This is a genomic window from Pseudomonas sp. QTF5, assembly GCF_000512695.2.
Taxonomy (GTDB): Bacteria; Pseudomonadota; Gammaproteobacteria; order Pseudomonadales; family Pseudomonadaceae; genus Aquipseudomonas.
This window is the reverse complement of sequence record NZ_AZRW02000033.1, coordinates 1-57,671: the sequence shown is the minus strand read 5'-3', so window position 1 is coordinate 57,671 and position 57,671 is coordinate 1. Positions and strand designations below refer to the sequence as shown.

The 57,671-nt window shown below is 56.3% G+C and carries 57 protein-coding genes (1 of these 57 running past the window's edge); 46 read left to right on the top strand and 11 right to left on the bottom strand.

Annotated elements, in window-relative coordinates; genetic code table 11:
• On the top strand, window positions 1-249 hold the 3' end of the coding sequence (locus tag IC37_RS21915) for an aldehyde dehydrogenase (NADP(+)) (protein ID WP_030132203.1). The gene continues 1,332 nt to the left of window position 1, outside the view; 249 of the gene's 1,581 nt are visible here — the last part of the coding sequence; its start codon lies off the left edge, out of view; its stop codon occupies window positions 247-249.
• 123 nt (window positions 250-372) lie between these two features.
• Here IC37_RS21915 and IC37_RS21910 read toward each other — a convergent pair whose 3' ends face one another.
• Entirely contained in the window at window positions 373-1,380 is a 1,008-nt protein-coding gene (locus tag IC37_RS21910; RefSeq protein ID WP_030132204.1) for an Ldh family oxidoreductase, read from the bottom strand.
• A 252-nt stretch (window positions 1,381-1,632) separates the two neighbouring features.
• Between IC37_RS21910 and IC37_RS21905 the strand changes: the two genes are divergently transcribed.
• From IC37_RS21905 to IC37_RS21895, 3 genes are all read left to right on the top strand, one after another.
• Window positions 1,633-2,085 (top strand): Ohr family peroxiredoxin, encoded by a 453-nt coding sequence (locus tag IC37_RS21905; protein ID WP_030132205.1) that lies wholly within the window; start codon window positions 1,633-1,635, stop codon window positions 2,083-2,085.
• Window positions 2,086-2,196: 111 nt separating this feature from the next.
• On the top strand, window positions 2,197-2,637 hold the full coding sequence (locus IC37_RS21900; protein WP_030132206.1) for an Ohr family peroxiredoxin: 441 nt from the start codon (window positions 2,197-2,199) through the stop codon (window positions 2,635-2,637).
• 129 nt (window positions 2,638-2,766) lie between these two features.
• Window positions 2,767-3,222: a MarR family winged helix-turn-helix transcriptional regulator gene (locus IC37_RS21895; RefSeq protein ID WP_030132207.1), complete on the top strand. Its 456-nt coding sequence runs from the start codon at window positions 2,767-2,769 to the stop codon at window positions 3,220-3,222.
• Between the two features lie 204 nt (window positions 3,223-3,426).
• On the opposite strand, the gene IC37_RS21890 is transcribed toward IC37_RS21895, so the two are convergent.
• A complete protein-coding gene (locus IC37_RS21890) occupies window positions 3,427-4,074 on the bottom strand; it encodes a VOC family protein (RefSeq protein ID WP_081729421.1) in 648 nt (215 codons plus the stop codon).
• Window positions 4,075-4,132: 58 nt separating this feature from the next.
• A complete protein-coding gene (gene lysA / locus IC37_RS21885; RefSeq protein WP_030132208.1) occupies window positions 4,133-5,371 on the bottom strand; it encodes a diaminopimelate decarboxylase in 1,239 nt (412 codons plus the stop codon).
• Window positions 5,372-5,498: 127 nt separating this feature from the next.
• Here lysA and IC37_RS21880 point away from each other — a divergent pair, with 127 nt between their 5' ends.
• Complete coding sequence (locus IC37_RS21880) at window positions 5,499-6,428, top strand: LysR family transcriptional regulator (RefSeq protein WP_030132209.1); 930 nt, start codon at window positions 5,499-5,501, stop codon at window positions 6,426-6,428.
• 75 nt (window positions 6,429-6,503) lie between these two features.
• Window positions 6,504-6,686 (top strand): hypothetical protein, encoded by a 183-nt coding sequence (locus IC37_RS21875; RefSeq protein ID WP_030132210.1) that lies wholly within the window; start codon window positions 6,504-6,506, stop codon window positions 6,684-6,686.
• A 63-nt stretch (window positions 6,687-6,749) separates the two neighbouring features.
• On the opposite strand, the gene IC37_RS21870 is transcribed toward IC37_RS21875, so the two are convergent.
• On the bottom strand, window positions 6,750-7,325 hold the full coding sequence (locus IC37_RS21870) for a hypothetical protein (protein ID WP_030132211.1): 576 nt from the start codon (window positions 7,323-7,325) through the stop codon (window positions 6,750-6,752).
• A gap of 300 nt (window positions 7,326-7,625) precedes the next feature.
• On the opposite strand from IC37_RS21870, the gene IC37_RS21865 reads away from it, so the two are divergent.
• Window positions 7,626-8,168, top strand: coding sequence for a DinB family protein (locus IC37_RS21865; RefSeq protein WP_030132212.1), 543 nt, complete (start codon window positions 7,626-7,628; stop codon window positions 8,166-8,168).
• Window positions 8,169-8,203: 35 nt separating this feature from the next.
• Here IC37_RS21865 and IC37_RS30000 read toward each other — a convergent pair whose 3' ends face one another.
• From IC37_RS30000 to IC37_RS21840, 4 genes are all read right to left on the bottom strand, one after another.
• Complete coding sequence (locus tag IC37_RS30000) at window positions 8,204-8,347, bottom strand: hypothetical protein (RefSeq protein ID WP_158225668.1); 144 nt, start codon at window positions 8,345-8,347, stop codon at window positions 8,204-8,206.
• A 319-nt stretch (window positions 8,348-8,666) separates the two neighbouring features.
• Window positions 8,667-9,422: an IS21-like element ISPsy14 family helper ATPase IstB gene (istB, locus tag IC37_RS21855; RefSeq protein ID WP_030132213.1), complete on the bottom strand. Its 756-nt coding sequence runs from the start codon at window positions 9,420-9,422 to the stop codon at window positions 8,667-8,669.
• Window positions 9,423-9,442: 20 nt separating this feature from the next.
• The gene (gene istA, locus IC37_RS21850; protein WP_095920379.1) at window positions 9,443-10,957 is read right to left on the bottom strand and encodes an IS21 family transposase; all 1,515 of its coding nucleotides are present in this window, start codon (window positions 10,955-10,957) and stop codon (window positions 9,443-9,445) included.
• A gap of 787 nt (window positions 10,958-11,744) precedes the next feature.
• Window positions 11,745-12,551: a helix-turn-helix transcriptional regulator gene (locus IC37_RS21840; RefSeq protein WP_030132214.1), complete on the bottom strand. Its 807-nt coding sequence runs from the start codon at window positions 12,549-12,551 to the stop codon at window positions 11,745-11,747.
• Window positions 12,552-12,852: 301 nt separating this feature from the next.
• Between IC37_RS21840 and IC37_RS21835 the strand changes: the two genes are divergently transcribed.
• The 36 genes from IC37_RS21835 (at window position 12,853) to IC37_RS21650 (ending at window position 45,209) form a co-directional block, all read left to right on the top strand.
• Entirely contained in the window at window positions 12,853-13,107 is a 255-nt protein-coding gene (locus IC37_RS21835) for a hypothetical protein (RefSeq protein WP_030132215.1), read from the top strand.
• A gap of 93 nt (window positions 13,108-13,200) precedes the next feature.
• The gene (locus IC37_RS21830) at window positions 13,201-14,097 is read left to right on the top strand and encodes a LysR family transcriptional regulator (RefSeq protein ID WP_030132216.1); all 897 of its coding nucleotides are present in this window, start codon (window positions 13,201-13,203) and stop codon (window positions 14,095-14,097) included.
• Between the two features lie 258 nt (window positions 14,098-14,355).
• Window positions 14,356-15,054, top strand: coding sequence for a hypothetical protein (locus tag IC37_RS21825; protein WP_030132217.1), 699 nt, complete (start codon window positions 14,356-14,358; stop codon window positions 15,052-15,054).
• A 108-nt stretch (window positions 15,055-15,162) separates the two neighbouring features.
• Window positions 15,163-15,381 carry an AlpA family transcriptional regulator gene (locus IC37_RS21820; RefSeq protein ID WP_030132218.1) on the top strand — a complete coding sequence of 73 codons (219 nt, stop codon included), beginning with the start codon at window positions 15,163-15,165 and terminating at the stop codon, window positions 15,379-15,381.
• Between the two features lie 8 nt (window positions 15,382-15,389).
• Complete coding sequence (locus tag IC37_RS21815) at window positions 15,390-16,955, top strand: ParB family protein (RefSeq protein ID WP_030132219.1); 1,566 nt, start codon at window positions 15,390-15,392, stop codon at window positions 16,953-16,955.
• 11 nt (window positions 16,956-16,966) lie between these two features.
• Window positions 16,967-17,527: a DUF2857 domain-containing protein gene (locus IC37_RS21810; RefSeq protein ID WP_030132220.1), complete on the top strand. Its 561-nt coding sequence runs from the start codon at window positions 16,967-16,969 to the stop codon at window positions 17,525-17,527.
• Between the two features lie 55 nt (window positions 17,528-17,582).
• Window positions 17,583-18,674: an STY4528 family pathogenicity island replication protein gene (locus IC37_RS21805; protein ID WP_256580781.1), complete on the top strand. Its 1,092-nt coding sequence runs from the start codon at window positions 17,583-17,585 to the stop codon at window positions 18,672-18,674.
• Between the two features lie 156 nt (window positions 18,675-18,830).
• Window positions 18,831-19,622, top strand: a complete 792-nt coding sequence (locus IC37_RS21800) for a PFL_4669 family integrating conjugative element protein (protein ID WP_030132222.1) — start codon at window positions 18,831-18,833, stop codon at window positions 19,620-19,622.
• Window positions 19,622-20,137, top strand: a complete 516-nt coding sequence (locus IC37_RS21795; RefSeq protein WP_030132223.1) for a DUF3158 family protein — start codon at window positions 19,622-19,624, stop codon at window positions 20,135-20,137. Before IC37_RS21800 ends, IC37_RS21795 begins: the two co-directional genes overlap by 1 nt.
• Entirely contained in the window at window positions 20,134-20,532 is a 399-nt protein-coding gene (locus IC37_RS21790; protein WP_030132224.1) for a single-stranded DNA-binding protein, read from the top strand. Before IC37_RS21795 ends, IC37_RS21790 begins: the two co-directional genes overlap by 4 nt.
• Before the next feature lie 270 nt (window positions 20,533-20,802).
• Window positions 20,803-22,818, top strand: coding sequence for a DNA topoisomerase III (locus IC37_RS21780; RefSeq protein ID WP_030132226.1), 2,016 nt, complete (start codon window positions 20,803-20,805; stop codon window positions 22,816-22,818).
• Between the two features lie 475 nt (window positions 22,819-23,293).
• A complete protein-coding gene (locus tag IC37_RS21770; protein WP_051414902.1) occupies window positions 23,294-24,520 on the top strand; it encodes a DNA cytosine methyltransferase in 1,227 nt (408 codons plus the stop codon).
• 225 nt (window positions 24,521-24,745) lie between these two features.
• Window positions 24,746-25,153 carry a hypothetical protein gene (locus IC37_RS21765; protein WP_256580780.1) on the top strand — a complete coding sequence of 136 codons (408 nt, stop codon included), beginning with the start codon at window positions 24,746-24,748 and terminating at the stop codon, window positions 25,151-25,153.
• 131 nt (window positions 25,154-25,284) lie between these two features.
• Complete coding sequence (locus IC37_RS21760; protein ID WP_030132230.1) at window positions 25,285-25,752, top strand: STY4534 family ICE replication protein; 468 nt, start codon at window positions 25,285-25,287, stop codon at window positions 25,750-25,752.
• Window positions 25,753-25,888: 136 nt separating this feature from the next.
• Complete coding sequence (locus tag IC37_RS21755) at window positions 25,889-26,191, top strand: hypothetical protein (protein ID WP_030132231.1); 303 nt, start codon at window positions 25,889-25,891, stop codon at window positions 26,189-26,191.
• 170 nt (window positions 26,192-26,361) lie between these two features.
• Complete coding sequence (locus IC37_RS21750) at window positions 26,362-26,889, top strand: PilL N-terminal domain-containing protein (RefSeq protein ID WP_030132232.1); 528 nt, start codon at window positions 26,362-26,364, stop codon at window positions 26,887-26,889.
• On the top strand, window positions 26,886-27,533 hold the full coding sequence (locus IC37_RS21745; protein ID WP_051414903.1) for a hypothetical protein: 648 nt from the start codon (window positions 26,886-26,888) through the stop codon (window positions 27,531-27,533). Before IC37_RS21750 ends, IC37_RS21745 begins: the two co-directional genes overlap by 4 nt.
• A gap of 5 nt (window positions 27,534-27,538) precedes the next feature.
• The gene (locus tag IC37_RS21740; RefSeq protein WP_371916345.1) at window positions 27,539-28,261 is read left to right on the top strand and encodes a TIGR03759 family integrating conjugative element protein; all 723 of its coding nucleotides are present in this window, start codon (window positions 27,539-27,541) and stop codon (window positions 28,259-28,261) included.
• Window positions 28,246-28,821, top strand: coding sequence for a transglycosylase SLT domain-containing protein (locus IC37_RS21735; RefSeq protein WP_081729422.1), 576 nt, complete (start codon window positions 28,246-28,248; stop codon window positions 28,819-28,821). The genes IC37_RS21740 and IC37_RS21735 overlap by 16 nt, the downstream gene beginning before the upstream one ends.
• On the top strand, window positions 28,818-29,246 hold the full coding sequence (locus IC37_RS21730; protein WP_081729423.1) for an integrating conjugative element protein: 429 nt from the start codon (window positions 28,818-28,820) through the stop codon (window positions 29,244-29,246). The genes IC37_RS21735 and IC37_RS21730 overlap by 4 nt, the downstream gene beginning before the upstream one ends.
• A gap of 2 nt (window positions 29,247-29,248) precedes the next feature.
• Entirely contained in the window at window positions 29,249-31,378 is a 2,130-nt protein-coding gene (gene traD, locus IC37_RS21725) for a type IV conjugative transfer system coupling protein TraD (RefSeq protein ID WP_030132236.1), read from the top strand.
• Complete coding sequence (locus tag IC37_RS21720) at window positions 31,375-32,124, top strand: TIGR03747 family integrating conjugative element membrane protein (protein ID WP_030132237.1); 750 nt, start codon at window positions 31,375-31,377, stop codon at window positions 32,122-32,124. Before traD ends, IC37_RS21720 begins: the two co-directional genes overlap by 4 nt.
• Window positions 32,125-32,312: 188 nt before the next feature.
• On the top strand, window positions 32,313-32,651 hold the full coding sequence (locus IC37_RS21715; RefSeq protein ID WP_081729424.1) for an RAQPRD family integrative conjugative element protein: 339 nt from the start codon (window positions 32,313-32,315) through the stop codon (window positions 32,649-32,651).
• Window positions 32,648-32,881, top strand: a complete 234-nt coding sequence (locus IC37_RS21710; RefSeq protein ID WP_030132238.1) for a TIGR03758 family integrating conjugative element protein — start codon at window positions 32,648-32,650, stop codon at window positions 32,879-32,881. The genes IC37_RS21715 and IC37_RS21710 overlap by 4 nt, the downstream gene beginning before the upstream one ends.
• Before the next feature lie 19 nt (window positions 32,882-32,900).
• Window positions 32,901-33,260, top strand: a complete 360-nt coding sequence (locus IC37_RS21705; protein WP_095920378.1) for a TIGR03745 family integrating conjugative element membrane protein — start codon at window positions 32,901-32,903, stop codon at window positions 33,258-33,260.
• A gap of 10 nt (window positions 33,261-33,270) precedes the next feature.
• Window positions 33,271-33,669, top strand: a complete 399-nt coding sequence (locus IC37_RS21700) for a TIGR03750 family conjugal transfer protein (protein ID WP_081729425.1) — start codon at window positions 33,271-33,273, stop codon at window positions 33,667-33,669.
• Window positions 33,666-34,349: a PFL_4703 family integrating conjugative element protein gene (locus IC37_RS21695; RefSeq protein WP_030132240.1), complete on the top strand. Its 684-nt coding sequence runs from the start codon at window positions 33,666-33,668 to the stop codon at window positions 34,347-34,349. The genes IC37_RS21700 and IC37_RS21695 overlap by 4 nt, the downstream gene beginning before the upstream one ends.
• Entirely contained in the window at window positions 34,346-35,233 is an 888-nt protein-coding gene (locus IC37_RS21690) for a TIGR03749 family integrating conjugative element protein (RefSeq protein ID WP_095920377.1), read from the top strand. The genes IC37_RS21695 and IC37_RS21690 overlap by 4 nt, the downstream gene beginning before the upstream one ends.
• Complete coding sequence (locus tag IC37_RS21685) at window positions 35,223-36,659, top strand: TIGR03752 family integrating conjugative element protein (protein WP_030132242.1); 1,437 nt, start codon at window positions 35,223-35,225, stop codon at window positions 36,657-36,659. Before IC37_RS21690 ends, IC37_RS21685 begins: the two co-directional genes overlap by 11 nt.
• Window positions 36,637-37,062, top strand: coding sequence for a TIGR03751 family conjugal transfer lipoprotein (locus IC37_RS21680; protein ID WP_030132243.1), 426 nt, complete (start codon window positions 36,637-36,639; stop codon window positions 37,060-37,062). Before IC37_RS21685 ends, IC37_RS21680 begins: the two co-directional genes overlap by 23 nt.
• Window positions 37,062-39,911 carry a conjugative transfer ATPase gene (locus tag IC37_RS21675; protein ID WP_030132244.1) on the top strand — a complete coding sequence of 950 codons (2,850 nt, stop codon included), beginning with the start codon at window positions 37,062-37,064 and terminating at the stop codon, window positions 39,909-39,911. The genes IC37_RS21680 and IC37_RS21675 overlap by 1 nt, the downstream gene beginning before the upstream one ends.
• Before the next feature lie 412 nt (window positions 39,912-40,323).
• Entirely contained in the window at window positions 40,324-40,818 is a 495-nt protein-coding gene (locus IC37_RS21670; RefSeq protein WP_030132245.1) for a JAB domain-containing protein, read from the top strand.
• A gap of 224 nt (window positions 40,819-41,042) precedes the next feature.
• On the top strand, window positions 41,043-41,945 hold the full coding sequence (locus IC37_RS21665; RefSeq protein WP_256580783.1) for a TIGR03756 family integrating conjugative element protein: 903 nt from the start codon (window positions 41,043-41,045) through the stop codon (window positions 41,943-41,945).
• Entirely contained in the window at window positions 41,942-43,348 is a 1,407-nt protein-coding gene (locus IC37_RS21660; protein WP_051414905.1) for an integrating conjugative element protein, read from the top strand. Before IC37_RS21665 ends, IC37_RS21660 begins: the two co-directional genes overlap by 4 nt.
• Before the next feature lie 2 nt (window positions 43,349-43,350).
• A complete protein-coding gene (locus tag IC37_RS21655) occupies window positions 43,351-43,683 on the top strand; it encodes a hypothetical protein (protein ID WP_051414906.1) in 333 nt (110 codons plus the stop codon).
• A 17-nt stretch (window positions 43,684-43,700) separates the two neighbouring features.
• Window positions 43,701-45,209 carry a conjugal transfer protein TraG N-terminal domain-containing protein gene (locus IC37_RS21650; RefSeq protein ID WP_030132249.1) on the top strand — a complete coding sequence of 503 codons (1,509 nt, stop codon included), beginning with the start codon at window positions 43,701-43,703 and terminating at the stop codon, window positions 45,207-45,209.
• 6 nt (window positions 45,210-45,215) lie between these two features.
• On the opposite strand, the gene IC37_RS31030 is transcribed toward IC37_RS21650, so the two are convergent.
• Window positions 45,216-45,569 (bottom strand): DUF3742 family protein, encoded by a 354-nt coding sequence (locus tag IC37_RS31030; RefSeq protein WP_051414907.1) that lies wholly within the window; start codon window positions 45,567-45,569, stop codon window positions 45,216-45,218.
• A 213-nt stretch (window positions 45,570-45,782) separates the two neighbouring features.
• Between IC37_RS31030 and mobH the strand changes: the two genes are divergently transcribed.
• Window positions 45,783-47,582 (top strand): MobH family relaxase, encoded by a 1,800-nt coding sequence (gene mobH / locus IC37_RS21640; protein WP_030132251.1) that lies wholly within the window; start codon window positions 45,783-45,785, stop codon window positions 47,580-47,582.
• A 246-nt stretch (window positions 47,583-47,828) separates the two neighbouring features.
• Window positions 47,829-48,101, top strand: a complete 273-nt coding sequence (locus IC37_RS21635) for a hypothetical protein (protein WP_030132252.1) — start codon at window positions 47,829-47,831, stop codon at window positions 48,099-48,101.
• Between the two features lie 66 nt (window positions 48,102-48,167).
• On the opposite strand, the gene IC37_RS21630 is transcribed toward IC37_RS21635, so the two are convergent.
• The gene (locus tag IC37_RS21630) at window positions 48,168-49,034 is read right to left on the bottom strand and encodes a DNA/RNA non-specific endonuclease (protein ID WP_030132253.1); all 867 of its coding nucleotides are present in this window, start codon (window positions 49,032-49,034) and stop codon (window positions 48,168-48,170) included.
• Between the two features lie 496 nt (window positions 49,035-49,530).
• Between IC37_RS21630 and IC37_RS21625 the strand changes: the two genes are divergently transcribed.
• On the top strand, window positions 49,531-50,637 hold the full coding sequence (locus IC37_RS21625; protein WP_030132254.1) for a helix-turn-helix transcriptional regulator: 1,107 nt from the start codon (window positions 49,531-49,533) through the stop codon (window positions 50,635-50,637).
• Between the two features lie 307 nt (window positions 50,638-50,944).
• Here the strand turns inward: IC37_RS21625 and IC37_RS30795 are convergent, their stop codons facing one another.
• Window positions 50,945-57,076 (bottom strand): calcium-binding protein, encoded by a 6,132-nt coding sequence (locus IC37_RS30795; RefSeq protein WP_143519234.1) that lies wholly within the window; start codon window positions 57,074-57,076, stop codon window positions 50,945-50,947.
• Window positions 57,077-57,671: the final 595 nt, after the last annotated feature.

Here is a 57,671-nt window from a genome sequence, read left to right as displayed (position 1 = left end):
GGCCGGGTGCTGTTCAACGGCTATCCCACCGGTGTTGAAGTCTGCGATGCCATGGTGCATGGCGGGCCCTATCCGGCGACCTCCGACGCCCGTGGCACTTCGGTCGGCAGCTTGGCCATCGAGCGCTTCCTGCGCCCGGTGTGCTACCAGAACTGCCCGGACGACTTGCTGCCCGACGCCCTGAAAAACGCCAACCCGTTGGGCATTGCGCGACTCGTTGACGGCATCAACCAGCGCGACCCGATTTAAAAAACACTCGAAAAACTGTGGGAGCGGGCTTGCTCGCGAAAGCGGAGTGTCAGTCAGCATTTGCATTGCCTGGCACACCGCCTTCGCGAGCAAGCCCGCTCCCACAGGGTTGGGTATTTCGTTTCAGGCAAGTAGTGCTTTCAGGTCGTTGTATAGCGCCTCGGGAATCTGCACGCCCTCCACCAGACTGCGTGCCCGCGCCGCATAACGCCGTTGCGACGGCAAGCGTGCGCCCTGCCCTTCAATGCCCTGAAACAACACCTCGGCCCGGGCCAAATGTTCCTCAGTGGCAGCCCCCAGAAAACGCCGCGGGTCCAGCGCAATGATCAACTCGCCGTGGTACGGCGACGACTTGCTGCCCGCGTCATAGGCCAGCGATTCGGCACTGGTCAAATCACCGATCAAAGGCCCGGCGATCAACTCCACCATTGCCGCCAGCGCCGAGCCTTTGTGCCCACCAAACGTCAGCATCGCGCCGCCGTCGAGCACCACATTGGCATCGGTGCTCGGCCGGCCCTCAGCGTCCACGCCCCAACCCTCGGGAATCGCCTTGCCGGCACGCCGATGCAACTCGATATCGCCACGAGCAATCGCGCTGGTGGCGAAGTCGAACACAAACGGATCCTGCCCCGCACGCGGCCAGCCAAAGGCAATGGGATTGGTGCCGAACACCGGCACACGTCCCCCGGCCGGTGCCACCCAGGCATGACTCGGATTACACGCCAGCGCCACCAAACCCACTGCGGTCAACTGCTCGATCTCCACCCACAGCGCCGAGAAATGCACACAGCGATTGATCGCCAACGCCGCAATCCCGTTGGCCCGGGTTTTCTGCGCCAGCAACCCAAGCCCCGCCTGAAACGCCAACTGCGAAAAACCACCAGCGGCATCCACCCGCACGATCGACGGCGCCTGGTCGATCACCTGCGGCTCGGCATCGGCCGACACCTTGCCGGCCCGCAGGGAATTCACGCAGCCCAGAATCCGGTACAAACCGTGGGAGGCGCAGCCATCGCGCTCGCCAGCGATCACCGTCGCCGCCACCGCTTGCGCATGGGCCAGATTAAAACCGTTGTGCAACAGGATCGATTCGGCCAGTTCACGGGCTTGAAACAGGGTCAGTCGGATCATGCTCATCTCCTTGGACAGACCGGTCAGGGTGGGCCCTTCCAAGGCTCACGGCTTGATCGCTTTAGGTCGGGTTGATGACGAATTCGGCATATCGTTGAAACGGTCAACGTTGTGTGGCCACACCACTCGTCGGCAGGCGCAACGCGATCAATTGACATGGATGGAGGTCTGCGCAATTATTATTACATCGCATACGATACAAACGCATACGATACACAAATCACATCTTTTGAAACGTTGAGGATCCACCCCATGAGCAAGATCGAAAAAGTCCTGGCCACCGGCAAAACTCACACCACCGTTAGCGCCGCTGGCAATACGTCGCGGGGCCATAACGGCAGCCTCGACATCCAGTTGTCGACGCCCGAAAACGCGAAACCGGCGCACGTGTTCGCCGCTACTCAGCCACACCCGACCGCCGAGCAATTGTTCGCCGGCGCATGGTCGGCCTGCTACACCGCCGCCGTCGGGCTGGTGGCAAATGAAATGAACGTGGTGCTGCCGTCTGATCTGTCTGTCGACATCGAAGTCGATCTGGGTCAGACCGGTCCGGCGTACTTCCTCCAGGCTCGGTTGACTCTGCGCGTACCGGGTCTGGCGCACGACATCGCGACGACGCTGGCGCATACCGCAGATCAAATTTGCCCGTACTCGAAAGCGACGCGGGGTAACATTGACGTGGCCCTGAACGTCCTCACGGCATGACGCACCGCGCGGCGTTGATATCGATTGGCACTGTCGATATGGCATATATGTCGCATACGCTTTAAGCGTATGCGAATCACAAAACCCTTCAACACTTTGAGGACCTCAACCATGAGCAAAATCGAAAAAGTCCTGATGACAGGCAAAACCCACACGACGTTCAGCGACGCTGGCAACTCTTCCCGTGGCCTGGACATCCAGCTCTCGTCGCCTGGAAACGCGAAACTGGCGCACGAGTTCAAAGCCATTGCCCCGCACCCAACCGCAGAGCAGCTGTTCGCCGGCGCATGGTCGGCTTGCTACACCGCCGCTGTCGAGCTCGCGGCGAAAAATATGAAGGTGACGCTTGCGCCCGATATGTCCGTCGATATTGAGGTCGATCTGGGCCAGACCGGTCCGGCCTACTTCCTCCAGGCGCGGCTGAATTTGCGCGTGCCGGGCTTGGCGCAAGACGTCGCGACGGAGCTCGCGCACGCCGCCGACCAAATCTGCCCGTACTCGAAGGCGACGCGAGGCAATATCGACGTGGTCATAAACGCCCTCACCTCATGATTCACCGCATGGCCGGTTCGACGTGCTGTCGAATCGGCCACAGTCGAAAGTCAGAGCTGTTCCGATACAATCGCATACGCGGTATATTTTGCCTTTGCGAGCCTTCAACTTTGGCCAACGAGGAAGCACATGAAACCCACCGACAAGACGGCTCCCGCCAAGCTCTCCGACTTTCTGTGTTTTGCGGTCTATTCCACGAACCTGGCCTTCGGCAAGGCCTACAAGCCGATACTCGAGCAGCTGGGGCTCACTTATACGCAATACATCACCATCGTTGCGCTATGGGAGGAAGACAATCAAACCGTGGGCAGCCTGGGCGAGAAGCTGTTTCTCGAATCGAACACGCTCACACCGATCCTGAAAAAGCTGGAAGCGATGGGCTATCTACAGAGGCAGCGTGATCCCGAGGACGAGCGGCAGGTGCGCATCAGTCTGACAAAGAGTGGTCGACAGTTGCGCGAAGGCCGTCCCGAAATGGGCCTCTCCGACGCAACCGGCCTGACACCGGACGAGTTCACGCAGATGCAGAATGCGATCGTGAAGCTGCGCAACAATCTCATCAAATCGACGAAAGCCGGGGAATGAGTGACGACTGATCGTTTTTTGGGCATGAAAAAGCCCAACCTTTTCCTATTGGACGGTTTCAAGCCGCCCCTGAATCTGTTCAACCAGCCGAGGGTGTCCACGCCAGCGTCCAGTGGTTTGCTGAACTCGCCGAGGTCGGCACTGGCGTTGGCGGTGAAGTGGCGAATTTCGGCAGCGAACAAACGGTAGAGCGCCCCGCGCGACTCACGTTCTCGAAAACGGCAGTGTTTTTACGCCATTTGGCGTTTGAATATGCGCAAACAGATAGGGTGTTGAAGCATCTTTGAGCGGATGAAGATAAACCGGACCAGAAAAGTTTATGGCCGTCAGAATCGCTTTGACTCTTTCTGGATCCGTATGGAAGACGTCCAATGCCAACAGATAACAGCCTTTGTCTAGGAGTGCGCTCGCGGGATGAGGCGCTTGTCCCCATTGAATCAGGGTGGGGGCTGATCCTGCCAAGGGAAGGCTTCCGTCCGCAGGTATCGTTATTTGCCAGGACAATGTTCCTCGTGTCATAGGTTCGACATCCCCGACGATATCGTGGCAGGAATCACTGATAGTGTGGATATCATCGGTCCGTGCAACCCATGTCGCCAAGCGCGCCGGCGAGTGGAGAGCACGTTGATCAAGGCCAAACCAGCGAGGTCGGTCCGGGCGTTTGGCTGATGGGTCCACGGCAATCACTTCCAGGTAGCACTGGGGGCCAAGGCGAAGCAGCCTGTTGTGGGTGCCCATGCGTGGATGGGCACCGCCCGGTTGAAGGTCGACACCTAGCAAGTCAGTGACGAACGCGCAGCCGGTATTGAGATCCGGCGCCACGATAACAAGGTGATCGATAGTGGTTTTCACGCGCACAGCTCCTTCATGAGAATTTCATCAACCCGTTGTTTCGATCACCACCTGGCTTTTAAAGCCCCAACTCCAGGGCCAGCAAGTCCGACAATGGCTGCGGTCGTCGAATCAATTTAGCGTGCCCTTGCTCGATCAACACTTCCGGCAACAGTGTGCGGCTGTTGTAGTTGGATGACATAGAGGCGCCGTACGCGCCGGTATCGTGCATGATCAGCAAGTCGCCAACCTGTGCTTCAGGTAGCAAACGGGGTGTGACACCCTGTTCATCCTGCGTAAAAATATCGCCGGATTCGCACAGGGGGCCTCCCACTACACAAAAGTGCTCCGGACGACTGACCGGGACACCCTGGGAGTCCAGCAAGGTCATTTGGTGATAGGCGCCATAGAGGGCTGGCCGCATCAGGTCATTGAAGCCGGCGTTCACCAGGATGAAGTTTCGGCTACCGACTTTTTTTACCGCGCGGACTTCGGTAACCAAATAGCCTGACTCGGCTACCAGGAACCGACCGGGCTCGATCTCCATCCGTACGGGGTGCGCGAGTAAAGCCTCAATGTCCTGTTTGGCCTGGCGCCATGCGTTCGCATAGCGCTGGATATCCACCGGTTCATCCCCCACACGATAAGGCGTGGAAAGCCCCCCGCCTATGGAGAATGCTTCGATATCGTGGTCGAGTGCCCTCACGGCCGAGACCATTGCACAGCCCACTTGCTCAAGGTGCGCGTAATCCACACCTGAACCAATATGCATGTGCAATCCCACCAGTTTCAGCCCGAATTGCCGAATCACGCCGAGCGCTTCCTGAACCTGGTCATGCCAGATTCCATGCTTGCTGTTTTCACCACCAGTATTGGTCTTGCGGCTGTGACCATGGCCAAACCCTGGGTTGATCCGCAGCCAGACGCGATGGCCCGCAGACTCTTTGCCCAACTGACGGAGCATGTCAATCGAGCCGGTATTGACCTCAATGTTCAGCTCGACGACCCGTCGCAATGTCGCTTCATCGAACAGATCAGAGGTCAGAACAATGCCCGCCGGGTCGCCGGCAGGGCTGTATCCAGCGAGCAGCGCCCGCTCGATTTCACCCAATGATACGGCATCGACCCGCACGCCTTGTTCGCGGATCAAACGGAGAATATGCAGATTGGAGCAGGCTTTTTGCGCGTATCGAATGACATCGAAGCCTTGCAGTTGGTCGACGCGTGCCCTGATGGTCTGGGCGTCATAGCACCAGAGCGGGGTGCCGTGCTGTTTCGCCGTTTCGGCTAATTGCTGGAAAGCGGAATGGTTGGGCATGGAAGTATTCAATCTGAAGTAAAGAGAGAAACCATCATGCCGATCGCCCAGCATTCAATAAAATATCTATTCTTTGCGGATCGATTCAGTTTTGATATGGGGATTGATCAATTGACGGAGGCCCCGGGTGGGAATTTCCATACGGCATATCGAAGTCTTCCGCGCCATCATGCAGGCGGGTAGTGTTACCGGAGCGGCCCGCTTGCTATTGACTTCCCAACCGACGGTCAGCCGGGAACTGGCGCGGCTTGAAAGTATCTCTGGCCTTCGGCTGTTTGATCGAGAGGGAGGGAGGCTGGTACCGACGGCTCAGGCCATTATGCTGCTCGTAGAGGTTGAACACTCCTACATCGGGTTGGAACGAATCAACAGCGTTGCACAGTCGATCCGTCGCTTCGAACATGGCCAACTGAGCGTCGCCTGCCTTCCGTTGTTCTCCCAGACGCTGTTACCCAGGGTCTGTAAGCACTTTCAACAACAGCATAGCGGCATAGGCTTGAGCATTGCGGCACAGGAATCACCCTTACTGGAAGAGTCTCTCAGCGCCCAGCGTTACGACCTCGGATTGACCGAGGGCGAGCATGTACCACGAGGTACTCAAGGGGCATTGCTCTTTTGTTCCGACATGGTCTGCATTCTGCCAGAGGGTCATCCTTTGCTATCCAGGTCGCGCCTGGTAATGGAAGACTTTCGCGGCGTCGATTTCATCAACTTTTCGGGTCTGGACATCTATCGTCAGACGCTCGATGAACACTTTCGTCAGGCCGGAGTCAATCGGCATACCGTCATCGAAACAACCAACGCTGCATCGGTCTGCGCCATGGTCAGGCAACAGTTGGGGGTGGCGATTATCAACCCGTTGACCGCAGTGGAGGAGTCAGGCAGAGGATTGGTCATTCGGCCGATCAATGTGTCCATTCCCTATCGCGTTATGTTGATCCGGCCTGATTACCGCCCCTCCTCTAGCTTCATCGACGCCTTTTGCAAGTCATTGAGCGATGAGGCGATGTGTCTCGCCAATACGCTCGACAAGAGATTAGTACGAGTGAAAGAGTGACGTTACCAGCCGTTTACCTTGAAATCGTTGAAGGTTACGACTATCAGTGAGATTCAATCCTTCGAGGGCAATCACATGCCAACGACTGAAGAATCGATAATCGCAGCAGCGAGACTGCGCGCCGCCTACCGGGGAGATAATGAGGCGCTGGCTGCGGCTTCAGCGCTCGAAGCCCTGGCAGTGCTGAAAAAAACGTTAAAGGGAGATAAGTACCAAGAGGCTCTCGAAAGGCTGTATCTCGAATATTCAACCTCTTGATCCGCCTGTGCCGCCTTAGCGGGCGGCACATTGTTCACATATCAATGTCCGACACAACCAGCTTCACTTGCTGCCGGTACGTGACCATTCCTCTCCCATAGCGCCCGCTGCACTGGCGACTATCAGCGCCACTACACAAGCAAGCAACGAGAACACGACAAAAACTCCCATCACATGCAAGTAAGGCAGTGCATGATTCCACGCTCGAGCTACCCCAAGGAAAGCGGCAAATAACCAGCCGCTCATAGAAAGGGCCCCCAAGAGAGCAAGACGAGTGCGGCCGGAGGTACGTAACAAGACAAAGGGAGCCTTCTGCAGCAGCGGGAAACCGATTCGATGCAGCAAAGCGCCATTAAGGCTAAGCAGCGTGACAACACTCACCTTGGCCCAGAGCTTTTGATTGAGCAGATATGCGCTCCCCTCATCGAGGTAACCCTGGAGCACCAGCAGCAAGCCACTTCCCCAAAGAGCCAATAGCGCGAGCGTGACAATTTTTTGAGTCTCCTCGAGATATTCACGCTGTACCTGGCTCAACACGTCCTTGCGCCAGCTCCATAGCTTTTGATCAGCCTGTAACACCCTCCCCAGAGCAATACAGGTGGCAATCAGATGACCGTACACGAGTAGCATTTTGAGCATTACCTTGACCTTATTTTTATATGGGCAATGCACTCCCTCGCACCCTTGATATGAAACTAAATGATACAGATTCATATTTGTATCAACAAGTTACACGTTCAACCATCCATCCGGAAGCGCCCGCTTTCGCGGATTCCGTAGCCCGGTGCTTGCCGAGCTGACGACGCCGTCTCTACTAAAATCTAGCTCGGCCCGCCCAGGCTTTATACTGCCCACCAGAAATACCAAAGCCCAGCACTAGACTGGGCTTTAGATGAGCGAGGATCGCTTATCAAAATCCCCACTCATAGGATGAACACGATGAGCCGCACTAGCCATATCTGTCTAATGGCAACCTATAACGAGTGGATGAGCGCCAAGGTCTATGAAGCAGCCAGGGGCTTGTCCGATGAAGAACTCTCGGCGGATAGGAAAGCTTTTTTTGGCTCTATTCTCGGGACCCTAAACCACTTGGCGGTCGGAGATACGATCTGGCTGAAGCGATTCGCCCAGCACCCAACGAACTACTTGGCGCTCGAGCCGGTGAGGCAGCTTCCTGATCCGAAAAGCCTCGATCAATTGTTGTTCTCTAATCTTCGAGAGCTCTCAGCGTATCGAGAATGGCTCGATCGAATAATCATCCAATGGGCGCAATCCCTTACGGAGTCCGATCTGGATGGCCCCCTCAATTATGCAAACATGAAGGGTGTAGTGTCCGATAAGGATTTTTACAGCCTGATCATGCATTTTTTTAACCACCAGACTCATCATCGTGGCCAAGTTACAACTCTGCTTTCGCAGGCGGGTGTCGACGTAGGCGATACGGATCTAGTCGTTTTGATTCCATCCGAGTCCGGCACTTAGCAAAAAACCAGCATTCGACTGGGCCCGCCGAAAGCTTAATCAATGGGCCTGACAACAAGATGGGTCAGTGGTGAGTTCAAGAGCTTCTCGCTCGACTCAAGGTCATCGGCGATCTTGCGTAGCGTGCTGACCGCGTCTCGCCAGCCCTCGCGCTTGAACTCCAGCACCATTACCGTCATTCATCGCTCCCGCATCGCATGATTGAGTAGTAATCACATTAGTGACTTCAATTGCATTTCAAACGCAACGGACTACTCATCGGATACTGATCTCAGTTTCTTGATCTAGTTGTAAGCAGCCGCTAAGCCTTAAGTTCATCGGACAATTTCATCAGGGACGAGTGATCATGATTCCAAGATTCGTTGCTGTTCCGGCAATTCCCGCCGAGACAGAGTGCGCATTCCACGCCATCCGGCCACTCAGCCCACCAGCATCCGGCCACCTGTTCCACGCTCATCCGGCCGGGCAGTCGGAGCGCAGCGACGCAGGTTTGCATTGTTAGTCTGAAGTCCCTGCCGTCGTCAATTTCGTTGCGCGCCTGCGCATCGATTCGCCCTTCAGTTCGATTCGATAAGCGTTGTGCACCAGCCGGTCGAGGATCGCATCGCCCAAGGTCGGATCCCCGATCAGTGCATGCCATTTGTCCACCGGCATTTGGCTGGTCACCAGTGTCGAGCGGTTGCCATAACGGTCGTCCAGCAATTCGAGCATGTCGCGCCGTTGCGCAGCGGTAAACGGCGCCAAGCCCCAGTCGTCCAGGATCAGCAAGTCGGTCTTGGCATAACCCGCCATCAGTTTCGCGAAGCGACCGTCGCCGTGAGCCAAGCCCAGCTCTTCCATCAAGCGCGGCAGGCGCAGATAGCGCACGCTGTAACCGTCGCGGCAAGCTTTGTGGGCCAGCGCGCAGGCGAGCCATGTTTTGCCTACGCCAGTCGGGCCGCCGATGATCAGGTTCAGGCCGTCGCGCAGCCACTGGCCGCTGCCCAGTTGCAAGATCAGCGCCTTGTCCAGGCCACGGGGGCTGCGGTAATCGATGTCTTCCAGGCAGGCGTTATGGCGCAGTCGTGCGGCTTTGAGGCGAGTCGTCAGGCGTGCATCTTCTCGCTCGGTCAGCTCGCGGTCGACCATCAGGCCGAGGCGTTCGTCGAAGCTGAGATCGTTGATGTCGGGCGTTGCGTGTTGTTCGCCAAGCGCCTTGATCATGCCGTGCAGTCGCAGGGTTTGTAGCTTATCGAGTGTCGGATTGGGCAGCATGTTCGTGCTCCTTTTTCAGGTCAGTGGTAGTAGCCGGGGCCGCGCAGGTTGACGTGCTCGTCGGGTAGCAGGGGCAGGTTTTGCTGGGCCAGCGGCAGCCGTTCCAGCCCTTGGCGCAGGATCGATTCGAGGCTTTTGTAACTGCATGCGCCCAGCGCCAGCGCACGCTGGCAAGCGGCTTCCAGCCGCTCTTCGCCGTGCTGTTTGCTTAGTCGCAGGATGCCCAGGCAGGCTCGGAATCCGTGCTGCGGATGGATTCGGCGTTCGAGGATGTAGGCGATGACACCGGCCGTATTAGGGCCCGTCTGCTCAGCCCAGCGGATCAGTCGCTGGGGCGTCCACTCGGCGTGTTCGCGGTGGCTCTTGGGCATGTGCTCGGTTTGGGTGGTGTGGCGGCCTTTATGTGCTGAGCGCAGATGGCTGGCCACGCGCTGGTTGGCGTGGAAGCACTCGACGGTCTGCGCAGTCAGCCGCACTTCGAGTTGGTGCTTCACCAACTGATACGGCACCGAGTAGTAATGGCCGTCGACCTCGACGTGGTAGTCGATGTGTACTCGCACCTCTTTCCATTCGGCGTAGACGTAAGGGTGTTCCGGCAGCGCTTGCAGCGCCGGTTGGTCGATGCTCTCGAAGGCTGACCGGCGTGAGCCGGGCAGCTTCTTGAAGGGCTTCTGATTGAGGCGATCCAGCAGCAGCGCGATGGCTGTGTTGAGTTCGCCCAGCGAGAAGAACTGGCGGTTGCGCAGCACCGCCAGGATCCAGCGCTCGACCACTTGCACGCCGACTTCGACCTTGGCTTTGTCCCGAGGCTTGCGAGATCTGGCAGGCAACACGGCCACGCCGTAATGCTCGGCGAGGTCGCGGTAACTGGGGTTGATATCGGGCTCGTAACGATGCGCTTTGGTAACGCCGCTGCGCAGATTGTCCGGTACCAGGATCTGCGATGTACCGCCGAGAAAGGCGAAGCAGCGCACGTGCGAGCCCAGCCAGTCGGGCAGTTTCTGCGACCAGGTGGCCTCGGCGAAGGTGTAGCTGGACGCGCCGAGGACGGCGACGAATATCTGGGTCTGGCGGATCTCGCCGGTTCGCCGATCAATGACCGGTACGGTCTGGCCGGCGTAATCGACAAACAGTTTTTCGCCGGCACGGTGTTCCTGGCGCATGACCACATCTACCTTGGCAGCCCAGAGGCGGTAGTGCTCGCAGAACCAGCTGTATTGGAAGCCTTGCGGATGGGCGAGTCGGTACTCTTGCCAGAGCAGGGCCAACGTTACGCCGGGGCGGCGTAGTTCGGCATGAGCCCATGCCCAGTCGGGTATTGGACGTTGATCGCTGGGGACGGCAGGCGGAGGTGGAAAAAGTCGCCGTTGCAACTCGACGTCCGTTAGCGCAGAGGGCCAAGTCAGCCCGCTGGCAGCAAAACGATTGAGGTACTCACCGACGCTGGCTCGTCCTACTTGCAAGCTGACAGCGACCTGCCGGGCAGATAGGCCGACCTCGAATTTGAGACGTAGCACTTCTCGAATCTTACGCATGGATAACCGCTCCACGACGACCTCTCTGCTTCGATAAAAGAGGTCGATGGTAGTGAATTAATCCTGCGTTGCTGCCTGCCTTAAGGGTGGCCGGATGAGCGTGGAACGGGTGGCCGGATCACCTTGGAATCAGTGGCCGGATGTTCATGGAATGAGTGGCCGGATCACCGTGGAATCCGCAGACAGAGCCTGCACATGCAGGGGGTCGCTGCTACTGCAAGTCAGCACCGAGCGGCTTCAACATTTACGACAATCAGGACAAGCACCGGTTAAAGCCAACCTACCCGACCCGCCCGGAAGCAGAAGCTGAATGTGCAAGGCTTAATTCTTGGCGCCTCCCATCCATCTAGTTCACATGCCCGAGCGTTCGTCTGCACTTGGGCATGCCCGTGCAAGAGATACGACCAGCCCTTGAGGCAGGCCAGTAGCCTTGGCAGCACTCACCGCTTTGGCGATTGCGCTATCCAGATCGACAATGGACTTGTTGATGTCCGGGCTCCGGCAGGGGCTGGCCTCTGACGACATTCCCATCAGCGCCCGGCTGATGGCGGTGGCGGATGTCTATGACGCTGGGTCGAAAGTAGCCGGTGACAGCTTCATTAGCTGATCATACTCCAATCAACCTAGCAGGTTCCCGATTGGGGGCACTGTTGCTGCTATGCTTGGGCTTTCTCGGAATTTGCAATATCCGCACCGCCGCCGGCCTTGGTTGTAAACGCATTTGCAAGTTAGGGAACTTGCTGTCTGCTGCATGTACGTCAGAATGCTCGTTCGCTGCCCATGGTTCTCAGACCATCTGGAACAACCCATCAATAATTTGCGTCTGGGACAACCGCGTTTTTAAGTCGGCATCTATTTCCTGATCGTCAGCACCGTACAGACGAACCCGTCGATAGGCATTGAGACGACAGACATCCTTTCCCAGAAAATCCCACACCACACGCGAGCACACCGGCGTTCGATGGTCACACGCAGTCACTCCCATTTTCAGGCCATTGAGACGAGTGTTTCGGTTCTTGAAACTGGGAATCAGAATGGTTTGATTGATCTCACTGGAGGCCAAAGATTCGTAGTCGATCAGAAACAGTCGATCGCCCAGATAGTAGGCGACGCCCCTGTACTGATAGAGCTCATCCTCGCGCCCCAGGATGTTGGTCTTTAAGCGCTCATTGCGCTCGTACACGAAGTGGCCGTCTGCTTCATGGATGTTCACCAGTGCACACAGGATGTGTCCTGAGTCAGACATCGAGTAACCATACTCATGGTAATAGCCAACCAAAGATTGAAGCTGAGGTGAAGACCGCTGCCGCAAGTGCTCGACTGCTCTCTGAGGGGCCGTTACCAGGGACAGTGTCGTTGGACGTTTCCGGTCACTGACAAGGCGAATGAATTGTTCCGTCGGCAAGGCAATTTCATACTCCTCCACACCGAAAAAATCGCAAATACGCTTGAGATTGAAGGGTGCTGGAAAACTGTTTCCTCTCAAGTACTTGTTGAACTGACCACGATGAATTTTCAGCTTTCGACAAACTTCGGAAATCGAGCGGCAATGACGGCAAAGGTGTTTCAAGTTGGAAGGGAAAAATTCACGCATTCAATTAGTACTTAGTCGCTGATGCTGGATGACGCCAAAATAGCAGCAACCTGCGCCAATTTCGATCAACTTGCGCAATTGCACAGCATCGGACAATGACCAAATATTACCTACGAAACAACGCACTTATTACCCACCCATCGAGGGACGACTTGGCACTACAACCATTGCTGAAAAGTACTACACAGTTGAGTGCCAATGACTTCCTGCCCTCCTCTTCCGGCACCTCGCCCCCTCAAAGTCATCAAGTAATCAACCGTCTAATTCGGATCTCAGTTGATAACTCAGGAGCTGTTGAAACATGGATCGTTACCACCCCTTAAAAACCAATGCAACCGCCACTTCGGTGGTGCTGCTCGACACCAATGCTGGCGCCTCACAACTGTTGGAAAACGCGCTCCTGCGGATCCGGGCAGGGACAGGCTTGTTAGAAGCGTTGACATCAGTGTCATTTGAGCACTCAGAGAAAGCTGACTTTTATCGACTGATTCTATCTGCCTACCTGCCCCTTCAAGATGGGTTGGATCTGCTCGAACAGCTTCAATCACAATCGTAAAAAAACCGTAGCAACCTCGTCGATACACAAGTCATCAATTGCGCTACTACCTCGCTGTGCTCCTACAGCCGGGGTGGCCGCTAAGGAATCCTATTGGAACTTCGCCATCTACGCGGCTTCATGGCTGTTGCGGAAGAGCTTCACTTCGCGCGAGCTGCGGAACGTTTACACATCGAGCAGTCACCGCTATCCAGGACGATCAAGGAGCTCGAGTCAGAGATTGGTGCTCAGCTGTTTGACAGAAACTCGCGTGGCACTCGGTTAACGTGGCCCGGGGAAGTGCTTGCAAGCGACGTACAAAAAATCTTTCAGGCCGTGGAACAAGCTCGCTGCAATGTACAGGCAGCCGTCGCCGGTTACCGCGGTTCATTACGCATAGCTCTGTCAGATGGCGTCTTACCCCAGCGTTTGTCAGCGATCCTTGCACAAAGTCGAGAAGAAGAACCTGAGGTGGAAATACGCCTGTACGAAGTCTCACTCTCTCAGCAGTTAAAGGGGCTGCGCGAGAACTTGTTCGATGTCGGGTTCGCGCGTTCAAACGACGTAGGTCAGGGTTTGGCAGCTCAAGCCATGTGGCGGACACCTTTGATGGTCGCAGTACCTGCGCGCCATCCTCTTCTGGCCCTCAAACAGATCCCGTTGGCAGAAGCGCTGAACTATCCGCTGGTGCTTTTTCATCCAAAGACCCACACCGGGCTCTACCAACAGATTGAAAACCTGCTGCGTCAGACACCAGCGCCTGTGATCGTAGCCGAACGCGTGTCCAGCCAGGAAGTCATGCTCTCTCTGGTGGCGGCCGGTTATGGAGTCGGGCTTGTCTGTGAAGCGCAAATGGCGCTGTGTCAGAGTACCGAGATCATCACTCGACCATTGGCTGGTGATCCGCCCTTGCTGACCAGCTATCTGCTCCGTTCCTCCAGCGTCCCTAGTGAGCAGTTGCAGCGATTCATTACTCGAGTCACCAAGATGGATACTGTTGATGAAAGGTGATGACGCCCAAACAGCGTGACTTCCTCAGTCTGGAGCCAGACCTCCGACACATCAGTGCTAGTGCATGATCGATTCTGAGAAGGCCCGCATGGCCCTGAAGACTCGTCCGTCAGCAACCCATCGTTGCAAATGAATCGAGACCCGAAAAGTCTGATGCTGTCCACTGGAAAAACGAGCATCACGCCTGACGCATTTAGTCTTTCCCTGGTCTCTGTCCGACGGTTCCATAGACGGACATTGCAATCCACGGAACGGCTTATGAATCAATACCATCAACTAAATGGCACCAAGGTTTACTACAGTCCGGTGGAGGCGGCGATTCGCTGGAGCGACCTGCTTGAACAGCAATCGAGCATTCTCACTTTGACAGCACTGATGTCACGTCCAACAGCCGATGCGCTCGCGCATTGGCCGCTGTTGGGACTGAACATTGAGCGGCTGTACGACGCGATGTGTCATCAAGAACTGCCGTACGGAAAGGAAGGCGTCACCCAAGACGATCCAGCCTTGCTGAATACACCTCACTTGACGATCCGACATGTGGATCTGAAGCGCTGGATGACAACAGCCTACCCGAATCAAAAACCTGCGTTCTTGTTCGATGAGCTGGAGCAGCACATGGCAATTGATCTGGGGACGATTCAAGCGTTGCTGCTGCAAATCCAATCACTGAAAGCCCTATTGACGGTTCAGGGTGAAACCCTGTCCATCAAGGCTTGCGCTAGCAAACCAAACCTCAGCAGCAGGGCCGAAACCACTTACCTGAACATCATCGGCGGTCTGTTGACGTTACTACTGGGTCAATCACCCAGCGGGGTGCGCTATTCGGCCTTCAACACGCTCGAGTCAGTTATCAGCACCTTGATTGCGCATCACAACGGCCGTCCCGGCATTACCGAGCGCACGCTGTGGGCCAAATTCGCCGAAGCCAAACGCCACCTCTGTGCCCAGTCATAGCGCTTCTGTTGCAGACACAAATTCTGCAACTGCAGTGATTTGCCATGCCCGCTCCCATCCAATACCCACTTCCCACCAAGCTCTACCGAGCGTCAAGGAGTGTCCATTATGTCTTTACAAACGGATCTACCGATAACCAACAAGGAGCACCGCATTTTGCGACGCTCGGATGTCGAGCAAAAGACGGGGCTTAAACGTGCCCATATTTACAATCTGATGAGTCAGGGAAAATTTCCGAGATCCGTGCGGCTCGGCGTCCGAGCCGTCGGCTGGGATGCCATGGAAGTTGATCAATGGATTGCCGATCGTTTAAAGGATCGCGGGTGAGGAGGAATATGAGCGTGGTAACAACCTTCCCCCTTCAAAATGAGGCTTACCCAATCGCTTCGGACACTCAACGGACGGAGCCGGGATCAGAGTCATTGAGCGATCCTGAGGTCGACACGCCTATGATCATCACCTTGGATCGCCTGAGGCCCTACGACCTTGATCCGCGGGTGACACGTAATCCTAGATACGACGAGATCAGAGAGTCGATTCGCCGTCGAGGGCTGGACGCTCCCCCGCCGATCACCCGACGTCCAGGCGAATCGTTCTATCGCATTCGTAACGGAGGCAATACACGTTTATCGATCCTGCGCGAGCTGTGGTCGGAAACGAAGAACGAGCAGTATTTTCACTTGACGTGTGTGTTTCGCCCTTGGCCAAAACGAGGCGAGATTATCGCATTGACCGGTCACTTGGCTGAAAATGAACTTCGCGGTGGGCTGACCTTTATTGAACGCGCCCTGGGCGTTGAGAAAGCCAGAGAACTTTACGAGTTGGAGTGTGGTTTTTCTCTGTCTCAATCAGAGTTATCCCGACGTCTGACCTCCGATGGTTACCCGATCCAACAGTCACATATCAGCCGCATGCATGATGCCGTCCAATACCTGCTGCCGGCGATTCCCAACGTGTTGTATGGAGGATTGGGGCGACACCAGGTTGAACGTCTGGCAGTGATGCGTCGATCCTGTGAAAGGATCTGGGAGCAGCATGCCAAAAGCATAGCTTCGGGTATCGATTTCCCGTCCCTGTTTCATGAAGCCCTGATGATGTTTGATTGCGCAGCCGCCGAGTTCTCCATAGCGCGAGTGCAGGATGAACTTATTGGTCAGATGGCCCTTTGGCTCGGCGTTGACTACGACACGCTGGCCTTGGCTTCGAATGAAGGGGAAAAACGTCAACAGGCACTGTCAAACCAGCCCCACAGCACTCCAACGCCAGATCAGTTCAAGATGCCAACACCTGCCCTTTCACTCAATCTACCTGGCGCACCAGCCAGTAAAACGTCCGGTAGCGAGAACAATACCTCAGACACCAAAAACAAAGATAAGGACGTCCCTGGGTCGCTTGCCAATGACCGCCTGCAGTCAATTCAGGAACTCGTGGCCAGACACGCCGGGGATGAGCCGAAACTGCAATCAGACGTCCTGCCGTTTTCACAGGGAAGCCTCTTCCCGATCTCGGATATCTGGAACATTGACCCCGGTCTGGACGAGCCTGAGCGTCTGCGGATTCACATCGGTCAGTTCGCTCGCGAGATTGCTCAGGATGCCTCTCAGGCTGATTTCATCACTGAAGTCGACGAAGGTATCGGGTTCCGTTGCAGCCTCGAAGCGGCACCTGACCATCAACCACCCTCTACCTTGCTAGCCCTGCTGGAAACGTTGACCACGAGCACACCTAAAACAGCCATCCCCATGGAAATTGGAGCCCTACTGCTGGGCTCTACCGAGCCGTGCTCCCACGCCAACCGATTAAGTGACGCCAGCCTGGTAAAGCTGTTCCGGTTGATTCGTTTGGCACGGCGCCTGATTGACCTCAAGTCAGATGTCGACCTAGACACTGTAATGCAATAACAGGAAGCCTCATGACGACACCTCATCCGCTAAACCAGGCCGTAATTGCGCAAGCACTGCATGATCTGCGTAATGGCCAACTTCGCCGTTGCAAAACCATGGGGTTTGCTGATGAAGATCTGGCAGCCCTCAAGGAGCCGGCGTTGATCAGCGTACTGCTCAATGCTCGTGTACCTTGGTGCACCATCCAGATCAATCGCCAAGTGCTACGCAGAATTCTCCATCAGGTGGAGGATGTGGAGCAGGAAATCGCCATGATCGACCGAATGCTTCGCCTGGGCGCCAGCACGGAGATGGTCAGCAAGTTCTATGGTCTCACTCACCAGGAAGTCGCTCTGCGCCGAGACATACTCGGGCTCCCCAAGCGCAAGGGGCGGCATCCGGTACTCAGTGAGGAGCAGGACACCTTGCTATGGGAACGCTGGTATCCGCAACTCAAGGCACGTGATATTGCAGTGGACGATGACATGGCCATGTTGGCGTTGACACTTGATCTGGCCGAAGAGCTCACATTTCCGGTTTCAGTCATTTGGGCTGCGTTGCACAACTGGATCGATCAAGGGTTGGTCTAGTGTCGTGAACCGCTCAGGCCCTGCTGCCCTCTCCTCGGTGCTGGATGCTGCATTGATGAACCTGCACGCCCAGAGCGAGCAATCGAACGGCGATGGATTCCTTTTCAGTGGTAACAGGCATGAAACCGTTCCAAGGTCTTTGTTGCTCGATACCCGCCTGACTCCGCTTGAACGTAACGCCTGGCAAGTCTTCCGACTCTTGCTGAACGATGATGGGGTAACCGCCTTTCCTACCTACGATCAACTGCGCCACTATCTTGCGTCAGTTCCATGCGGTGCTGTGGCCTCCCATGAAACCGTAGCAAAGACCCTGACCCTACTGCGTCTGACGCGCTGGCTGAGCCTGGCGCGTCGACGACGTGATTCCCGGACCGGGCGAGTGCTCGGCAACCTATACGTCCTTCATGACCGACCTCTGACTCCCTTTGAGGCCATGCAGATTGATCCGGAGTACATGAGTCTGGTCAGTCAAACCCTCAAGCACCCTAACAAGGGGATTCAAAGGGTCGGATTGGTTGTGCTCGAAGAGATCAGCAAGGATCCAAGTGTCCAGACCCAGTTGCTACCCAGCCACCTTCATGTGCTGGCGCTGCGTTTGCACGAGCAGCAAACCGGTGACAAAACAGTACCTCTATCCGAAGAGCGCCATTCACCCACTCTTCGGAACGGAAAATGCCTGTCTTCGAAATTCGAATCAGGTCTCAAAGCCTCTGGCGACAACGGTCTTCGGCATCCGAAGGCAGCGAGTACGTTAAGTACAAAAGCATTAAAAGAACTACGTACTGAAACGCACCTGCACGACGTCTGCGAACTGACATTTCCAGCCCGATTCGGCTCGCTGACGCCGGCTCAACAAGCAGGTGCCAAGGTCGCACTGCTGCAACTGAACCTCGAATTGCGACAGGCAGTGCTGGATGAGTGGTCGGCCCGCTGTCGAGATACCCATGTGCGTAATCCCGCCGGCTATCTGTTCGGCATCGTGCAGAAAGCGCTGCAAGGTCATTTCACCGCGTGGGCAGCCAAGAACAATGCGACTGGATCAAGCAGCCCGCAGAAAGATCCACAATCTGAAAACAAAGCGGATCGAGACCCGACCGTTGCTCATGCCTACCTTGATGAACTGAAAGGGTTACTACGTTCGCGCTGACTGCTGATCACTGAACCTACTATCCCCAGGGGATAGATGCCCAGGCAGTCAAGCCTTTCTAGAATCAGGCCCACTCCACCTGCGCTTTGTTCACTGACAGCCTTTCCCTATGCCTCAAAGCTGAGCACTCATTCCACTACCCATGAGTGCCCCACTATGGCGAGCGATCTACAACTGAACCTGGGTGCGTTACGCAGCAGCATACAACTGACTTTGCACACCCATCATGCTTCTCGCATCTGGCATGGTCGAGACTCATCCCAAGGACGGGCGACGATTATCGGCCTGAACGGCTTCATCTCTGTCATGAACAAAATGAAGCGCGGTGCAGAACAGGATGATCCTTACTCCGACGCATGGATGCTTCGGATCGAAGGCAAACTGAACGAGACCAAGGGAACACTCAATGTCCTGCGCGAACAGGTCGATCTGGTGCTCTCAGAAGTCCCAGCCGCCTTGAGTCTAGGAGAAAACCTCAACATCCAGCCCGTCAATCTTCCACTGTTCGTCAACGCCCAGCTCGGCTTTATGGCGGTGTACCTGTTAGCAGATTACGACGACCTGGCGCGGCGACTGATCCTGGCCCATCACACCGCCCTGATCGACCGTAACACCCTCGAACGCTGGCTCAACGAAGGGGCTCATGCCCTTCGTAGCCTGTTCAGCCTGGCCCAGCAATACAAGTACTCAGGGGTGCAGCGCGATGATTACGCAGCCAATAACGCCGCGGCACTTAAGGCCAGGGAACGGTTTGGTGACGTACCGCAAGATGTACTGGAGGGAACCCGTCGTTCACGTTTCGCTCCGCCCATGACGCGACGGTCAGCAATCCAGGATCCACAAGCAGATGAAAACGCCGCCGTCGATGCGGCTATCGACAGCAATGATGCAGCAGAAGATGACGATGCCTCTCCCGGATTCACTCCGACAGAAGAGGAGGAACGCTGATGAGCCTGCATTACTTTACTCCGCTGGATCAAAACAACTTTGAGCAACTGGCACACGCCGCCTACCTAAAAGGCCTTTTAAAGCCTTTTAAAGGTAAGGGGTGTCTGGAGCTCTGCGCCAGCCAATGCGTTGCGCTTCGCGACGAGCTAATCAGCCTGGCGCAAGAGCGAATACTCACACAGACCCGCCGCTATCCCTTCAATTTGCTTCCAGCCCAACTGGCCCCGCAAGCGACTGGTACAGGGACGACCTTTCTGCGCTGGCGTAACCCCGATCGCTCGTCCATGGGCGTAGCGCTCTGGGAACGGTGTATGGAAAGCGACGCCACACCCAACCTGCTGATCAACGACCTGTTTGCCCTGGAGCAGCATCGAATAGTACTGAACATGCAGATCAGCCTGAGCCATACCCTGGCCCGCCAAAGCAATGACTGCGCCAGCAAGTTGGCGCAGGCCGAAGCGGTCTATAAACGCTGCGTCACACGACGCGCCATTACCCAAGAGAGCACATCATGAGCACCCATTTTTTTGGTGAAGGCAACATCGGCTCCGCACCTGAGTATCGGGAGTTTGCGAGCCGTAATGATGAACCGCGGCGCTTGCTGCGGCTCAACGTGTATTTCGACAATCCGATACCGGTCAAAGATGGTTATGAAGACCGTGGAGGTTTCTGGGCACCTGTCGAAATCTGGCACCGCGATGTCGAACGTTGGAGCACCTTGTACCAGAAAGGTATGCGAGTGTTGGTGGAGGGACGCTGCGTGAAGGATGAATGGGAGGATGCCGATGAAAACACCCGGGTGACGTTCAAAATCGAAGCCCGTCGGGTAGGGATCCTGCCTTACCGAATCGACGCCGTGACGCTTGGCGGCAAACCGACCTCGACGGCTAGCGACGAGCATCACCCGTAACCATCACTCAAGTGAGCGGCTGACTCGACAGTCTGCCGCTCCATTGCGCCAGTGCAGATGCTTCAGTGCAGAACGTGTCCACTGACGTCCATCCTGTTCCAGCCTCGCGGCACAAAACGAATCTTCTGTGGCAAAAACCACTGACTGCCAACCACCCCATCGTGTCCGTGGATGCTCAATAGGCCACAGACTGAATCGCTTTGAAGCTCGCAGCCCCACAATCCCTGGGTCATCGTCAAGCGCATCTCAGTTCCTGTTCAAGGTCATGACATGCGACTTTTTCTTTGTGAAAAACCCTCCCAGGGCAAAGACATTGCCCGGGTACTGGGCGCCCTTCAGCGTGGTAACGGCTGCTACAACGGTTCAGGCATCTGTGTGACGTGGTGCATCGGGCATCTGGTTGAAGCAGTACCTCCCGAAGCCTATGACGAACGCTTCAAGCGCTGGTCGCTGGATCAACTGCCCATCATTCCGGTCAAGTGGCGTATGGACGTCAAGGCGGACACTGCTGCCCAATACAAGATCGTCAAACAGTTGCTGGCTAAGGCGAGCGAGCTGGTGATCGCAACCGATGCTGATCGAGAGGGCGAAATGATTGCCCGCGAGATACTGGACCTGTGCCACTACCAAGGTTCAATTCAGCGATTGTGGCTGTCGGCGCTCAACGAAGCGTCGATTCGTAAAGCGCTCGTCAGCTTGCGACCGGCAGATGAAACCGAGCGACTGTATTACTCCGCCCTCGCCCGTTCACGGGCTGACTGGCTGATCGGCATGAACATGAGCCGATTGTTCACGCTGCTCGGACGCCAAAGTGGCCACCAAGGGGTGCTGTCGGTGGGACGCGTGCAAACACCAACGTTACGGCTGGTGGTTGACCGCGATCGGGAGATCGAACGTTTTGTGTCGGTGCCCTACTGGGTCATCGACATTCGTCTGTCGCGCCTGGGACAGTCATTTTTGGCACAATGGGAGGCACCGCAAAATGCCACCGACGATGCTGGTCGCTGCATTCGACAGGCCGTGGCGCACCAGACACTTCAAAGCCTTCGGCAAGCTCAGGACGCGCAGGTGATCGAAGTGGAGACGCAGCGCATTCGAGAGGTACCGCCACTGCCCTTTGATCTGAGCACGCTCCAAGAGGTCTGCTCGAGGCGATTCGGACTCGGTGTGCAGGAGACGCTGGATATTGCGCAATCGCTGTATGAAACCCACAAGGCCACCACCTATCCCCGTTCTGATTCAGGTTATCTGCCCGAAAACATGTTGGCTGAGGCAGCGACGGTTTTGGACTCGTTGATTATTAGCGACCCGAGCGTGGAAGCACTGACTCGTTCAGTTGATCGACAGCAGCGCTCGCGCGCCTGGAACGACAATAAGGTCAGCGCGCACCATGGCATTATCCCGACGCTGGAGCCGTTTAGGATGGGAGCTCTGAATGAGAGCGAACGGACCGTTTACGAACTGATCCGTGCACATTACCTGGCCCAGTTTCTGCCCCACCACGAATACGACCGCACCTGTGTGCAGTTCACCTGTGGTGGACACACGCTTCAAACCAACGGTAAACACATCGTGGAGTCGGGCTGGCGTCGGGTGTTAGAAAGTGATCCTGCGACGAGTGAGGAGGAGTCAGCACAACGAAGCCAGATTCTGCCCCCATTGACCTCTGGCAGCTGTTGCAGTGTGCAACAAGTGGAGTTGAGGGCGCTCAAGACGCAGGCACCGAAAGCACTCACCCAGGGCGAACTGATCAAAGCCATGAAGGGAGTGGCCAAACTTGTCACTGACCCACGGCTGAAGCAGACACTCAAGGACACGACGGGTATCGGCACAGAAGCAACACGGGCCAACATCATCAGCGGGTTGTTGAGCCGAGGTTACCTGTACAAGAAGGGTCAATCCGTCCGGGCCTCTGAGGCAGCATCCACCTTGATCGATGCGGTTCCCTCCGCCATCGCAGACCCGGCAACCACCGCGATCTGGGAACAGGCCTTCGATATGATCGAGACCGGTCAAATGACTCTGGACAGTTTCATCGCCAAGCAAACGACCTGGATCACACAGTTGGTCGAGCATTATCGGACGACGACGCTGTCGATCCATACGCCTGGCGGCCCAACCTGTCCATTGTGCGGTGCATCAATGCGTCAACGTCACGGCAAGCATGGTGCGTTTTGGTCATGCACCCGGTATCCAGAGTGTAAAGGCGTGCTACCTGTTGTCGCCAAAACAGGTTCTGCGTCAAGCCACAGAAAGCCACGTCGTTCAAAGCCCAAAAGCTACTGAGCGACCTTGCCCAAGCACCTATCGCCTTCTGAAACAGTGTGCGCGTTTAATCCGATCATTTGATCGGCGACGTGAAGGAACGGTTCGTCACTGCTGCAATTGCTGCGCATCACTGTCTTTGAAAAGACCCATTTTGAAGGATCCCCTGAGCGCCTTTCAATCAAGGCGATCAGGAGACCCTTCAGGGTGGACGTAATCGGTGCCGGCACCCGCCGGTCAAACAACGGGTTCCTTTTGTACACGGATGTGTGCCTCACGATATCGATCCACGCCACGATAAAGGATCGGGGATGAATGCTGTCACGGCGTCTGGCAATGACGACCGCCACACGCCCGCGGCAGCCTACCGGTGGCTTCTCTGTTTTCAGCCGAAGGTCAGACCTTCGGCACCTCTGTCCCTTTCCCACTATCGCGCCGCGCCAGGCACTGCACTGCATTGCCCGGTGATTGAGGCGCACTGAAAAGGACATAGCCCATGAATCAACCCTCCATCCACCTGCAGTACGCCAGTGTCTGTAGCGGCATCGAAGCGGTCAGCGTCGCGTGGCGACCGCTTGGACTGACACCAGCCTGGTTTTCCGAGATCGAACCCTTTCCCTGTGCAGTACTGGCGCATCACTACCCTGAGGTTCCGAACCTGGGTGATATGACACAACTGGTTAGTCAGGTGCTCAATGAGAGCGTACCTGCTCCGCCCATTCTGATTGGGGGCACACCCTGCCAGGCCTTCAGCATCGCCGGCTTTCGTGCAGGGTTGGCGGATCCCAGAGGCATTCTCAGCCTCAAATACGTGGAGTTAGCCAATGCCATCGACCAAGTCCGAATCTGTCGAAACGAACCGCAATCCATCATTGTCTGGGAGAACGTTCCCGGTGTGCTCAGCGACAAAGGCAATGCCTTTGGCTGCTTTCTCGCAGCATTGGCTGGCGAAGAAAGGGAACTTCAGCCGCCAAGGAAGACGTGGTCGCACGCGGGTATTGTGTTTGGCCCCCAAAGAACAATCGCTTGGCGCGTACTGGATGCCCAATATTTCGGCGTGGCCCAACGACGCCGTCGTGTGTTCCTTGTCGCAAGTGCTCGAGCAGGGTTTGATCCCGCCGCGGTACTTTTTGAGTCCGAAAGCCCGCGCCGGGATATTGCGCCGCACCGAACGCAGGAAACGAATATTGCCTCGCCTTCTGGAGCTGGCACTCAAACGGACAATGGACTAGTGCGCGCCCATGCTTTCAACAACGCCTATGGCATGGCGAACGGCCAAGGGGGTGCTGAAGCCGCATTGGAGTGCTGCCCCACCCTGACTTGCAATCACGACGTTGCCATAGTCGTCTGCGCAACCGGGGATGAGGGCCAGTGCTTGAACACTGAATGCGTTGAGGCCAGTGACAATGAAGTAGAGCGGATCATTCCGATCCGTCACAGAGCCCGACGCCTGCTCCCCAATGAGTGCGAACGCTTGCAAGGTCTGCCCAGTGGTTATACCAGGATCCCTCGACGCCATTACGCGATCAGGCGCGTAAGCCGCAGCCGCCCGCTTGACTTGTGGGAAATCACGGAAAGCGGCTGGATGCTGATGGCCGCTGACGGGCCTCGTTACACGGCCATTGGCAACACCATGGCGGTGCCCTGCCTTGTCTGGCTTGGCAAACGACTCCTGGCAACGCTATCGGAATCAGGGCAAGCGCATGAAGGTATTGATCGCTGACAGGTAAGCGCACGAGGAACACTCTTTCGTTACGCATCACTGATCACGGATCAGTGCCTGCCCAGGCAGCCGAGGTCTTCAGGGCTGCGGCGTGATTGGCTCACGTTGACCATGCCAGTCCGCCCAGCATCGTTTCTGCGGACGTGCGCCCTGAAAGGCGTCGATGCCTGTCATTACATCGTGCAAGTCCCTTGGACCTTACTCAGATCATCAGGAGTTGTTCTCATGAAAAATTCAACCGTTTCTCAGCTTTCCTCACTGTCCCAGCACACGCCCATCATTCAACCGCCAATCAATTTCGACAGCACAGCGGCAGCCTTTCTCTTTGCCTGGAAACAAGGTGTTTCATTAGCCGGCCCCACCTACTTTGGTGACGGAACAAAAACCGGTTTCGACAAGAGCAATTGCAGGTGGGATCTACGTCCCAATCTGCTGATGATCAACAACGCCATTGATGTACTGAGCACCAATGAGCGGATATTCCTTGCAGCTCTGGTCAGCTTCTACGACACCGAAGAAGGCAGCGCTCTACTCAATAGGGTGGGGATCAGAGGTTTAGCCGACCTGGGTCTTCTAGACCTTGAGCGACGCGACGTCATCGCTTCACTGATCATGCACTATCACGGTTGGTAACCCAGCCATTTGTTCATGGGGACAAACCATAGGTTTTCCCTTTGGGTCATTTTTTCCAATCACCTATCGGGGGCAACAGTCCCCTTGGGGCGACGAGCCTCCACCTGCTTTCTCCAGCCTGGAGGCACGTCATGAGCAATGCGTTTTCCGAAGTGACTTACTTCGATCTTCATATCACTGGACTGGGTTATCTCAATCGCATACGCGAGGTGAAACTCAAGAAAGGCGAATCGTTTCTAGCTTGCGACATCGCAGCGCTCAATGGTCCTACCGACGGTCCGGAGTATCGGCGCTTCGATGTACGTGTCACAGGCGAAGAAGCAAAAGATCTGATTCGCCGGTGCGCTAAAGCCGTTGAGCTAGAGCGCAAAGTCCTGGTCGGTTTTCGCCTCGGAGATCCCTGGGTGGATACCTTCACTTACTCCAAAGGCATCAACAAGGGGCAATTGGGTGTCAGTTTCAAGGCCCGGCTACTCCTGTTGAACTGGATCAAGATCGATGGCGTTATGGTGCACAAACGTGAACCCGCCGCTGAAGATTCAATGCCCATAGGGGACACCCCGCCTGAGCCAGTGGCCGAAGCGGAACCCGCAGTTTGATTTCAGATCCGGCAACGGTTCTTGGTTTTTCCTCAATGTAGTAACTCATAGAAGACGTTCAGTCTTTCTACCCACCCTCGTGAGCCATGACTCCAGAGGGGGGTGTCATGGCTCATTTTTGAAAAGGAAACAGACCATGATTATTCTCAAGTTTGGTGATTCGGCCAAACCAATGTCCGAGCTCGGCGCTTTGGTTATAACACCGGGTGTCGACGCACTGATGAGATCGAAGCGATTAGATCCATTTCACTACTTCGGCCGTCACATGCTAGGCGACTGGGGGGACATCTGCGACGAAGATCGTCAGCTCAACGAAGAGGCGCTGATATCAGATTATCGACTGATGTCCGTCTACGACGTCGAACCTGGGCTGAAGCTGTGGATCATCACCGAAGCAGATCGCAGCGTGACCACCATTCTTCTGCCTGAAGAATACTGAAGCCTGCGGTCAGGCATTAGTAGAACTTCAAACATTGATCTCAACGGCCTCCTCGGGGGCCGTTTTTCTTTATGTGACATTGAATCGGGTGACTCCTCATTCCAGATTGTTCGCTGCCACCGAGACGCCCGCTTGAGATGTTCCTCGGATCACATCCAGGAACCCAGCGTATGCCATTGCCAAATGCTCGCCTTATCCCACTCATTTTGCTGAACAGCCTGACGCTTGCGGGCTGTCAAACCATTGAATTACTACCCACTGCGCCGGCGGTGGAGAAGGCTGCACCACGACCTTCAGAGCATTACATTCCCGTCCAACGCTACGGTCGCTACACCTTGGTTGAGCTGGCACCAGAAGCCGCGCAGCAGAACCTTTTGCTGCAAGTCATCGATATCGATCTTCCCTCTACCTGGTTCATCTCGGTCGGTGACGCTCTGAGCTATGTCCTGTTGCGATCGGGATATCGACTTTGTGACAGCACACCTGAAAACGCGATGCTGTTCGCACTCCCCCTTCCGGCAGCTCACCTGAAGCTGGGCCCTATGGTGCTGCGCGATGCTTTGCAGATGCTCGCCGGCCCTGCTTGGTCGTTACAGGCCAACGAACGTCTTCGCCAGATCTGTTTCATCCCGTCGGCTGGCAGCGTACCTGCCGGGATCTCTGCGATCGCTTCTGTCCCTCCGGAGGCAACCCCATGATTTATTCCACCATCTCCAACACAACACTTCGCACACGATTTCTACGCTGGACGCCTCCCCTACTGCTGTCGGTGGCCTGCTGCACGCTCATCTCTCATCAGATATCGCTATCGGAACTAACGCAGCGTCTTGTAGAGCAAGCTGACTCGACAGACCTTCAACACCTTGAAGATCGAGTCATGGGACTGGAGCTGTCCATCTTGAATGCACAGCAGTCTCCAAATGCTGTGACTCGTACTGAAATGACCGATCTGTCTGCAGCCCTCAACGGACGCATCACCGACATAGAGAAGGCAATGGCTGCCACCCACCAGCCTCAAACGGACTTGCAAGCGCTGCTACAGCGCGTACTGCAGCTCGAGTCTGGTCAGAAACAACTGATGCACTTGCCGGTCCCAAATAAACCCGCCCCCCTTCCCCGCAAACCGAAAAAACCTGCTGAGCCATCTTTCCAGATTCTCGGTTGGGAGCTGCGTGGCGGTGAACGTTTCCTGTCCATTGTCCCGGTGGGAACCCAGTCACTGGATCAAAGTCGGCTCATGCGGATTGGAGAGTCCTACGCGGGTTGGAGACTTGAGGGCTTTGACGAACAGTCCGCAGTGTTTGTTGCCGATGGCGTGACACATCGCCTGAATATTCGATAGGAGCGATCATGTCCCGTTTGCTATTGCTGCCCCCAATGCTCTTGTCGCTGTTCTCCGGTGCTCATGCGCAGGAGCCCAGTACAAAAATCTTGGTAGAAACCAACAGTAAACACCACTCAGATGATGCTTTTCCGATTGATAAAGCGTTGCTGGCTCAGCAGTGGGGTTTGCGGGAAGAAGAGCTCGATCGCTTTCGAACCCTGATGCAGGGCCCATTGGGCACCTACTCCCCAAACCTTGACCCTTTGAGCGCGTTAGGAATTGAGGCACGTACGGATATTGAGCGGCAGCGTTATGCACTGCTTCAAGTGGACGCTGAAGCAGCGCGCGTTGAGAAATTATTGGCCTACCAGCGAGCCTATGATCTGGCTTGGAAAGATCGGTACCCGGGGATGGCACTAGTCAACCTTCCCCCCATGAACAGTCCCTTGACGATCAAGGCGACCGAGAGAAAAGCGGTTTTCGTCCGATACGACTGCCCTGAATGTGAACATCGGGTTAAACAGTTGCAGACCTCAGGCTCAGCGTTCGATCTCTACGTTGTTGGCAGTCAACAAAACGACAAACGCATCCGCCAATGGGCCCAGAAAGTCGGCATCAATCCCATCAAAATCCGTGACGGATCCATCACAATCAATCACGACAATGGGCGCTGGGTATCAATCGGCGCTCGAGGCGAGTTGCCGGCAGTGATGCACGAGGTGAATGGCAAATGGCTGCGTCAGTAAACCCGCGCAGCATACTGCTGCGCCTTTTAAGTTATGCCACTCTTCTGAACGTTGCTCCCGAGTCTGTCGCCCAACCTGTTTTGGCTCCTCCACCGGCCTATGGTGTTGCAGCCAGGCAAGCCGGGGTTCCTTCGGATGTGCTGTTTGCCGTGGCGTTGCAAGAAAGCGGCGTTGCGTTGCGAGGTCGGCGTCTGCCTTGGCCCTGGACGCTGAATATCGCAGGAACCGCTCTGTACTTCGAAAAACAGGCTGACGCGTGCAGAGCACTGCAGCAGGCCTTGAAACACCACCCAGCTACACGGATTGACGCCGGCCTGACCCAAATCAACCTGGGCCATCAGAGGCGGTTCTACCGACACCCGTGTGAACTGCTACACCCTCATAGAAACCTTGCAATTGCAGCACTCATTTTGCGCGAACAATACCGCAACGGTGAAGACTGGTTGGCTGCTGCGGGTCGTTTCCACCGACCTGCTGGCGGTCCTTTGGCAGCGCGTTATCGACGCAGTGTCAGCAAGCATCTGAATCAGCTGGCTTGGACAGGGAGCTACCGGCCATGAAAACACGTTATGCATGGGTATGTGCTTTTTGGGCAATGAACTGCAACTGGTGCGCTGCTGAAGTGATCACACCCAAGCACGCAGAGGCACGCTACAGCGAAGACGACATGTTGCCGGTCCGTTCGAAGGCTTTGTCACCTGGCACTGTTCAACGCCGCGTCTTGGACGCCGTGGGGTTACCAGCGTTTTTCCTGATCGGCGAGGACGCTCGCTCACGGACGTGGTTGAAGCAGCGACTACCGCTGTTGAGGAAATTGAAAGCTGTAGGGCTGGTGGTCAACATCGAGTCCAAGGCGGCACTTTTGAACCTTCGTCAGGCCGCCCCGGGACTGACGCTCTCCCCAGTATCAGCAGATGACCTGGCCCAGCGCTTGAATCTTCGGCACTATCCTGTGCTGATCACAGCCAGCAGCATTGAGCAGTAGGGATGACGCAGTCCCATGCCGTTGAAACGCTACTGCGACCGGCCGTTGAACTGTACAGCGTTGCCGTGTGCGGTTCAGCGGCCGCTTTATGCCTCGCAGCCCCTTGGTCACTTGCGCTCACCCCATCCATTGGGACAGGCGCCGCGCTCGCTTGCACCGCCCTTGGTGCGGTTCGCCTGAAGCAGGCTTGCACTGTCTTGCGCTATCGCCGGCAAATGAGGCGCCTGCCGCGCTATGTGATGACCAGCCGTGAGATCCCTGTCAGTCATCAACGCTTGTTTGTCGGCAAGGGTTTTCGTTGGGATCAACGTCACACCCATAGGCTGATGCAGACCTACCGACCTGAGTTCCGAAAGTACATTGAGCCCTCTGTGCTGTACCAGTTGGCGCGCCGGTTAGAAGCACGACTGGAGTTTGCACCTCACCCGCTGAGCCAACTGCCTCGGCTCACTGGCATGGATCACCCGCTGAACCCTGTCAGACCATTACCTCCAGTGGGTGGATTGCCTAGGCTCCATGCTGTCGAGCCCCAAGAGGTCGATGTCACCCTGCCCTTGGGTGAACGCGTTGGCCATACCCTGGTATTAGGCACGACACGTGTCGGCAAGACCCGACTGGCCGAATTATTTATTACCCAGGACATTCGCCGTGGCGAGGTTTGCATCGTTTTTGACCCCAAGGGCGATGCCGAGCTACTCAAGCGCATGTACGTCGAAGCCAAGCGGGCGGGCCGTGACGGTGAGTTCTATGTATTTCACCTAGGGCAACCTTCGATCTCGGCCCGCTACAACGCGATCGGCCGGTTCGGGCGAATCACCGAAGTGGCCTCCCGAATTGCCGGACAACTGTCAGGCGAAGGCAACTCTGCGGCGTTCAGGGAATTTGCCTGGCGCTTCGTCAACATCATTGCCCGGGCATTGGTAGAACTGGGACAACGACCGGATTACCTGCTGATCCAGCGTCATGTCATCAACATCGATGCCCTGTTCATCGAATACGCCGCGTACTTCTTCGCCGAACACGAGCCCAAGGCTTGGGAAGTCATCGTGCAGATCGAGGCCAAACTCAACGAGAAAAACATTCCACGAAACATGATGGGGCGCGAGAAACGCGTAGTGGCGATTGAGCAATACCTGTCCCAGGCGCGGCTGTATGATCCTGTTCTCGATGGACTGCGCTCAGCCGTGCGCTATGACCGCACCTACTTCGACAAGATCGTAGCCTCGCTCCTGCCGCTGTTGGAAAAACTTACCACCGGAGACATTGCGCAACTGTTGGCACCGGACTACGTGGATCTGGAGGATCCGCGGCCGATCTTTGACTGGATGCAGGTCATCCGTAAACGGGCCGTGGTTTACGTCGGCCTCGATGCGTTGTCCGACTCTGAAGTCGCGTCTGCCGTCGGCAATTCGATGTTCTCTGATCTGGTGTCTGTTGCAGGCCACATCTACAAGTTTGGAGTTGATGACGGACTACCCGGGGCCTCGGCGGACAAGAAAATCCCCATCAATGTCCATGCCGACGAATTCAACGAACTGATGGGCGACGAGTTCATCCCGATGATCAACAAAGGTGGCGGCGCCGGCATCCAGGTGACGGCCTACACTCAGACCCTCAGCGACATCGAGGCGCGGATCGGCAATCGTGCCAAGGCTGGCCAAGTCATCGGCAACTTCAACAATCTGTTCATGCTACGAGTACGTGAAACCGCGACAGCTGAACTGCTCACCAAGCAATTGCCCAAGGTCGAGGTCTACACAACGTCGGTGATGAGCGCAGCCACTGACAGCTCAGACCCGCAGGGCAACACCGCCTTCACCTCCAACACTCAAGATCGGGTCACTACGACCAGCGTTCCGATGATTGAACCAGCGCACGTAGTGGCCTTGCCCAAAGGACAGGCCTTTGGGCTTATCGAGGGAGGTCAGCTTTGGAAAATTCGTATGCCCTTGCCCGCGCCGGATCCTGATGAAGTCATGCCCAAGGATCTGCAAACGATGGCCGGGTACATGCGCAAACGCTATGTCGCGGCGAATGACTGGTGGAGTCCGACAGCGAATCAGGATCAAGATGCGCCACTGCCCGCGGATCTTCTCGAAGAAGCCACACAGCATGAACCGAGAGATGAATGAGTGATTCAGCAGCCACGGCTCAACGTCAGCAGCAGCGACAACAAGGACTGTTGATTGGCCTGCTGACGCTGCCCTTTCGGTTTGTGGGCCTGCTATTTGGATCGCTGATGCTGAGCATTGTGATTGAGTGTGCAGGTATGTACTTCTTCTGGCCCGAGGAAAGCTGGCGGCATTCACAACAAATGTTCGAGTTTGAACTGGCCCAGCTGTCCAAGGACTTCAGCCGAAGCGCGCTGGTGCAGGAGCCCGGTCGTACCACCCAAGCACTCGTCCAGATGGCGCATGACGGGGTGTTGGTCAAAACCGGTATCGCCAAGTGGGTGCAGAACACATCGCAGAATGCCCGTGCAGCTCAATATGACAGTGCGCGAACCGCCCGATATTACGTCGGGACAATCTATACACATTTGGAGAACGGCTTGATCGCTGCGGCTTACACCGTGCTGGTGTTCGCTGTTCGACTGTTGGTGCTGTTTCTGACGCTGCCACTGTTCGTGATTGCAGCCTTCATCGGACTGGTGGATGGACTAGTGCGCAGGGACATTCGTCGTTTTGGTGCAGGCCGTGAGTCGGGCTACATCTACCATCGAGCCAAAGCCTGCGTGATGCCATTGATCACATGGCCTTGGGTTTTATATTTGGCATTACCGATCAGCGTGAATGCTGTTCTGATCCTGCTCCCCAGTGCGATTTTCTTGGGGCTAGCCCTTGCGATCACAGCAAGTAGCTTTAAGAAATATCTATAGCCCTCGGTAACGATCGTCCCATCTTCGAATCATCTTGCACAAATTCATCAATGATGGCGCGTAGTCGTACCTTCTAGCTCCCTGAGCAATTTCGCAATACGGGATCTACCAAAATCCGATTGATTGCAGTGTGGGATTTCACCCGCTTGCAGTATTGGGCCGTCTGATTGGACAGAACGAGCTCAACCATGATCAACAGCCTATCCCCGAGAACCTTACAGACTGCTTTATTGCTCTTCACTCTTCTGGGTGAAACCACAGCGGCAGCTAACGAGGTATCTGACGAACACATCCGGTTAGCAACGCTGCTGCGTGAGCTGAACGCAATTGATCGTCTTGCCATCCCAGGCGATACCCTGAGTGATCAAGGATCACCACGCTATCGCTTCAACTATGCCCGCTTGCGCGCTGACATCCACCGCGTGAGCAACGGAATCCAACACTACCTGACCCCCCAACGCGCAACGCCTCGCGACTCTATTCCCCTGCATGGTAGTTACCTCGATGAAACGGGACCTACCCGATGACTGCCGCACAGATTGCAGCTTTCCAGGCAAACGGTGGTTTTACCCCTTCGATCACAGCTTCCGCGCTGACCTGCGCTGTCTTTGCCACGATGTTGCTCTGGGGCACCTGGGCAATACGCACGGCTTATTCGGGCTGGGCTGAGCAACGCCTGAACCAACGACAGTTCCTGGGCGTGGTGATCCGCTTCACCGCGATGTACCTGGTACTGACATTTGTCCTCCTTTCATGAGCCAATGGAATTCCCTCCCATGAACTGGTATTCCCCGCACTTCAAACGACCCGCCATAGCCATTGCGACCTACGGTACAACGCTCCCCTCCCTCGCCTTGGCCAAAGGCAAGTTGCCAACCATGGAGGACCCTTCCCGCGGTGTCGGCAAAGGCATCATGGAGACGATGCAAAACTATGGATACGACATCGTCATGCTGGTGGCCTTGCTGGTAGTTGCCTCCATGTTTATTGGCGTCTGTTACCACGCTTACACCCGATACTCGGAGATTCATACGGGGCGTTCTACTTGGGGGCAGTTCGGTCTGAGCATTGCTGTAGGCGCTGTCATGTTGGTGGTCGGTATTTGGTTGCTGACCAAAGCCACCGGAATTCTGTGAGGACGACATCATGGAATCCATTTATCAGAATACGCCTGAGGGCACCGTCACCTTCCTTCCCCATCGCCTGAACCGACAGCCCATCGTCGTTCGAGGACTGACCGCTGATGAACTCTGGATATGTACAGGATTGTCAGCAAGCGCAGGACTCGCACTAGGGATTCCTGTGGCTTGGCTGGCAAGCAGTATTGCAGTGATACCCACCTCCATCGTGCTGTCGATTGCCGCAGGCCTGTTCATTGGTGGCGGCTTGTTACGACGTAAAAAACGTGGTCGCCCTGGGACATGGCTGCATCGACAGATCCAGTGGTGGTTGGCCAATCACTACCCTCGATTGGCCTGTCAGTTGGGCACGCATGAACTGATCACCCACTCCGGGCACTGGTCGACACGGCGAGGTGGCGCATGAGCCGGTTCAAAAACGAGGTACTGCACCTGCAATCCCACGTGAAGACGCTGCGTCTAATCTCCGCAGCCCTATTCATCATAGTTCTGGGGCTGGGTGCGGGTTGGTGGAGTGCACCACGTGATCTGACAATCCATGTGCCACCAGATTTGCGATCCGGCAGTACCCGCAAGTGGTGGGAAGTACCACCCGAGTCCGTTTACGCATTCACCTTCTACATATTCCAGCAACTCAACCGCTGGCCCGCCGATGGCGAGGAAGACTACAGCCGAAACCTGCAATCACTGAAGGCGTACCTCACGCCAGAATGTCGCTCATTTTTCCAACATGACTATGACCAACGGCGCCGATCAGGCGAGCTGCGAAAACGAGTGCGGGGCTTATACGAAATTCCCGGCCGCGGTTATGGGGATGATCCAGAAACGCGTGTGAAAGTGGTTTCGGATCGAGATTGGATTGTCACCCTGGACGTCAATGCAGACGAATACTACGGTGCCGAACAGATCAAACGCGCACTCGTTCGCTACCCCATCAAGGTGGTACGTCTGGACATCGACCCAGAACTCAATCCATTCGGCCTCGCACTGGACTGCTACGACGGCTCCCCCCAACGCATCGTAATGCCGACAACCTCCTCACCTGCCTCTCGGAATCAGGATCGTCCATTGGGAGATGCCTCATGAAGCCGTTGCTGATTTCTGTTTCCTTAGGACTCGCCCTCAACCTCTGTACTGCAACAAGCCAAGCCGTGGAAGTCATGCGCTGGGAACGTCTGCCATTGGCTGTTCCCTTGCTGGTTGGCCAGGAGCGCGTGGTGTTTGTCGAACGTAATGTACGTATTGGGGTACCAGCCTCGCTGGGTGACAGGTTGCGTGTGCAAAGTGCGGCGGGGACGGTTTACCTACGAGCCAATGAACCGATCGAGCCTACGCGCCTGCAACTACAAGACGCCGTTACTGGCGAGCTGATCCTGCTGGACATCGTCGCCGAACCTGCCCACAACGGACAGCCGCAGTTAGAACCCATCAGAATCGTTGAACAACCCACTGGGCAACAGCACAAGGTGGCAGATAGTCCAACATCTGCTGGGCAGTCCAAAGAGCAGTCGCAACGAACACCCGTGCCGGTGGTTCTGACACGCTACGCCGCTCAAAACCTGTACGCGCCGCTGCGCACGGTCGAACCTTTGCCTGGTGTTCGACGGGTCAACCTACCACCCGACTTTTCGCTCGACCTGCTGCTTCCGAGCCTGCCGATTGCCGCCAGGGCTCTTGCAGCGTGGCGTCTTGATGAATATTGGGTGACAGCCATCCAATTGACCAATCAAACCGTTTCGACTGTCGATCTGGATCCTCGTTTGTTACTGGGGGATTTTACGACAGCCACCTTCCAACATCACCACTTGGGCCCCAAAGGCACGTCGCTAGACACCACAGTGCTTTACCTGACAACCCGAGGACGCGGCCTTGCGCAGTCTTTGCTGCCGACCATCAGTCCTGTCGACGCAGCCCTCAACCTGCCCCGTGCCGAACCGGAGACAACCGTGGAGCAAAACCATGAAAAGTAATGGGCTGCTCAAATGGTTGATGATCCCGATGGTGCTACTGCTGTTGCTGGTTTTGGTGAAACTGCTGCCCAGCAACAGCGTCTCGCCATCCGGTCCGGTCGACAATGAAAACCAACTCACTGTCGAAGAGATGAAAGCCCTTGGCCTTGAGGGCGATACGCCGAGCGATACCGTTGCCACTTTGGTGGCGCAGGTCAGGCAATTGCGTGGCGAACTGAAGAAGTCGCTCAACGAAACAGATCAGCGTGGTGCAGGATCGGAACAGCTGCGCCAGTTTGAAGACACGCTCGAACAACGTATTCAGTTCGCCCTGGAGAAAGAACGTCAGCGCATGCAGGAAGAGCGTGTCGCTTCTAGCCGCGACGACCTAAATGCCCAAAGTCTGCTGCAGGATCTTCAACGACAATTGGATAGCCTGAACCAAAAGGACAACAACCTGGATCTGCCAGTGGGCTTGGGCCTACAGGAAGGTGATAGACAAGGTTTCCATGGCGGTATGCGCTGGATTGAACCAGATGATGCAAAACCTAAAGACGCTACCGGATCGTCTGCCGAACAGGAGCTCACCTTTCCGGCACGTTTTGGCCCTGCGCAAAAAACACTGGGCGATGTTGCAGAATCCATGGCAACCACCGCCTCCCGGGACTTGGGCGTCTCAGCGGTAAAACCGACTTACACGGTACCGCCGAATGCAACGCTGATGGGGTCAGTTGCCATGACAGCGCTCATCGGCCGAGTGCCCATCGATGGAACCGTCAATGATCCTTATCCATTCAAGATCCTGATCGGGGCCGACAACCTGACGGCCAATGGCATTGATCTGCCTGAGGTTGCTGGTGCGGTGGTCAGTGGCACTGCATCAGGGGACTGGACACTGTCTTGCGTCAGGGGGCAAATCCGCTCCGTTACCTTTGTCTTTCAGGACGGCACCATCCGAACCTTGCCGGGAGACAGTGGCAACGAATCCCGCAGCGACTCCCAAAACTCATCGAACAGTGGTGCCATTCAAGAAGGCCTGGGCTGGATCAGCGATCGGCACGGCATTCCCTGCGTCGCCGGCAAACGCCGAAGCAATGCTCAGCAATACCTCGGCTCCCAGGCATTGATCACCGCCGCCGGCGTCGGTGCGGCCTCTTTGATCAAGTCCGACGGTAGCACCGTCTATGCCGGCAACAACGGAAGTTCATTGGGCACTGTCGGCATCTCCGGAAGTGAAGCCATGAACCGACTACTCGCCAGTGGCGTGCAAGACATCTCGCAATGGGTCAACAAGCTCTATGGTCAAGCCTTTGCCGCCGTCTACGTCGAGCCCGGTGCCCAAGTTGCCGTGCACATCGAACAACCCCTCACCCTCGACTACGACGCCAAGGGGCGCAAGGTCGATCACACCCTTGGAGGTCGCCATGTCACCACGGATCTGGATTGAAACGATGACGGTCGCGCTGATCGCGGCCGCAATAACTGGCTGTGCGACGAACACCGAAGAACTGCTCAGCCATGACGGCAGCACGATGATGGATGTCTGGAACCAACAAACCAGCGGCACACAGAATGGACAAGCCGCTCTACAACTGCTCGACGCACGGCAAGCGTTGAGACGACCTCTGACGGAACCGCTGGTCCCATCTTCGAAGACGTCTTACACCCGCACCGCTCAAAACGAAATTCAACGCCAATTTCATCGCCTGCCCAACCCGGATTTGGTGATGTACGTCTTTCCTCATCGGGCTGGGACAGAGGCAGTACCCGTGCCTGGCTACAGCACTGTCTTTTCGCTGCATCAGCGTGTGCAATACGCCATGCCGGGCGAACGTCTGGAGGACTATTAATGGCTTGGTTTTCTCAGTGGAAACGTGAGCAACAATCACAGGAACCCGCAGAACAGGATACCTGGGATCGATACACCGCCAGACTTGCCGAAAACGGTATCCCCGAGCCTTGTATGCAACACAGCAAACCGGCGACCGAAGCCGACGACCATGCGTTCTATGGCATCGCATCGTCCTTTGTGGATCGCCTGCCGTGGGTCGAATACCTACCACTGTCGCAGTGCATGCTGCTGGAGGACGGTGTGTCTGTCGCAGCCTTCTTCGAGCTGACACCACTGGGAACAGAGGGTCGAGAAAGTGCTTGGCTGCTACAAGCCCGCGACACCCTAGAGAACGTTTTGCAGGACAGTTTCGACGAACTCGACGACAACCCATGGGTAGTGCAGCTCTACGCCCAGGATGAAATCAACTGGGACGCTTACTTGCATACGCTGGGTCAATACCTCCAGCCGCGTGCTCGTGGCAGCGCCTTCAGCGAATTCTATCTGCGATTCTTTGCTCACCACCTCAATGCCATTGCCAAGCCCGGCGGACTTTTCGAAGACACTACCCTCACCCGCTTGCCCTGGCGAGGACAGAACCGACGTGTGCGCATGGTGGTGTACAGACGCGCGCTTAACTCTGCTTCGTCAAGACGAGGCCAGTCCGCAGAACAGGCCTTGGGGATTGTATGCGAGAGACTGACCGCGGGATTGACCAATGCCGGTATCAAGACTCAACGACTTGGTGCAGGTGACATCCATGACTGGCTACTGCGCTGGTTCAATCCCAACCCGACGCTACTCGGTTCCACAGCCGCTGATCGAGAGCGGTTCTACCGGTTGGCCGCTTACCCCGAAGAAACTGAAGCAGGCGAAATTGAACTGGCCAGCGGCACCGACTTCTCCCAGCGTCTGTTCTTCAGCCAACCGCGATCTGACGCAGCTCAAGGTGCTTGGTACTTCGACGGCATGCCCCACCGGGTCATGCTGATGGATCGGCTACGCAACGTTCCTCACACCGGCCACCTGACCGGCGAAACACGCAAAGGGGACGCGATCAACACCTACTTTGACCAGATGCCCGAAGACACCATGATGTGTCTGACGCTGGTTGCCACGCCTCAGGACGTTCTGGAGGCCCACCTCAACCACCTGAGTAAAAAGTCTGTTGGCGAAACTCTGGCCTCAGAGCAAACACGCCAGGATGTCCATCAAGCCCGATCAATTATTGGCAGCTCCCATAAGCTCTACCGTGGATCACTGGCTTTCTACCTGCGCGGTAAAAACATCGCGGAACTAGACGCACGCGGCATGCAATTGGCCAACGTGATGCTCAATGCAGGCTTGCAACCGGTACGTGAAGAGGATGAAGTTGCACCGCTCAATAGCTACCTGCGCTGGTTGCCTTGCGTCTTTGATCCTGCCAAGGACAAACGTCAGTGGTACAGCCAACTCATGTTCGCGCAACACGCAGCCAATCTGGCCCCGGTCTGGGGACGCTCTCAGGGCACGGGGCACCCGGGCATCACTTTCTTCAACCGAGGGGGTGGCACGCTCTCCTTCGATCCACTGAACCGACTCGATCGACAGATGAATGCACATCTGTTTTTGTTCGGCCCGACAGGCTCCGGAAAATCCGCAACCCTCAACAACATCCTGAACCAGATCACTGCCATCTACCGGCCGCGGTTGATCATCGTCGAGGCAGGTAACTCCTTCGGCCTGTTTGCCGAGTTTGCTAAACGCCTGGGCCTGACTGTGCACCACGTCAAGCTGTCGCCGGGTGCTGGCGTTAGCCTGGCACCCTTCGCAGATGCTCGCCGTTTGGTGGAAACACCCGATGAGATCGAGACCTTGGATGCCGATCGGCTTGACGAGTCCACGGCGCAGGTCGAGGGCGATGAACAGCGTGATGTCTTGGGCGAACTGGAGATCACCGCGCGTCTGATGATCACCGGCGGCGAAGACAAAGAAGAAGCACGCCTTACCCGAGCGGATCGCAGTCTGATTCGTCAGAGCATTCTGGATGCGGCACAACGCTGTGCCAGTGAACATCGAACGGTCCTGACACAGGATGTTCGTGATGCGCTGCGTGAACGAGGTACGGACAACGGCCTACCGGAGGGTCGCCGTACGCGCCTTCTGGAAATGGCCGAGGCGATGGATCTGTTCTGCCAGGGATTGGATGGAGAGTTGTTCAATCGTCCGGGTACTCCGTGGCCAGAAGCCGACATCACCATTGTCGATCTGGCCACCTTCGCTCGCGAAGGCTACAACGCTCAACTCTCGATCGCGTACTTGTCACTGCTCAACACCGTCAACAATATCGCTGAACGTGACCAGTTTCTGGGGCGTCCGATCATCAACGTCACCGATGAAGGACACATCATCACCAAGAACCCACTGCTCGCTCCCTATGTGGTCAAGATCACCAAGATGTGGCGAAAATTGGGAGCCTGGTTCTGGCTGGCCACCCAAAACCTCGATGATCTGCCCAAAGCCGCCGAACCGATGTTGAACATGATCGAGTGGTGGATCTGCCTGAGCATGCCACCGGACGAAGTGGAGAAGATCGCAAGATTCCGGGAACTCAGCCCTGCTCAGAAAGCCCTGATGATGTCGGCGCGTAAGGAATCTGGGAAGTACTGCGAGGGTGTCGTGCTTTCAAAATCGATGGAAGCGCTGTTCCGCGCCGTACCTCCAAGTCTTTACCTCGCCATGGCGATGACCGAGCCGGAGGAAAAAGCAGCGCGATTCAAGCTCATGCAGGAACTGGGCATCAGTGAGCTGGATGCGGCAATTCGTATGGCAGAAGACATAGACCGAGCTAGAGGAATAGAACCGTTGCGGTTTGAGAACAATGATTAGCCGTCTACGTTGTGACACACCATTTGAGTGCATGAGGAGCTCATGCACTCAAATTGGATCGACTGGCACAGCTACGATTGTTTATTTGAACATGATCCAACAAAGTGGGGATATCGCGTTACCGTTTAAATACCGACTCCGGCATGCATCTGCTCGACAATCAGCCGCAGAGCAAATTGTTGCTTGCTGATCCCGTCAGCGACATGCCCAGGTAGCCATGGTCTTAAAGGCTACGGCGCAGCTTTGCTGTGTTGATCAACGCGAATCGCTCAGCATCCATTGTGCGAACGGCTCCCGCTTAGGCGGGGTTGGATGCATCTATTTCCCAGCTCTCTGAGCTCAATCTCATCACCACTCCCTCGGGGTTCCTACCCCTCGGGACGGGAGCCTCTTTTCGTCACAGGAGTCTCCCATGACAACAATTTTCCCCACGCTTACCCCGTCAGCATCAAAAAACAGTTCAAGACACAGCGAGAACCTGATGATTCAGCAGGCCATTTCAATGCTGGAACAGCGCATGTTCAAGCGTGGCCCCTACCTTCAAAGGCCCAAAGATGTATGTGACTACTTGCGCCTCAAACTCGCGGGTGAAATTCAGGAGGTGTTCGCCGCGATTTTTCTCGATTCACGTCACCGAGTGGTGGCGTACGAACCGCTTTTCTACGGCTCCATTGAATCGGTGGCCGTCTACCCAAGAAGGATTCTACAGAGAGCTCTCGAATACAATTGTGCTGCGATCATCGTCGCTCACAATCACCCATCTGGAGATACCACCCCAAGTGAGTGTGATGTGGATATCACCAAGGTTTTGAATGACCTTCTCCCCAAGATGAATGTGCGCTTTTTGGACCATTTCATCATCGGTAAGGGCGAGCCCTACTCTTTCGCAGAAGCCGGTCTCATCTGAACGACTGGTATAGCTGCCGCTCTGTGCAATGTGCTTATAAGCGCCCCTTAAGGGCGCTTTTTTCTGCTCTTGAGCACATGCTCAATACGGGTACCTCTTGTATCTGATTTTGACGAGCTACTGGCACAGGCCACTGATTCACTGCGCACATCGTCTCGCGCAGGATTAAACCAATGAACCACCGCCATTCAAAGGCTATTTGTCTCATTACCATTGCCACAGCGATGGGAGCGCCGTTGTCGGCATTGGCCCTCAATACAGCTACGATCACATCCTCCAGCCTATCCCCCGACTGCCTAGCCTATCGCGTGGTCGGCATCTGTTACTGGCTTTACTGCACCAATTTTGGTTGCAAAGTCAAAACCTCCCCGAAGGTTCGTCACTACGTACCTGATGCTGTGGTGTCGAGCTACAGCAACACCGGAGAAAATCCCTGGTCTGAAGTCAGCGTCATGAGTTCGACCAATACTTCCGCTCGTGGTGGCGGCGATGGTAGCGCTGGCATCAGCCACGAAAATGACCTCGCTAAATTCAAAAACGCCGATGTCATCGGCCATCCCGGTGGCGCAGCATTCAGCCAATTCGCTGGCCAGTCCGGATACGCCTGTCCAGGTGCCGGCAAGATCCTCATGCCGTATTTTCTCAGCACACTGGACAGCATCGCCTGGCGCCACAACATCCCCGAGCGGTTATTCCCCGAAGCATTCACTCCAGGTGTGCGAGAAATTGGCAGTCGCACCAGTGCGAATCTGTGGGGAGCGGTATATCCCCGTGGTGGATTCCTTCATGGCGTCGACGACTACAAAAGCGCGGCAGTTGTTGCTCAAAGAGCCGGCGACATCGTCACCCGCCGCGGCCAGATCCATGTTTATCAACCACTACTGGGCACCAAACAGGATGGGTACTGGCCAGCAGGCCCTCTTAAGGAAAGCAATCCCAGCACTGGGAAATGGCAGGAACTAGCTCCCAATCAATCTCAAACCTGCGCCGTATTTCCAAACAACCTTCCCCACGTTCAATCCCCTCGAGGCGACTATGCCTGGGCCCTCTGGCGCCCCTATAGCTGCTGCAAACGCGAGGGACAAATCTTCCTTGGGAGTACAGATTTCGCAGGAGCAAACGAATGAAAGCTGCCCACCTGCACGTTTCTACTTTGCGTCGATTCACAAACACCAAACTCCTAATCACCGCTCTGCTTCTCTCGACCACCACCGCACATGCAGCACAAACCCAACTGAACAAGGACGGCATTAATCACAATGGTTCAGTGATCGGCGACGACGTGCTCTACAGCATCGGCGGAGGACGCGCTGTGTCCATGAGTGGTGCTGCTGCCATGGACAGCATTACGGTTGGTGCTGGCTGGGACACCAATCTGATCTGCGGCGACATGAGCCTGAACACTACGCTGCAAAACCAACTGAACGGCGCCACTAGCGGCTTCAAGTCAATCATGGGCAACGTGATCCAAAACGCTACCAGCGCTGTGGCCTCCCTCCCCGCACTGATCATCCAGCGAGCCGACCCTGGCCTGTACAACCTGCTCACCAATGGCATCTTGCAAGCCCGACTCGATTTCGATCGCTCCAAATCTACTTGTCGCGCCGTTGCGGAACGCATGGCGAATGTCGCAGGCGGTCAGCTTGCTTGGGGCGAGTTAGCTGAAGGCATGGCACTCAGTAATACCGTCAAAAATCACGACGCCGTTGCGGCCGTCGAACAGGCTGAGAAACATCGAGGTAACAACGGCGTGCCCTGGGTCGGCGGCAGCTCGGCCGGAGGCAAAAGCCAACCCTCAGTCAAAGTGGTTTCTGATGTCACCCGCGCTGGTTTCAATTTGCTAAATGGCCGCGACGTCGGCAACCGCTCCCCCATCCCTAAAGACAGCTGCGGCAACCGCCTGAGCTGCCAGACCTGGTCTTCTCCGCAAGAGGCCGAGGCTTGGGCAACTCGGGTGCTGGGCGAGCGCGAACACCAGACGTGCGACAACTGCACCAAAACTCAAACCAAACCTGGCGTGGGCCTCACACCGCTAATCCAGGAAGAGTACGACACCAAGCTACAGATCCTTGAAGCGCTGGTGAAAGGCAGCAAGCCAACCTCAGCTGAACACCTGATGGCGGCCAGCAGCCAATCGCTACCCATTACCCGCGGCGTGATCGAAGCACTGCGCGATGAACCCGATCAGGACTTGCTGGCAAGACGTCTCGCTTCCGAAGTGGCGCTCTCCAGCGTCCTGGAAAAAGCGCTCCTGTTGCAGCGCACCCTAATGACCGGGCGCAAGGAACCCAACGTCGCTGCCAATCAACTGGCTCAGCAAGCCATCAACACCGAAAGCGAAGCCCTGACTCAGGAAATCAACAGCCTAAAAACCGAACTTGAGCTTCGCCGCACGCTGACAGGTAACTCCCCAATGATGTTGATCCAGCGCCAAAACAACCGCGCAGCTGGCTCTCGTGGTGTCTATCAGGGAGATCCCGTACGCAATCGTCTGGACCTGATCCAGCAAGCAACACCCAAGGATCAGTAACCATGAAACAACCCCAAACCCATCAAATACCCAAAAGTCAGCTCATCCTCTGGGCGCTACTGATCACCCTAGCGATTGTCGTCATTGGCTTGCTGGGCCTTGAAGCGGCCCACGACATAAACAGCTGGAGTCATTGGGTGAAGTCTCAAGCTACCGCGCTACTGATCTGGCGCCTGGCGCTGTATGGCGCCACCGCTTATGGCTGGTGTCGGATGCGTCAGCGCCTAACCGCTGAAGGAATCTCCACACAGCAGCACGACCGCTTGTTGTATGCCGAAATCGCAGCCGTGGTGGCCATTGCCCTGCTCGAACTGCACATCATCCGCCCAAACTGACGACCACGGACGATCCCATGACCCTCTATACCAACGATTACCTGGAGTATTACCTGACCCTGGTCGGGTGGATCGTCAACAACGGCATCTGGGAGCTGCTGGTCGCCAGCGGCGTGTTCGCCTTGCCCTTCCTTGCCATCATTCTCCAAGAGTGGCTCAGGGCACGAAGCGAAGGCGCCGATGAGGGCAACAAGGGCGTGCTGTCCTCATTGCGCATCGAGAACCGAGTATGGGCCGCCATCGTAGTGATTATGTTTGCGGGCATCCCCTTCTTCCAGGTGGACTTGAGCACGATCGAGTTCGACAGCACTCGCTCCACACAATGCCAAGTGAGCATCGCGACACCACAGGACACCCGCTGGTCCAATACCTTCACCACCCTCAACAATCAAAGTGCCAAGGTGCCTGTGTGGTGGTTCTTCATGCACTCACTCTCCAAAGCCATCACCGGCGGGTCCATTGCGGCAATTCCGTGTGGGACAGATCTGCGGCAGATGCGTATGGACATTGATGCAACACGAATCGACGACCCGATATTGGCTCAGGAAGTGGCTGACTTCAGTCAAGACTGCTACGGCCCCGCACGCGCCCGAATGTTCATGAACCGTCCCAACTTGAGCGACGAACAAATGGACGACATCAACTGGATTGGGTCAAAGCAACTGCTCAATGTTAGTGGTTACTACGATAGGTATCACTCAAAAACACCTCGCAACCGTTGGCCCTTCAACGCAGCACGAGATGCTGGGTTAACTCAGGTTCCCGGTGGCGGTGGTTACCCAACGTGCCGGCAATGGTGGTCAGATGTCGGCGTAGGTTTGCGAGCAAGGCTTGTGCAGCAGATCGACCCTAGTCTGCTAACCCGCCTCAGCAACTGGGCGCGCTTCCTGAGCAAAACCGAGTCTGATGACGCCGTCATTCGCTCCGTCGTATCCCCTCGTCAACAGACACTGAACCAAGGTCAGGTCTACTCCAGTTACGGTGGTCAGATCGACATGTCAGCATCCAACATCACTGCACGCGCAGCCTCCGACCTGGGCCTTACAGCCGGTTCGCTGGGCTTTTTCCCCGCGATGGATGTCGTCCGCCAAGCCCTGCCCATGGTGCTGTCATTCCTGAAGATGGCGCTGACCATTTGCATCCCATTGATCCTGGTCATCGGCACCTATGAACTCAAGGCCTTGGTGACCATCAGCTGCGTGCAATTCGCACTCTTCTTCGTGGACTTCTGGTTTCAACTGGCTCGTTGGATCGACAGCACCATTCTCGAAGCCCTCTACGGCTGGAACTCACCGCACAGCAATTTCAACGTGCTCATGGGCCTGAACAACTCGTTCGGCGACATGCTGTTGAACTTCGTGATGGGGACCATGTTCATCGTGCTGCCTGCGTTCTGGGTAGCTAGTTTGTCGTGGGTTGGTATTAACGCCGGCAATGCAATCCGAGGTTTGGGAGACGCTACCATCGACGCAAAAGGGGCCGGACGTGCAGGAGTTTCGAAGGTGACAGGAGCGCTGAATCGATAAGCACTTTCACTCGTCATCTTCGAAAAGTCGCCCGTAGTCTATGCGTGTGCCGTTCTCATAGTACCCATACCCTTCAGGTCCATCGCGCCAACCTGGCGCCTCATCATCTGTCTCCAGAAGACCGCTCCCAGCAACGAATACCACGATGGCAATGAGAGTTATCCAAAACGTGACATACAGCAGAGTAATTATGACGACAGCCTGTAGGGCCCATACAAAAACTCTAGCTAGAGTGGGTGGAATACCTGCACGTCGCAGCCAGGAGAAAACTCTATCCAGAAACCCCAAATAGCCCTTCCAGCAGCGTCCAAGCCATTCGCCCAGTCGTACTGCCCTCGTGGTCCGATCCTTCTCAGTCATCTATCACCCGCTCCCTGTCCATGAAAGCCTTCCGTCCATAAAAAGGGGGTCAATAGCTCACCCATTGACCCTAGCGACAACACAACAAACTGTCGCAGTCTCAAAAAGGTAAACGGAAAAAGGGAATGGGCCAAGGGAATGGAGCACAAGGGGAAAGGCCCTACCCAAAAAGAAGAAAAGGCTCTCAAATCGATCAAGCCAACAGGACAAATCATGTTCTCGCTGTTTCATCGCAAGCAACGATCAACCCAAACTGAAAACTCTCCCGAGGAGCAATCCCCATCACAAGGTTTGACTGCTCCGCAGTCAGCCGAGGCGCTGCTGGCGGCGCCCCGCCGGCAAAAACTGCTTGATCACATCTGGCAGCGAACAGCCCTCTCCCGTCCGCAGTTCAACAAACTGTACCTCGATCCCATCAAGCGCTATGCGGAACTGGTACAGCTTCTCCCAGCATCTGAGAGTCACCACCACGCATACCCCGGAGGAATGCTGGACCACGGCCTTGAGGTCGTTGCCTATGCCCTAAAGCTCCGTCAGTCACACCTACTACCCTCCGGTGCCCAACCGGAAACACAGATTGCTCAAGCCGAGGCTTGGACTGCCGGTATCGCCTACGGCGCTCTCGCCCACGACCTAGGGAAAATCGGCGTTGATCTTCACGTCGAATATGCAGACAGCACGGTCTGGCATCCGTGGCATGGCCCACTCTCCCGCCCCTACCGCCTACGCTATCGAAAGGACAGACAATATCGTTTACACGGTGCAGCTGCAGGCATGCTCATCTGCCAGCTTCTGAATCGTGACATCCTAGATTGGCTCTGCACATTCCCTGAGCTCTGGGCTTCACTTCTCTACAATCTGGCGGGTCAGTACGAGCATGCTGGAGAGCTAGGCTCGCTCGTCATGCAAGCCGACCAAGCATCAGTAGCCCAAGCGCTCGGTGGCGATCCGGGCAAAGCCCTGACAGCGCCTAAACACGCCCTACAGAGAAAGCTGCTCGAAGGTTTACGTTACCTCCTCAGCGAAGAACTCAAGCTCAACCAACCTCAAGCCTCTGATGGCTGGCTCACCCATGACGCTCTATGGCTAGTCAGTAAGACTGTCTCGGATAAACTGCGCGCTCATTTGCTGTCCCAAGGCATCGACGGCATTCCAGAAAAAAACACCGCCGTCTTCAACGTCCTGCAAGAGCACGGAATCGCTCAGCCCAGCTCCGATGGCAAAGCCATCTGGAAAGCCACCGTCACCAGTGAGAACGGCTGGACGCACAGCTTCACCTTCCTGAAGTTGTCCCCTGCACTGATATGGGAGGCAGGAGCGCGACCGACAGCATTTAGCGGCAGCGTCATCGTAGACGATACCGACTTGCCAACCATCCCCATGGGAAAAACCGATACAGCCTCAGTCGCACCCTCAGCGGCTGGAAACAAAACAGGCCCAGTTCGTTCGACACCGCCCCCATCACCACCAGACTCTGTCGATTTGCTGATGGACCTGTTCGGTACTCCTCCTCCCAACCTGGAGCAACCTGCTGACATCGAGAACGTTGAGCTGCCCACCGTAGATATACCGTCACCACCAGATCCCTCTGGAGACCATTTTATGCAGTGGTTTACCCAAGGCGTTCAGACACACCGCATCATCATGAATGACACAAAAGCCCTCGTTCATAGCGTCAATGACACGCTCTACCTGGTCACACCCGGGATCTTTCAGCGCTACGGTCAGGAGCATCCACACCTGGCTCGAATCGCAAAACAGGAAAACCTGTCTGATTGGCAGTGGATACAGAAACGCTTCGAGCAGATGAAGCTACATCGCAAGCAAACCAACGGCCTCAATATCTGGACATGCGAAGTCACAGGACCACGCAAGACCCGTCGACTGAATGGCTACCTGCTTAAATCACACGGTGGCCTCATGAATGAATTGGCACTCAACAATCCCTACCTGAAGATAGTAACGTCGAGCAGCATTGAGGAGCGGCCACGTACTTCAGGAAACACTCGGTAACCGGATTGTTGATTGACAGGGAGCGGCTAAGAAAGCAACTTAGACGCATGTTTTGCTGACATGTTCAGCTACATGCCAAGCCGTCAGGATCTTCGAGACGGCACTGCGGATCACCGCAGGATCCAACCAATGACCGCATAGCTTCCGGTAGCGCGGTCAGTCGACTGAGTCGATGGAAGCTACTTTTTCTAACCCACGACGGGCCTTCCCGTCGTGGGGGGCCTTTATAATTTTTTTGGAGGCCTTATGAAAATGGAACTGGCTCTGTATACGGCGTTAATTTCGATCAATGTCCCTGAGCCGAAAGCCCATGCAGTCATCGAAGCATTGGAGTCAGACATGCAAACCCTTCTCGCCACCAAGAGCGATCTCATGACTCTTGAACATCGGCTAACAGCGGAGATTGCTCAAGTACGTTCGGAGATTGCACATCTTGATGTCAAACTGACTGTTCGCATGGGAGTGATGCTGTCTGCGGCAGTCGGCATTTTGATTGCTGCCATGAAATTTATTCACTAAAATTCTGCAAACGCTGAATTTAATCGGAACCACCTGTCCTACGACAGGTGGTTTTTTTCATGCCTGTTAGTTACTGGCAACTGAATTTGTAGCGCATCCCATTTTCTGAGGCAGTTGTCCTCGCTTCGATTTCAGCTCTGTCTGAATGTGCTGTGGCAGACCGCTCCACAATGTCAGCCTCGAGCGCTCTTCAATCTCATTCACAGTCACTTGAAAATCGCAAAAGTTGGCTGAGCGCGGGGTGCTTTGCTCCATGATGAAGGCAGCGTACAGCCCGTTGGCAGGCGTACTGCCGGTGAAGATGACCTTCCAATAGCCGCTTGGAATCGTATGGACTTTACTTGTGCCTGGGAGCGAACCAATGTTCTTTTCGTACAATGGGCCCGTGGCCACATAAACTGCATCGACATCTGGCGCCTTGCTTAGGTTGCGCTCCTGATCCTCTAGACGAGCCCATGCGCCTTGGTTCAGGTCAGTTTTCTGAGGTGTGATGTTGGTAAGGTAGTTCAGAGTCTGCCAATCAGTTACACCGCCCATAGAGGCGAGGTTAGCCTGATGACCCCTGTCTATTTTCAGGGCGATGCTGGCTCCGTTGTAGTCGACCGGATTTAGTGTTTCTCCTGCAGGCACGTCGGGGTCGGTTTTCCAGTTTCGAGAGCGGCCGCTGGCTGGCGTTTCCTTTGTGATTTTGTAGGCGACCCAGTTTGCGAATTTCGTTGAGCCATTGTTGTTCAGGGTGTAAGCCTGACGGTTGAGCGTCAAGGCACTGCCGCCGGAAGGACAACCTACTGAACAGTTATCGACTGCTGAAGGCTGTGCCAGTTGGATTTGCTGGGATCGACCAGAAACGCCAATCGACTGAGGTGTCGTACACGCCCCTATCAATGGAATGATAAAGAGCGAGACCAGTTTTACTTTCAGCATTCCTTGCATCGAAAATTTCTCCTAGAAAATGACACCCAAGCATAAAGGTCAATTTCTAGCGAAACCACGACCCCATCCCTTTAAAGCATGTATAAAAAATACAGCCTTCTTAAGAAGTTACGGCCGATTCCGGCCAGTCACAGCAATCGGCCCAGAGTGTGTAAAAAATTGCGGTTACCGTCTTGAAAACTGCAACTCGTATGCATGTACCAATTCCAATGAATCGACCCTAGTTTCGTAGACATCTCCAAGCCTTGATGCTTAGTTGTGTCTATAAACTGCCACCAGCGGCCATCCATCGGAAAAGCCGGCTTGCAGCAGGGCTGCCGGGCAAGTGTTGCTGGCAACGCGCCACGCCAGGCTTGGGCGCAGGAGGTTTTTTCATCCCCCGCACAGCCCCTTCACCGACCACCGGCATTGCAGAAAGGTCGGCCATGAGCCATATGAAAGCGTAGCGCCCGCAAATTCGACGGCGCCACGCCAACCGCTAGCAGAGAGACTTGCCATGCCACGTCTGGATGAACAGAAGGTCTATGACGAATTGGTCGGCCTCTGTTATGAATGCGTGCTGGACGACTCAGCCTGGCGGCCACTACTCGAACTACTGGTCGCGGCGAGCGGGCGACAACAGGGCTTGTTGCTGTTTGCGGATTACCGCAAGAACGGCACTCATGCCTCCACCGCCCTCAACCTGTGCGACCCTGCCGCGATCGACGTCTACAACCGCCACTACTGCAATCTGGATCCGGGCCTTGTCCTCATCCGCTCCCACAAAGTGGGTGACTGGTACAACGACCTCATAGATTTCGGTCTCGAACGCATCCGGCACGACCCTTATTATCAGGAGTTCTACCTTCCCTACGGGTTGCATAACCTCTCCTGCGTCAAGCTGGAGGAACAGACCGACTCGGGCATTTACCTGACCGTGCTCAACGAGGTTGGCGCGCCCTTGCCAACCGTCCAACAGAATGCCCTGCTGCAGCGGGTTAGCCCGCACCTGCTCAAGGCCGCCAAATTGTCCAACAAGGTCAACCACCTGGAATTAGAACTGACCACACGCGACCTGCTGCTGGACCACCACCCCACCCCGCTCTGGCTGCTGGACGGCGACGGTCATGTACTTTATTGCAACCAGGCGGCGGCGCGACACATGAGCCAGAGCGCTTTCCCGCTCTACGAGAACTTCGCCCGCCTGCACAGCACGAACCAGGACACCAGCCTGCAGGCGCTAATCCGCCGCGCCGCCGGCAAGGACGGCAAGCGACACGCCAGCTGGCTGCGCCTCAACCCCACTCAGCAGCAGGAGCTGCTGATCACGCCGGTCCCGGCCGAAGTGGCCTTCAACCGCCTCTTCCAAAAACCACTGGTGCTGCTGGCACTGCTGGAAAACCAGCCACAATCCCAGCTGCTGGCTGAGCTCTTCCAACTCACCCCGGCCGAGCAGCGCCTGGCCGAACTACTGGCTCAGGGACTCACCCCGGAAAACTGTGCGGCTCGTTTGAGTGTGTCCATCAACACCGTGCGCACGCAACTGCGCGCTCTGTTTCGCAAGACCGACACCGAGCGGCAGGCCGAGCTGGTCAGCCTCTTCGCTCGTCTGCAGCAGCGTTAAAAATAGGCTCACCAACCCGCCATCCCCCCAAGATAACTCGCCCCCCTGAGGGGGTATACCGTTCCACGAGTGGATGAACAGTAGCGCTACGACGAACTTGAGTGCGGGCTGGACGAAAGCAAATGGACTGCTGGCTCAGGGGCTGCCCCTGGAAAGCTGCGCCGCGCGCTTGAACGTCTCCATCAACACGGTTCGGACCCAGCTGCGTGCACTGTTTCGCAAAACCGGCACCACCCGCCAGGCGCAACTGATCAACCTTTTTACCCGGTTGATCGGGGGCCTGTTTGTCCTCCAACCCGCTGCACCCTTAGACATACAGCTGCACATCGCTCGCCGTCAGGTTCGTCACGCCAGTCAGGGTCACCACCGCGACGGCGTTGCCGTTGGCTGCGCCGTCGACATCGTAATAGAGCGTTTGGTCATCCTGGTTGAATACCAGATGCGCCCCTGCCACCTCGTTTTGAGCGCCGCTGACGTTGGCCAACGACTCGGCGACGATCTGGCCCTGCAGGTTGAACAGCCCGCTGTTGAGCGCCAGTACGTCCTGGCCCTGGGTGAAGTCACTTACGCTGTCGAGATTACCGGCGCCGGGGACGGTGGAGAAGCGGAAGAAGTCGTTGCCCATTCCGCCTGTGAGTATGTCATTGCCCGTGCCGCCGTCCAGCGTATCGTTACCCGCCTGAGCGTCGATGCTATCGTTGCCAGCAAGGCCGTTGAGCGAATCGCTGCCACCGGCACCGAAGATGGTGTCGTCGCCGTTGGTAGCGCCGAAACCGGGCAAGGCGTAGCGGCTGATCTCGGTACCGTCAGCGAAGTGGAATGTCTGCACACCACCCTCGTAGCCATTACTACCGGTGGCGAACTGGCTGGAAACGGTCAGCGTCCTGCCGTTGGCGAATGTGACGATCAGGTCGTTACCGCTGCGCGACAACTGCAGGCTAGCCGGATCGATGCCAGAGGCGAACTCGACCATATTCGTGTCGGCGACCGTCGAGTTGTCTTTGGCATCATTGATGCGAAGGGAGCCAGTCCCATCGCCGACGCGGTAGGTGTCACTACCCAAGCCGCCAGACAGGGATAAGGAGACCCAATAGTCGCTATTCATCGAGCGAGTATCGAGGGTGTCGTTCCCATTTCCACCATTCAGAGACCCAAAACGATTACCGCTGGCTGTCAGCAGGTCGTCGCCGTCGTCACCGTTAAGCGACACATAGCCGAGACCGGTGGCAATCAGCGCATCGTTGCCATCACCGCCGTAAGCATTTTCATAAGCAGACCATGAGCCGTCGCCGACATCGAGCGTGTCGATGCCAGCACGGCCATACAGGGTATCAACGCCGTTGCCGCCGTTGAGCGTGTCGTCGCCGTCGCCGCCGTCCAGTGTGTCGTCGCCATCGTTACCGTTGAGGATGTCGTTACCGCCGAGACCGTTGATTTCCTCATTACGGGCATCGCCGTTGAGTGTGTCGTTCCCTGCGGTACCGTTGAGGATTGGCAAGTGATCGTAGATAACCGTTCTGTCCCACGTTGTACCATCGGCGAAGTGGAACATCTGCACACCACCTTCGTAGCCGTTACTACCGGTGGCAAACTGGCTGGAAACGGCCAGAGTCCTGCCGTTGGCGAAGGTGACGATCAGGTCATTACCGCTGCGCGACAACTGCAGGCTAGCCGGATCGATGCCAGAGGAGAACTCGACCATATTCGTGTCGGCGACCGTCGAGTTGTCTTTGGCATCATTGATGCGAAGGGAGCCAGTCCCATCGCCGACGCGGTAGGTGTCACTACCCGAGCCGCCAGACAGGGATAAGGAGACCCAATAGTCGCTATTCATCGAGCGAGTATCGAGGGTGTCGTTCCCATTTCCACCATTCAGAGACCCAAAACGATTACCGCTGGCTGTCAGCAGGTCGTCGCCGTCGTCACCGTTAAGCGACACATAGCCGAGACCGGTGGCAATCAGCGCATCGTTGTCATCACCGCCGTAAGCATTTTCATAAGCAGACCATGAGCCGTTGCCGACATCGAGCGTATCGATGCCAGCACGGCCATACAGGGTATCAACGCCGTTGCCGCCGTTGAGCGTGTCGTCGCCGTCACCGCCGTCCAGTGTGTCGTCACCATCGTTGCCATTGAGGATGTCGTTACCGCCGAGACCGTTGATTTCCTCGTTACGGGCATCGCCGTTGAGTGTGTCGTTCCCTGCGGTCCCGTTGAGGATTGGCAAGTGATCGTGGATAACCGTTCTGTCCCACGTTGTACCATCGGCGAAGTGGAACATCTGCACACCACCTTCGTAGCCATTACTGCCGGTGCCGAACTGGTTGGAAACGGTCAGCGTCCTGCCGTTGGCGAATGTGACGATCAGGTCGTTACCGCTGCGCGACAACTGCAGGCTAGCCGGATCGATGCCAGAGGCGAACTCGACCATATTCGTGTCGGCGACCGTCGAGTTGTCTTTGGCATCATTGATGCGAAGGGAGCCAGTCCCATCGCCGACGCGGTAGGTGTCACTACCCGAGCCGCCAGACAGGGATAAGGAGACCCAATAGTCGCTATTCATCGAGCGAGTATCGAGGGTGTCGTTCCCATTTCCACCATTCAGAGACCCAAAACGATTACCGCTGGCTGTCAGCAGGTCGTCGCCGTCGTCACCGTTAAGCGACACATAGCCGAGACCGGTGGCAATCAGCGCATCGTTGCCATCACCGCCGTAAGCATTTTCATAAGCAGACCATGAGCCGTCGCCGACATTGAGCGTGTCGATGCCAGCACGGCCATACAGGGTGTCAACGCCGTTGCCGCCGTTGAGCGTGTCGTCGCCGTCACCGCCATCCAGTGTGTCGTCGCCATCCCCGCCTTCCAGCAGATCCGCCCCGCCGTAACCTCGCAGGCTGTCCGCACCGCCAAAGCCGCGCAGAATGTCGTTACTCTCAGTGCCGTCGAGGATGTTGTTGTTGCCGTCACCGTCGAACAGGTTGGTCGCAGATACCACCCAGAACGAGGCACCGCTCGCAACCGACTCCGCCGTGCCGCCTTGGTCGATGTAGCGGGTCTGTGCGCGCACCTGCTGGCCGAGCTGGTCGGCGGTCAGGGTGACGCTGTCATCACTGGCGCCGGCGATTTCAGTCCAGGTATTGCCGTCGGCTGATACCTGCCAGTGGTAGCCGATAATACCCAGACCGTCTGCGTCGGCGAGCGTATTGGTGGCGGTGAGGGTCTGACCGACGACCGTCGTGCCGCTGACGACCACGCTGCCGGTCGGCGCATCGTTGACCGGTGTGACGTCGATGCTGAGGGTCTTGGCGTTAAGCGCGAAGGCGAGGCCGTCGCCTACCGTGAAGCCGATGCTGGCGTAACTATCACCGTTGCCATCCGGCGCTGGCACGAACTGGAGTTTGCCGGCGTCGAGGTCGGCTCGGCTAAGTACCTGATTCAAGGCCACCGCCACCCAGGCGCTACCGTTGTGGTATTGCAGGTTGCCGGCACCCGGCAGGGCTGTAATCTTCACCGAGGCCAGCGGGTTGCCATCTGGATCGCTGTAGCTGCCGAAGTCGCTCGCATGCAGCACCAACGGTGTGTCTTCGGGGGTGATCACGCTGTCGTCGGTCGAGGTCGGCGGCGTATTGGTCATGCCCAGAATCGTGGCAGGCGACCAGATCGTACCATTCGCAAAGCGGATCTCGTCGACCTGCGCCGACCCGCCGAGGAAGTAGTCGAGCACGCTGATGCTGTCGTTGGCATTCAGTGTCAGCAGCAGGTTGTCGCCGACCCGGCTGGCGGTCACCTGCGCGGGCACGATGTTGGTGTCGAATGAGATGGCGTCGAGATCACCAGCGGCGACGCTGCGGTTGTCGACCGTATCTGCGCCTTCACCAAGAGCGAAGCCATAGATGTCGTTGCCGGCTCCGCCGATCAGCGTGTCGTTGTCGTAGCTACCAAAAAGGCGATCATCACCGTCTCCACCGTCGAGATAGTCGACTCCGTGTTGTCCACCGAGTACGTCGTTGCCATCCTCGCCGAAAAGAATGTCGTTACCAACTGAACCATTCAGCAGATCATTCCCCATTCCGGCATGGAGTTGATCGTCGCCTGATGCGCCGTTCAGGTAGTCGTGACCATCGCCGCTGCTGATACTGTCATTCTGGCTGGTGCCGAAGAAAAAGCCGGCGCGCTGTTGGATTTCCGTGCGGTTCCATTCGGTACCGTCGGCAAAGCGGAAGACTTGCACGCCAGAACCTTCTCCTGTGTCTTGCGGATAGGGCAGCCCCATGCTGCCAATGAACAGACGATGGCCATTGGCAAACTCAATTACGATGTTGCCAGACGGGTTGAAGCTGTCTGCTGGTCTAACAAAAAGAAGATCAGCGGGATTAATGCCAGCGGCAAACTGTATGGTGTTGATTTCACCGAGCGTATTACTGTCGCTGATCGTGATGTCACCACTGCCGTCGACTAGGTAAGTGTCGTTGCCGCTGCCGCCACTCAGATTGACATAGCCACCGGTGTTACTCAGGTTGCGGGCGTCCAGAATGTCATCGCCCGCCTCGCCAAACAGAAAACTGCCGCTCTGGCTATTGCCAGCCACCAAGGTGTCGTCGCCGGTATCACCCCAGAGGTAGTCGAGACCACCGCCACCTTGTAATAGGTCGTTGCCGTCCCCGCCATAGAGCGTGTCGTTGCCGGCACCACCATTGAGGTTATCGTTTCCACCGCCTCCGCTGAGTTGATTGTTGCCGCTGCTGCCGAGGATCAAGTTGTCGCCCGCATTCCCGGTTCCATTTAGGTTGGCCGAGCCGGTCAGGGTCAGGTTTTCAACATTTATGCCGAGCGTATAGCTGATCGAGGTCTGTACCGTGTCCGTACCTTCGCCGACAGCTTCGTTGACCTGGTCGCCGGCGCTGTCGACCACATACAGGTCGTCCCCCGTGCTGCCATACATCACGTCATCACCCACGCCGCCGTCGAGGGTGTCGTTACCTGCTTGGGCATAGATTTGATCGTTGCCGGCCAGCGCCTGAATAACGTCATCGCCATTACCACCGAAGAGCATATCGGGCCCATTGGTGGCAGCCACTTGTACGTTGGCGAGCAAGGTTGTCTTGTTCCAAAGGGTGCCATTAGCAAACTGGACCCGATCGATTTCGTAATCGGCGCCCAGATAAAAGTTTTTCAGGGTCAGGGTCTGTGAGGTCGCCAGCACCACCATCTGCAGGTCGTTGCCGGTGTGCACGAAGCTTACGTTGTTACTGTTAAGCCCCATTAGTTGCACGGTATCGACGTCGGCGCTGGCACCGCCACTGTTATCGATCACGTCGTTGCCATAGTTGGTGCCATAGAGGTAGGTGTCGTTGCCGCGGCGGCCAGCCAGAAAGTCATCACCGGCGCCACCATCGAGGAGGTTATTGCCGGTGTTGCCGGTCAGCTGGTTGGCCAACGCATTGCCGGTGCCATTGAGATTACTGCTGCCGGTGAGTTCGAGGTTTTCCAGGTTGGCGCCCAGGCTGTAATTCAGCGAAGCGCGGACGGTATCGTTACCGCCACCTGCCAGTTCGGAAACGCTATCGCCACTCTTATCGACGATGTAGGTATCGTCACCGCTACCGCCCGCCATGCTGTCGGCGCCAGCACCGCCGTCAAGCAGGTTATTACCGGTATTGCCGATCAGGGTGTTGGCCAGCGAGTTGCCGACGCCATTGATGTTGGCGCTGCCAGTCAGAGTCAGGCGCTCGACGTTGTTGCCCAAGGTGTAGTTGATACTGGCCTGGACCAGATCATCGCCGGCGTTGTTGGCCTCAACCACCACATCACCGGCGGCATCAACCACATAAGTGTCATTGCCCACGCCGCCTTCCATGCGGTCGTTGTCGCTGCCGCCGTCGAGCGTGTCATTACCGCCGTTGCCATACAGCGTATCGTCGCCACCCAGGCCGAGGAGACTGTCATCGGTGGGATTACCGTTGATCACGTCGGCGCCATCGGTCGGCACGACGGGCGGGTAATAGAGATTGGCCAGCATCACGCTGGCACTCCAACGGCTGCCGTCAGCGAACTGGATTCGGTCGATCGCGTGATCCGCATCGAGAAAGTTCTGGCTCACGGTGAGGGTCTCACCACTCGCCACAACGCTGAGCACCAGATCGTTGCCAATGCGGGTCAGGCGGATCTGGTTGGCATTGAGGTTGGTCAGCAGGAGGGTGTCGACGTCGTTGTTGACGCCACCGGAATTGTCGATCACATCGAAGCCATAGCCCAGGCCGAACCGATAGGTATCGCTGCCGCGTCCACCCACAAGCAGGTCATTGCCGGTGCCGCCGTCCAGCGTATCGTCACCACCGTTGCCGTAGAGTGTGTCGTTACCGCCTAGGCCATTGAGGGTGTCATTGCTAGCGCTACCCGTCAGGATATTGGCATTATCATTGCCATTTACAGTGGCCATGAGCAAACCCCTCTAGAGTTAATGGCATTTTGACGGTGTAAGTCTAATTCGCGGTAAATACCCAGCCATCATTCATTTGAATGACTCACTAAGCCTTTCGTCTGATGTCCCAACAGACCTGCAAATACCGCGCACAACTACCCCTCTCGCGCTGCGAATCAGTGGTGAATACATCGGAATGCAACACAGAGATGAAGCGAGGTGCAGCCGGTATTTAGGAAGAGCGCAAGATGGGCCTTGTCATACAAAAGACATCGTGATCGTCGCTCTCTCGCAGCGCCCGACGAGGCCATTCATGCACGCACAGCCGGCAATACTCGGAGCCGCGAGCTATTGCCATGAGCCTTCATTCAGTTGAGCAAGCGCGGGCATGCTCGGTGTCAGCCATACAAACGCATACCGCATGGTCAGTGACAGCCTGATCCCATCCGTTCGGCGTACAGGTATGAGCAAAGATGAACGCTGGTTGCGAAATGCCAAGACGCTGCGGGTGGAAGTTGAGGATGAGGTGATCCGTCCTTATGCCCATACGTCCCCCGGTGTCAGGATAGTTGTCGCCTCTCCGATTTTTCCTGAAAAAGCATATCGGGGGCGG

Coding starts and splice junctions, on each gene's coding strand:
- IC37_RS21910 (WP_030132204.1), bottom strand. CDS start 1,380: ATGATCCGACTGACCCTGTTTCAAGCCCGTGAACTGGCCGAATCGATC.
- IC37_RS21905 (WP_030132205.1), top strand. CDS start 1,633: ATGAGCAAGATCGAAAAAGTCCTGGCCACCGGCAAAACTCACACCACC.
- IC37_RS21900 (WP_030132206.1), top strand. CDS start 2,197: ATGAGCAAAATCGAAAAAGTCCTGATGACAGGCAAAACCCACACGACG.
- IC37_RS21895 (WP_030132207.1), top strand. CDS start 2,767: ATGAAACCCACCGACAAGACGGCTCCCGCCAAGCTCTCCGACTTTCTG.
- lysA (WP_030132208.1), bottom strand. CDS start 5,371: ATGCCCAACCATTCCGCTTTCCAGCAATTAGCCGAAACGGCGAAACAG.
- IC37_RS21875 (WP_030132210.1), top strand. CDS start 6,504: ATGCCAACGACTGAAGAATCGATAATCGCAGCAGCGAGACTGCGCGCC.
- IC37_RS21870 (WP_030132211.1), bottom strand. CDS start 7,325: ATGCTCAAAATGCTACTCGTGTACGGTCATCTGATTGCCACCTGTATT.
- IC37_RS21865 (WP_030132212.1), top strand. CDS start 7,626: ATGAGCCGCACTAGCCATATCTGTCTAATGGCAACCTATAACGAGTGG.
- IC37_RS30000 (WP_158225668.1), bottom strand. CDS start 8,347: ATGACGGTAATGGTGCTGGAGTTCAAGCGCGAGGGCTGGCGAGACGCG.
- istB (WP_030132213.1), bottom strand. CDS start 9,422: ATGCTGCCCAATCCGACACTCGATAAGCTACAAACCCTGCGACTGCAC.
- istA (WP_095920379.1), bottom strand. CDS start 10,957: ATGCGTAAGATTCGAGAAGTGCTACGTCTCAAATTCGAGGTCGGCCTA.
- IC37_RS21840 (WP_030132214.1), bottom strand. CDS start 12,551: ATGCGTGAATTTTTCCCTTCCAACTTGAAACACCTTTGCCGTCATTGC.
- IC37_RS21835 (WP_030132215.1), top strand. CDS start 12,853: ATGGATCGTTACCACCCCTTAAAAACCAATGCAACCGCCACTTCGGTG.
- IC37_RS21825 (WP_030132217.1), top strand. CDS start 14,356: ATGAATCAATACCATCAACTAAATGGCACCAAGGTTTACTACAGTCCG.
- IC37_RS21820 (WP_030132218.1), top strand. CDS start 15,163: ATGTCTTTACAAACGGATCTACCGATAACCAACAAGGAGCACCGCATT.
- IC37_RS21815 (WP_030132219.1), top strand. CDS start 15,390: ATGAGCGTGGTAACAACCTTCCCCCTTCAAAATGAGGCTTACCCAATC.
- IC37_RS21810 (WP_030132220.1), top strand. CDS start 16,967: ATGACGACACCTCATCCGCTAAACCAGGCCGTAATTGCGCAAGCACTG.
- IC37_RS21805 (WP_256580781.1), top strand. CDS start 17,583: ATGAACCTGCACGCCCAGAGCGAGCAATCGAACGGCGATGGATTCCTT.
- IC37_RS21800 (WP_030132222.1), top strand. CDS start 18,831: ATGGCGAGCGATCTACAACTGAACCTGGGTGCGTTACGCAGCAGCATA.
- IC37_RS21795 (WP_030132223.1), top strand. CDS start 19,622: ATGAGCCTGCATTACTTTACTCCGCTGGATCAAAACAACTTTGAGCAA.
- IC37_RS21790 (WP_030132224.1), top strand. CDS start 20,134: ATGAGCACCCATTTTTTTGGTGAAGGCAACATCGGCTCCGCACCTGAG.
- IC37_RS21780 (WP_030132226.1), top strand. CDS start 20,803: ATGCGACTTTTTCTTTGTGAAAAACCCTCCCAGGGCAAAGACATTGCC.
- IC37_RS21770 (WP_051414902.1), top strand. CDS start 23,294: ATGAATCAACCCTCCATCCACCTGCAGTACGCCAGTGTCTGTAGCGGC.
- IC37_RS21765 (WP_256580780.1), top strand. CDS start 24,746: ATGAAAAATTCAACCGTTTCTCAGCTTTCCTCACTGTCCCAGCACACG.
- IC37_RS21760 (WP_030132230.1), top strand. CDS start 25,285: ATGAGCAATGCGTTTTCCGAAGTGACTTACTTCGATCTTCATATCACT.
- IC37_RS21755 (WP_030132231.1), top strand. CDS start 25,889: ATGATTATTCTCAAGTTTGGTGATTCGGCCAAACCAATGTCCGAGCTC.
- IC37_RS21750 (WP_030132232.1), top strand. CDS start 26,362: ATGCCATTGCCAAATGCTCGCCTTATCCCACTCATTTTGCTGAACAGC.
- IC37_RS21745 (WP_051414903.1), top strand. CDS start 26,886: ATGATTTATTCCACCATCTCCAACACAACACTTCGCACACGATTTCTA.
- IC37_RS21735 (WP_081729422.1), top strand. CDS start 28,246: ATGGCTGCGTCAGTAAACCCGCGCAGCATACTGCTGCGCCTTTTAAGT.
- IC37_RS21730 (WP_081729423.1), top strand. CDS start 28,818: ATGAAAACACGTTATGCATGGGTATGTGCTTTTTGGGCAATGAACTGC.
- traD (WP_030132236.1), top strand. CDS start 29,249: ATGACGCAGTCCCATGCCGTTGAAACGCTACTGCGACCGGCCGTTGAA.
- IC37_RS21720 (WP_030132237.1), top strand. CDS start 31,375: ATGAGTGATTCAGCAGCCACGGCTCAACGTCAGCAGCAGCGACAACAA.
- IC37_RS21715 (WP_081729424.1), top strand. CDS start 32,313: ATGATCAACAGCCTATCCCCGAGAACCTTACAGACTGCTTTATTGCTC.
- IC37_RS21710 (WP_030132238.1), top strand. CDS start 32,648: ATGACTGCCGCACAGATTGCAGCTTTCCAGGCAAACGGTGGTTTTACC.
- IC37_RS21705 (WP_095920378.1), top strand. CDS start 32,901: ATGAACTGGTATTCCCCGCACTTCAAACGACCCGCCATAGCCATTGCG.
- IC37_RS21700 (WP_081729425.1), top strand. CDS start 33,271: ATGGAATCCATTTATCAGAATACGCCTGAGGGCACCGTCACCTTCCTT.
- IC37_RS21695 (WP_030132240.1), top strand. CDS start 33,666: ATGAGCCGGTTCAAAAACGAGGTACTGCACCTGCAATCCCACGTGAAG.
- IC37_RS21690 (WP_095920377.1), top strand. CDS start 34,346: ATGAAGCCGTTGCTGATTTCTGTTTCCTTAGGACTCGCCCTCAACCTC.
- IC37_RS21685 (WP_030132242.1), top strand. CDS start 35,223: ATGAAAAGTAATGGGCTGCTCAAATGGTTGATGATCCCGATGGTGCTA.
- IC37_RS21680 (WP_030132243.1), top strand. CDS start 36,637: ATGTCACCACGGATCTGGATTGAAACGATGACGGTCGCGCTGATCGCG.
- IC37_RS21675 (WP_030132244.1), top strand. CDS start 37,062: ATGGCTTGGTTTTCTCAGTGGAAACGTGAGCAACAATCACAGGAACCC.
- IC37_RS21670 (WP_030132245.1), top strand. CDS start 40,324: ATGACAACAATTTTCCCCACGCTTACCCCGTCAGCATCAAAAAACAGT.
- IC37_RS21665 (WP_256580783.1), top strand. CDS start 41,043: ATGGGAGCGCCGTTGTCGGCATTGGCCCTCAATACAGCTACGATCACA.
- IC37_RS21660 (WP_051414905.1), top strand. CDS start 41,942: ATGAAAGCTGCCCACCTGCACGTTTCTACTTTGCGTCGATTCACAAAC.
- IC37_RS21655 (WP_051414906.1), top strand. CDS start 43,351: ATGAAACAACCCCAAACCCATCAAATACCCAAAAGTCAGCTCATCCTC.
- IC37_RS21650 (WP_030132249.1), top strand. CDS start 43,701: ATGACCCTCTATACCAACGATTACCTGGAGTATTACCTGACCCTGGTC.
- IC37_RS31030 (WP_051414907.1), bottom strand. CDS start 45,569: ATGACTGAGAAGGATCGGACCACGAGGGCAGTACGACTGGGCGAATGG.
- mobH (WP_030132251.1), top strand. CDS start 45,783: ATGTTCTCGCTGTTTCATCGCAAGCAACGATCAACCCAAACTGAAAAC.
- IC37_RS21635 (WP_030132252.1), top strand. CDS start 47,829: ATGAAAATGGAACTGGCTCTGTATACGGCGTTAATTTCGATCAATGTC.
- IC37_RS21630 (WP_030132253.1), bottom strand. CDS start 49,034: ATGCAAGGAATGCTGAAAGTAAAACTGGTCTCGCTCTTTATCATTCCA.
- IC37_RS21625 (WP_030132254.1), top strand. CDS start 49,531: ATGCCACGTCTGGATGAACAGAAGGTCTATGACGAATTGGTCGGCCTC.
- IC37_RS30795 (WP_143519234.1), bottom strand. CDS start 57,076: ATGGCCACTGTAAATGGCAATGATAATGCCAATATCCTGACGGGTAGC.